The following is a 55,818-nucleotide window of genomic DNA, read 5'->3' as shown; positions in this document are numbered from 1 at the left end:
GGTTCGGCGAAGAACTCCGGTGGCACCATGCAGCCTCCCAGGCCAGCCAATACGAGACCGGCACCTATTCCGATACCTGTTGCCGCGCCGTCGTGATCCAAGAGCGAGCCGACAATAATGGCACCTGCTGCGGCCACGGCGCTGAAGGCCACCAGCACCAGTGCGGTGAGCCAGATGTTGCCCCGATCGACGCCGAAGAGCAGGGCCGTGCCAACCAGCATGTACGCACCTTGGACTGATACGATCCCGAACCTTCCTACTGCCTGTCCGATGCCACCGCGACCAACGCTTGCACGGTCAGAAGCATCACTCGAATCATCATTCCTCCTAAATGATGGTGTGTCGAAAATGTTTGTCAGCAGCCACTGCCACGGAAGCAACTACACCGACACGCCGACGTCGTCGTTAGCGCTCCTCGAACCCCCTGCGGCTCCGCTGCGATCAACAGTTTCAGCCCCGCGGCGAGCACCGCCATGGCTGCCAAACCACGACGGCGACCGCTCGCCGTCGTGCGCTTCTTCGCGACGTCAAGGCTACTGCTGTTGTGTGGCCCTCGGTCACGGCAGGCCGGCCCTTCCGTCAGCGTTCGTGGGCTGCAGTGGTTCGGGATCGAACGCACCCTGGTCAAGGCGGAACGGCGGATATTCGTCGCGGAGGAGGGCGCCGTAGATGAGCACGCGGTAGACCCATCGGTTGATGCCCATGATGAAGGCGAACAGGGGGCGCGGATAGCTGCCGGTGAACAACAGGATTATCAGGGCGATGAGGACCAGCAGACCCAGCAAGGACAGTCCTCCGCCGCGATCGTTGATCACGCCGGCGGGTCCGTCCTGGGTTCTCCAAGCCCACGTCGCCGTCCCCGTGAATGCTGCCACGATCAACAAGTGCGGTATGAGCAGTAACCAGGACTTTACAAGAACCAGGCCCCGCGACAGGCGCGGCGGATAATCCACCTCAACGTTCGCCGGATAGTCCGTGCGGGAGAGACTGAACGGCGGATATTGATCGGTCCCGCCCACGCCGTAAGCGTAGAAGGCCACGCGCCAGTTCCATCGGAGGACGCCCACATTGAAATGGAAGAGGGACAGCGGGTAGCGGCCCGTGAAGAGGATGGCGAACCAGGCGATGATGCTGGTGACAGCGAACGCGAACCAGAGAAACAACAGCACGAAGAAATGGGGGATGGCGAGGAACCATTTCACCAGCCACATCCAGGGCGACAGAGCGGGGTCCAGTTGGCCGGTGAAATGAAGCGGTGAACTCATGGCCCTTGCCGGTGCGGGGCCTTGTGCTGCCGCGGATGTCGAAGGGGGCTGCCCGGGCGATCCTCCGGCACGGCCCAGACCTACGGCGCCCAGCACCAGCAGAGGCACGCCGATAAGGATGGCCAGCACGCCGGCGAACAGCAGGCCCATTGCGGCGGGCTTGATGAGGTCTGAACGGAAACCGGCTTGCAGATCTGCGGAGACCCCGCCGGTGGCGTCAGCGTTCATCACCACAACCGTCCAATTGCCGGGGGCGATGTTCCACGTGAGCTCCTGCTCACCAGGGCCGGAGGCTGATGCTGCCCAGAACTGCTGGGTCCCGGGCGCTGCGGGGGGCGATGATCCTGGAACATCCCTGTAGACAGGCCGGAAGGGTTGGAATTTCACTTCACGCAGCTCGGTGTGATGTACGCCGGCGAGGTACCCGTCCATCTCGTTTTGGGGTGCAATGCCGATGAAAACTTCACGGCCGGCCTCCGTCGCAGTGGCCCGGAGCCTGAGGGTTCCGACGTCGAAGGGAAGCCTTTCGGGGGTGCCCTCGCCCACAGCATCGAGTTGGGGGGAGACCAATGCGCGGGACGAAACCGTGTACCGCTCTGTTGGGGAGGTGAAGAAGGCTCCGTCGTCTTGGGAAGAGGCTAGCCATGCCGCTGCCGCACCCGCCGCTGCCATAGTGACGCCGAGCAAGGAAAGAACTATGCCCACAACAAGAAGGACGATATGACCTGGCTTTTTCATGGCTAGAGTTCTTTTCGGTTGAAGATCAGGGAAGCAACCCCGAGGGCTGCGGCAGCGGCAATCGTGGCTGCGATCCCGGGTACGCCTGCCGGCCCGAAGGTCGCGATGGTGACGAACCACGTGGTGAGGGTCCCCAAGGCAAACACGACCGTGATTAACATGGCGTGCATGGATGGCTTGATGATGATGGTGAAAAGGACGATTTGTGAGAGGTTCTTTTTCCACTGCCCCCAGATCCGCCACGTCCGGAAGATTTTCTGGCCTTCCTTGGACGTCAGGACTGAGAAAGTGCTCACTGGTTCCCCTTTCCGACAAGCTCCAGGAAGACCTCTTCATGACCCGATTCAGCGTTTTCCATGCGAATGAGACCCGTATCCTGCCGGCTGATCGGGAGGGGGATTTCCCGCTGCGCGGTTGCTGTATTCGAGACCCGGACTTCTTCGCCTCGCGGTCGGGACTGGACTGATATCGCCCAGTTCTGTTGTCCGAGGACTCCGGCAAGGGCTTCCGCACCCTCGCACGCGGGGTGATCCGGTAAGTAGCTTATGCCGTCACGGATCGACGGCGTGCTCGTCGTCGCGTCTTCGCCGAGAAGCCGCAATGAACCCGAACTCGCCCGGGAAAGTCCGCTCATGACACGGAGCAATGTGGTTTCGCCAGCCCCGTTCAACCTTAGGAAACCGAAGACGGAACCCGCGGGCACCCTCAGGTTCATGGCGTTGAGCGCATGATAGTTCCCGTAAGTCTTGATCAGCGCTACCGCCTCGATTACAGCAGGCGCGCCGGCCGCCGGTCGCCCTGGAGCTGAGGGGACGGACATCTGCCCGGTGGTCATCTCATTGACCCTTTTCGGGGGAGTGGACCACCAGAACCGGGCAGTGCGCGTGCGCGACGCAGGCCGAACTGACCGAACCAAGGAGGAGTCCGCCAAATCCACCGTGACCGCGCCGGCCTACTACAAGTAGTGACGCATGTTTGCTGCCTTCAACAAGCCCTGCCCGGGGCGAACGTTGAACGAGGCGGGAACTGACGTTCCTGGGCTTGTCAGTACCGAAAGCCTCGGCCACTGCCTTGTCGAGTCGCTCCTCGGCATCATGGGCAAAGCCGTCTACACCCATGGCCAGGTATCCCTCATATCCCAGTGGCATCTCCCAGCACCCCCACGCTTCAAGTGGTGCGTCGAGCGCCATGGCAATGCGCTGTCCTTGCCGAAGTGCCTCCACCGATGCTTCGGATCCGTCCACGCCGACAATGATCTTGCTCGGATCAAGCCACCCGGCCATCACGCACTCCTCCGGGTTCCATAGGCTTTGGCATTTGCCAGGAGTTCTTCAGCCCACGCAGCTGCGCGGGAGGTCTCTCCGTCAAGCAGGGGGCCCTCGGTTCCTTTCACGTAGAAAGCCATGGGTTTGGCAACAATGCTGGCTCCGGCGTCTTTCAAGGTTTTCGTGATCTTCTTGGCCGCATCACCGTGGATGAACAACTTGACCCTTGTATCAAAGCCGGCAGCAACCACTCCGGACAGCCCACGGCTGCCGAGGCGGGACAGGGCCTCCATTGTCTTCTGTGTGGGACGCCAACCATTGATGGGGCTTCCCACCACCAGCAGGTCACCGACGGAGATATCTTCGGATCGGAGTTGTCCGACGGGCAACACTTTCGCGTTGAGCGAGCTGAGGCCCTGTGCAATGGCCTCAGCGATCGACTTCGTGTTGCCAAAGCCGGAATCATAAACGACGAGTGCTTTCATGACTGTTCCTTCTTGTTCTCGTGGGCGTTTGTCCGGGAACGCGGCTTCCCGCGAAGAGGGCGGTCACCTATAAAAACGGTTGCCAAGTACGTTCCTCCGCCCATGATGAGGAAACCCAGCACACCCAGTGCCAGACTGCCCAACGGGAAACTCACCAGCAGCAATCCGAGCCCGGCAAGAGCAGCGAGGCCGCCTCGCTTTATGCCCTTCCAGCGGCGCCGATTCAGATCGTCGAAGCTCATCAGTGCTGCCAGCCTGGGGTCCTCCTCCAGGAGCGCCTGTGAAATCTTCTCCAGTTCGAGCCGTTCGAACTCCGAAAGAGCCATGGTGTGCCTCCTGCCTTCCCTCCTAGCATGTGTGGTGCCGGAATCAGGAAACAGGGCCGAAAGTCACTAAGCATTGCCGGGCAATAGGAGGCATTCCTGAACGTTTCGGGCGAGAACGCGCGCCTGGACGCTTGCCGGCATAGCTTTGCATCGCCTTTCACTGATCGCGCTATCAGCTACCGGTGCACCCGCGGCTCTTGACAGGGTTTCTTGCCACCCGCTGGGGGTTGGATGCGGTCGATCTCGCGCTTGAGCATAAGTGGGGCATCATGCTCTGCCTGAACGGCACCGACATCACCGATGTGCCCCTGGCATCGGCTTTGGGGAATCTGTTGACCGTTCTTCCGGAGGCTCGCTTTAAGGAAGCAGAAGCGGGACTTCCGGCCCTTACGACGGATTCTGTTTGCGGGCATGCTCATGGAAGGCATGGGGGATCGATGATGCCGTGATCAGCAAGTGCAGAAGGGGCGGGCCCATGAACGGGATCTTTGAGCTTTTTACGGACGGCCAGGCCAATGTCCGGTTCCGGCTGGTGGACTCCGAGGGGCGGGAACTCGCAGTCTCGTGCTCATACGTAGACAAGGACTCCGCGGTGCAGGGCATCTCCCATGTCCGTGAGTGTGCAGGGATGGGCTTGGTCCAGGACCATTGTTCGCCTATGACGCCAGCCGACACGAAACCTGCAGGCAGCCGGGTTCCTGCGAATGGGCGGATGAGCAGGGCTGCCGAATGAAGATCCAACACATTTCTGAGAATCCGGATCCGGTCGGACGTCAACGCCCCTCTGAGGCGGTTGAGCCAGCGACGGGCAATCAGGGCCGGCAAACGCAACGCGGAAGGGTCCGTTCAATCCCACAGAATCCGTTGGTTCAGCAGTTGTTCCGGCTGGGAAAACGCCGCGAGGACGCGGAAGCGAAGCTTGAGAAACGGTTCGCTAAAAGAAAGAAGACCTAAAGCCCAGAGCACGCTGACCCGTCATGAAATCCTCAACACAGCAGCTCCAGTGATTCTGTCATTCGCGAGGTCGTCCAATGCCTGGTCAGCTGCTGCGAAGGCATATGCCGTGGTGGTGGGAATCAATGGCATGTCCGCTGCGAGGGCAAGCAATTCCGTTCCGTCACCCCTCGTGTTGGCGGTGACGCTGCGGACTTGCTTCTCGTAGAAGAGCTCGTCGGCATAGCTCATCGAGGGGATGTCGGAGAGATGGATGCCGGCAACCGCCAGAGTTCCGCCCCTGTCCAACGCTCTCATCGCGATTGGAACCAGGTCACCGACCGGTGCGAAGAGAATGGCTGAGTCCAGCTTCACGGGGGGAGCGTCGAATGCACCGCCGACGTATTCTGCCCCCAGGTTTCGGGCCAAAACCTGTGCCTCCTCCGATCGTGTCATGACGAAGACCGACGCGCCTGAATGGATTGCGATTTGCGCGGTCAGGTGGGCTGAGCCTCCGAACCCGTAGATGCCCAAGCGGCCGCCGGGGGGAAGTGCAGCCCGCTTCAGGGCGCGGTAGCCAATTATTCCGGAGCAAAGGAGCGGCGCCGCCTCCTCATCGCTGAATTGGGGAGGAATGGCGTAGGCAAAGTCCTCTCTGACTGTCATCATTTCCGCAAAGCCGCCGTCACGGTCCCAGCCCGTGAAAACCGGTCTGCTGCACAGGTTTTCGGCGCCGCGCTGACAATAGCGGCAAGTACCGCATGTGCTGCCGAGCCATGCGACACCCACCCTGTCGCCGGCTTCAAACCTACCCGTGCCAGCGCCTGATTCCACGACGATTCCCACAGCTTCATGACCTGGAACAATCCGGGTATGGCGTGGAGGGAGGTCACCTTCAGCCAGATGCAGGTCCGTGCGGCAGACTCCACACACGTTGACTTTGACCAGCAATTCGCCCTTGTCAGGTATCGGCACGTGCTTGGTCCCTTGCTCTAGCGGATGAGTCGAAGTGCTTCCTGGCCTTCCCACCCACCACGCCTTCATCATGTTTGCCATGCAATGAGCGTGATGGAGATGTGATCCGGCAGCAAGAGTCAAAGGTCCTGCAGGAAAGGGGGTGGGAAGCCTGCTCATCTCAAACGAGGTTCGGTCCGAAGGCAACGGACACCGGGGTCTCCACTGTGACCTTCGGCCCTGTTCGATGCTGTCTGTTCACGGCATTCTGACAGGAAGGAAAGTCACAAGCGCCAGGAGGACAAAGATGAGCAAGGACGGATCACCAGGGAAGATTGTTGTAGGGGTGGATGGTTCGGAGCCGTCCATCGAGGCGCTCCGCGAAGCCCAACATTTGGCAGTCGCCTTGGGGGCAACAGTGGAGGCGATTGCGTACTGGGATTTTCCGCCGGTCTATGAGGGCTATGTGGCCGTGGGGATTACGGGATTTGAGGAGGCTGCAGGGCAAGTCCTGAAGGAGTCAGTCGAAAAGGCCTTCGGGATTGACGTGCCGGACAACGTCATTTCCCATCTGGAACAAGGCCATCCTCGGCAAGGACTGATCAAAGCCAGCCGCGGAGCAGGGATGGTAGTGGTGGGCAGGCGTGGCCACGGCGGATTCGGCGGTCTATTGATGGGATCGGTCAGCTCGGCCTGCGTCGCACACGCCCATTGCCCCGTTCTTGTAGTGCACACCCCCGAAAAGGAAGCATGAAAATGAGTGTGCCCAGCCAAGAACCTGCACGCATCGATGGTGCCCGACACGTCAGCGAAGAACTCAGTGAGGTGCAATGCTGGGAGAGGCTGCGTGAGCACGACACAGGTCGGATTGGATTCGTCCACCATGGCAGGGTGATGATTTTGCCTGTCAACTACCTGGTTCACGATCATGCCATCTACTTCCGCACCTCCCTCGGAGGTTTGATTGGTGCGCCGGTGGCCCGCATGCAGACATCTTTCCAGATCGACGATGCCAGGGCTGATCGAAGCGAAGGGTGGTCGGTGCTGGTCAGCGGGTCCTCGTCCCATGTTGTTGACCGGGAGTCACTCACCCGCCTCTGGGGTCACATGACGGCAGAACCGTGGGCCGGTGGGGACAGAAGCCTCTTCATCTGCATCCAGCCCACCATCATGACAGGCAAGCACGTTTACCTCGCCTAGTCGGCAAGCAGAAAATGCGGGCTTGCCGGGAGAACCGGTGAGCCCGCACTTTCATACCCAGCCAAGGGTACAGCCGTTGCTTTCAGTCGGAGTGCTTGACCGGGCTGATCCGCGTGATAATCGTTGGACAGGGCAATTTGGTGAGAACCGCGTGCGCTGTCGAGCCCAGCAGCAGGCGTTTGAAGCTGCCCCGTCCGCGGCTGCCGACCACCAGCAATTGTGCAGTGGCCCCGGCCGCGAGCAGTGCTTCGGCGGCCCGTGTGTGGGTATCGAGGACCTGGTGCACTACCAAATCCGGGTACTTATCTGCTAAGCCAGCAACAGTCTCGGCCAAGACCACCCGTTCTTCTTCCGTGATGACCTCGAAGTAGTTGGTGTGGGGTACATTGCGGGTTACCCATGGTTCTGGTGTGAGGAAGGCATGGAGGACAGTCAGCTCTTGGCCCTGGCGGTCGGCCTCTGCCGCGGCAAAAGCGACGGCCTGCGTGGACTCTTCGGAACCATCCACGCCCACCACAATCCCTTTGCGGTTTGTCATGTCGTGCTCACCGATGACTGCTACGGGACAACGCGCAACGGCTGCAATCTGTAAAGCCCGATCGGTCAGGGAACCGCCAGCCCAACCATGGCCGGAACCAATGACTACCATGGCGGCCTTTTTCGACCTCCTGCCCAATGCGTAGCCGGCTCCACCGGAGACAAGGTCGGTGGTGACATTGACGGTGGGCTCTATTTTGGCAGCCCGGTCCTTCGCAGCCGCAAGAAAGTTGACGCCGGACTCCCGGATCCACTCGTTATAGCCCACAGAATCGTACGCCCAGCGGTCATCCACGGCATGGACAAGCTGTACCGGCAGCTTCAAAGTGGCGGCTCTATGCATGGCCCATCCCATGGCAGCCTCGCTGCTGGGTGAATCGTTGACACCGACGACAATTGCTTCATTCATGGCTGGGCCCGTTCTTCGTTGATGGGTTCCCCGGACGTCGGCCGGGGCCTTGTTGCCAGTTTGTACCGTGTTCTTAGTGCCGGTTAGGGCCGGAAGTCCTTATTCCGGTGTGGCGATGGAGATGGTCTCTTGGTATTCCGGGACGCGGGCCTTCCAACCCAATTCGTGCTTGATGCGGAGGCGAAGCGCGTCAGATGCATCCGGCTCTCCGTGGGTGATGTACGTCATTCGTGGTGCTTGGGGTGCTGAATGCATCCAACGGATGATGGCGTCCGAGTCGGCGTGGGCGCTGAATCCTTCGAGCTGGACCACCTCCGCCTTGATCCTGACGTCTTGCCCGTAGACCCTCAGCTCACGTGACCCGGCCGCCAGAGCTGCACCCCTGGTGCCGGCGGCCTGGTATCCGCTCAGGACGATCGCGTTGTTGGGGTCAATGCCGTACGCCTCGATGTGATGCAATATTCGTCCTCCGGTCAGCATTCCGCTGGCGGAGATGATGATCATGGGACCACCCCTGAGGTTAAGGAGCTTGGAGTCGTCCGCCGAGCGGGTCATAGTGGCCACCCGGTACATGTCCTTGAATTCATCCGGGTGAAGGCGGTGTTCGTCCGGATGCTGCTGATACATATAGGAAGCATCGATGGCCATGGGGCTGTTGAGATACACGGGAATATCCGGAATGAGGCCTTTTCGGCGAAGCCGCGCCAACTGAAGCATGAGTGTCTCCGCCCGGCCAACGGCAAATGCCGCGATCAGTATGACTCCGCGGCGCTTCGCCACTCGGGAAACCACCTCGCCGAGTTCCACCTCAGAGCTACCGGCTGGGTGGGTCCTGTTGCCGTAGGTGGACTCCGTTACCAACACGTCGACGGCCTCAAGCTCCCGGGGAGGATACATGAGCGGGTCGTCGTCGCGGCCCAGGTCGCCGGTGAAATGAACGGAGTTGCCGCCCACCCGGATCTGTAGCTGCGCCGCTCCCAGGATGTGACCGGCCGGCACGAAAGTGGCCTCGACGCCGCTGCCGAGGTCCAGGGCCTCGTCGAACTCAACGGGGCGGAAACTATTGAGCGACTTCACTGCATCTGCCGCCGTATACAGGGGCAAGGCAGGAGTGTGGATGGACGATCCACGGTGGTCGGCGTACCTGGCCTCTTCTTCCTGCAGGTGTCCGCTGTCTGGCAGCAGGAGTTTGCACAGTTCGGTGGTCCCGTGTGTGGCATGGACGGGACCCCTGAAACCATCCCTCACGAGCCTGGGAACGTACCCTGTGTGGTCCAAGTGGGCATGCGTCAGCAAGACAGCGTCGATGGATGCAGGGGAGACAGGAAAAGGCTGCCTGTTCAGTAAGCGGAGGCGTTTGTAGCCTTGGAACAGCCCGCAGTCGACCAGGATTCGTGTTCCGTGGAAGTCCACAAGGTAGCGGGAGCCAGTTACGGTATCCGTGGCGCCAAGAAAGCGCAGCGTTGCGGGGTTTTTGGTGGCCATGCCGATGCTCCATCCTTAAGGCAGGGTACGGCTCCACGGGGTGAACCAAGGCCGGGCCGTTGAGGGCTGTTCACTGCCATGAAGCCATTGGCGCCGCGCGGTGACGCGGCGCCAAGCAGTGCTTTGGCGTTTATGGCGTAGACGCCACATGGTGATGCCTGTATTCCTCAGTGCTTGGCCGGATCGCCAGGGCTGTCACCACCAAGGCCACCGCCCCTGGGATCCAAGCACTCCATGCTGCGCCCGTTGCGGAGGTGAAGCCACCCACCCAAGGAGCCAGGAGGAGGGCTACTGCCACGATTGCCTGGGCCCACTCAGCGACCGGCATTCCGGGCATCGCCAGGTTCACTACTCCTCCAATGACCAGCAAGAGTCCCAACGTAACCATGATCGCCGTCGACGACCCGGCTTGTGTGGTCCACAGAACAGACAGAGCTGCATATGCGCCGGCGCCGATCACGGTGTAGTCCTGCCAACGCGTCCATTTCTTCATGGGGATCGATACTCCTTCATTTGTTCGATGCCGGGGCCGCCCACCTTCTGTGAGCGGTTTCGGGTCTCCCGTTCTTCCAGCGTCGGTACAAAGGCACGTTCCCAACAGGGCCTAAAGTCACACGCACCGGCAGGGTCCTTGGGCCCTTGTGGCAGTGCCGGCCGTCAGCAAGAATTTGGCAGAGTCGCCAATTAAGCTCTCGACATCGCGGCCATCAGCCGCCGGACAGGAGAATCATGGATCGCCCAGAAACAGCCGGCCAAGGCACCGGCGTTTCCCGCGGAGAACCAATCCGCGTTTTCATCCTCGATGACCATGAGTTGGTTCGCAGAGGCCTCCAGGAACTTTTGGAAGGTGAAGGTTTCGTGGTAGTGGGCATGTCCGGTTCGGCGGAAGAAGCGACGCGCCGGATTCCCGCATTGCGTCCCGATGTCGCTGTTCTGGATGCACGGTTGCCCGACGGCACCGGAATCGAGGTCTGCCGGGACGTTCGCTCCGTTGACCCGGGTTTGAATTGCCTGATCCTCACCAGTTACGACGACGAACAGGCACTTCGCGGGGCTGTCCTTGCCGGTGCCGCCGGGTACGTCCTGAAGGAAATCGGAGGAATGGACCTGCTGGGTGCCCTGCGCAAGGCAGCCAAAGGCGAGTCGTTGTTCGATGAGGCCGTCAAGACAAGGATCATCCAGGGCCTCACGGAGCCGAAGAAGCAGGATCCCCGAGTCTCATCCCTCACACCGCAGGAGCGCAAGGTCCTGGAGTTCGTTGGACAAGGCATGACCAACCGCCAGATTGGCGAGGAAATGCTCCTGGCAGAGAAGACGGTGAAGAACTACGTCTCATCCCTGCTGGCCAAACTAGGGTTTGAACGCCGAACCCAGGCGGCGGTCTTTATGGCCCATTCGCCCGGAGAGGACGCTGGAAACCTGCGCTGAGGGATCAGCCCAACGGGATCGACCATACCAGCGACGTACCCTTGCCTGGTGCGCTGGTGATAGTGCAGGTGCCCTGCATTTCTGCTGCCCGGTGAGCCATGTTGGTTAGCCCGTTCCCCGGGGCGGGATCCTTGAATCCGCATCCATCGTCCACCACTTCAAGGGTCAGCCGGCCTTCGTGCAGAGCCACGGAAACATTGATGGACTGGGCTGCTGAGTGGCGCGCCGCATTGCTGAGGCTCTCTGAGACAACAGCCAGCAGGTGTTTGATCATGGTTTCGTCCGTCAGAGAATCAACGGGGCCGGCCACCGTCAGATGGGGCGCGAAGGGCAAGGATTTGGCACCCGCTTGAATCGATTGGAGGATGCGGCCGCTCAACGGTTCCCGTTCGTGGGTGCTGGCTTGAAGGGAGTAGATGGTGTTTCGGAGATCGCGGATGCTGGTGTCCAGTTCTTCGGTGACGGAGTCGATCCTGTTCAGGGCAGATTCGCCCGTCGTAAAACGGCGGAGGCTCTGGATACTCAACCCTGCCGCGAAAAGCCGTTGAATCACCAGGTCGTGGAGATCCCGGGCGATCCTGTCCCGGTCCGAGAACACCATCACTTGTTCACGGAGCCTGTGGATACGTTCCAGTGCCAAAGCTAGTGCCACGTGTGAGCCGAAGACCGCCCCCATCTCCACATCCGTCTTGGAAAAATTTCCTTTGTCTGGATCACGGGCCAGGACCAAGAGGCCATGATGGGCTCCTTGGGCGCTGAGGTCGATGATCAGGAGCTTCGCTGGCCCTGCAGTTCCCGCAATACCGAGGAGTTTCCTGGAATCATCCAGGCAAACGGGCTTCCCATTTCGTTCGACTCCTCGAATTTCAGGGGCCTCCATGGGCAATGACATGCCAGCGAACTCAGCGCCGGGTTCCCCTGCCGTACCCGCCACTACATACGGCCCTCCCGGTGAAGAGGGGACAAGAATCAAGGCGAGACGGGATGCGGACTCCTGCAAAGCCCTTCCAGCGATCAGGTCCAGTGCCGAGTCCTCAGCCTGCTCCGTCTGGCCGCCGCCGAGCATTCTTCCAGTGACGTCCATGCAGGCCTCGAGCCAGGATGCCCGACGTCTGGCGTCTTCATACAGCCGGGCGTTCTCAATTGCCACGCCAGCCGCCGCAGCCAAAGCCACGGCAAGGTCCTCATCCTCCGGGGTGAAGTCCCCACCACCATCCTTTTCGGTTAGGTAGAGGTTCCCGAACACCACGTCCCTGACCCGCACGGGAACTCCGAGGAACGACTTCATGGGCGGGTGGTGTGGGGGAAATCCATAGGCTTTAGGGTGTTGGCCCAGATCGTGAAGGCGAAGTGGCGCAGGCTCGGTGATGAGCAGGCCGAGTACACCGTGCCCCGTCGGGAGGGGGCCGATGCGTTTGGCGAGCTCGCCGTCTATCCCCACGGTGATGAAATGACTGAGCGCGTTGTCCTCGCCAATGACGCCCAACGCACCGTAGCGTGCCCCAAGCAGCTGGCAGGCAGAGGTCACCACGCGGTCCAGCACCGCTTCCAGACTCAGGTCTTCCGCTACGGCGACAACTGCTTCGAGTAGACCCCGCGTTCGTTCCTGTGCCTGCAAAAGCTCCCCGGCGCGCCCAACGAAGTCCTTCAACAGGTCATCAATCGGGATCCGCACTTCAGGTTTCGGCTGGCGGGGCTCAGGAGCTTCGGATTCGTTCACCAATGCCTTTCGAAGAATGCATGAAATCCTGCGTTGGGGCCGGAAGGCTCCTTGCTGCCAGACTACTCCGGCGCTTATTAACCGGCTACCGCGCCGGGCGCGTGTGGGCCTTTGTGCCCTGTTGTCCCGGCGTGACCAGGCCTACGGTCTAACCATGACGAATAAACCTACGGTTCCGGAAGCTGAGATCCTGGACAACAAGCAGTGTTGGGAGCTGCTGCGCAGTGTCTCAGTGGGACGCCTCGCAGTCTGGGCGCAGGACCATCCCGACATCTTTCCCGTCAATTACAAAGCAGACCACGGCACGCTGGTCTTCCGCACTGGCGAAGGGAGTAAGCTCCACGCTGCCCTCAGCGCCACACCGGTAGCGCTGGAAGCCGACGGAGTAGACCCAACGTCGGGAATCGCGTGGAGTGTTGTGGTCAAAGGCGGGGCAGAGAGCATCAAGCTGACCCAGGAGGTGCTGGACACCGTCGGTCTGCTGCTTTTCCCGTGGCAGGCCGGGCGGAAGGACCATTTTGTCCGGATCGTTCCCACCTCGTTGACCGGGCGCCGCTTCAAAGTGACACCGCCGCTGACGTGGTGGAGTCCGCTCGACGACGCCACCAGGGCGGGTTTGGAATGAAAACACAGCCAAGTGCCGCCGTCGAACGGCTCGCCCCGGACGAATGCTGGGACCTGTTGGCACAGACCAACGTTGGCCGTCTGGCCGTCCTGGTGGACGGACATCCCGATATCTTTCCAGTGAACTATGTGCTGGATGGTGACAGCATTGTGTTTCGAACCGGTGCGGGCACCAAGTTTTGGAGCACACTGAGAACCCCTTGCGCCCTGGAAAGTGATGGCTACTTCAGCGGAAAGGCATGGAGCGTGGTTGTCCGAGGGCAGACACACCTGATACTCGACCGTCAGGAAAGAGCCGACGTCGACGCCTTGGGACTGGATCCCTGGCAACCAGGCGCCAAGGACTGCTATCTGAGGCTAACTCCGAATGCTGTCACGGGGCGGCGGTTCAAAACCACCCGGCCAGACCTCTGGGGGACCCCCTTGAACGACGCCCGCCTGGGCGACTTCCACTAGTACCCACGCCCGGTGTGTCAGCCTGGCATAACAAGGACGGAACAACACCATGAAGGCACTCGTCTACGGTGGCCCCGGCGAAAAGTCCTGGACGGATGTTCCGGATCCCGTCATTCTTCAGGCCACCGACGCAATCGTGCGCATCGACACCACCACCATTTGCGGTACAGATCTGCACATCCTCAAAGGAGACGTCCCTGCGGTCCAGCCAGGACGCATCCTCGGGCACGAAGGGGTGGGAACCGTCACCGATGTTGGGAGTTCGGTCAGCTCACTCCGCCGGGGCGACCGAGTGATCATCTCGTGTATCAAGTCATGTGGGCATTGCGGCAATTGCAGGAAGGGCCTGTTCTCCCACTGCCTCGGTGACGAAGGACAATCGGGAACCGGCTGGATCTTCGGCCACCTCATCGACGGTACGCAGGCCGAATTCGTCCGGGTTCCCTATGCAGAAAACTCCTTGCACAAACTGCCCCACGGCGTCACCGACGACGAAGCCGTGATGCTCTCCGACATCCTGCCCACGGCCTTCGAAATCGGAGTCCAGGCCGGACACGTGGCCCCAGGTGACGTCGTGGCTATTGTGGGGGCAGGGCCCATCGGCCTCGCAGCCATGGCAACAGCCGGGCTCCACGGTGCAGCCACGGTAGTGGCCATAGATCCCGACGAGAGCCGGCTCGCCAAGTCCCGTGACTTCGGAGCCACGCACACGGTCAACCCCACCAAGCCCGAATGGATTGCGGAAGTTCTCACCCTCACCGACGGGGCTGGGGTGGACGTGTCCATGGAAGCAGTGGGAATACCGGAGACCTTTGACATGGCCTTACGCCTGGTCCGCCCCGGCGGGCACGTGGCCAACATCGGTGTCCACGGCAAGCCAGTCCAACTGCCCCTCCAGGATCTGTGGATTCAAAACATCAACATCAGCATGGGACTGGTCAACACCAACACCACCCCGATGCTGCTTCGCCTGGTGGCACAACACAAGCTCCCCGCTGATAAGTTCGCTACCCATCATTTCGGCCTGGAACAAATCATTGATGCCTATGACACGTTCTCGCGCGCGGCGGAAACAGGTGCCCTGAAAGTTGTTCTCAACCGCACCCCTCACGACTGATCAGCGGACATGACACGACACCTGCTGCACTCGGCCTTGCGCTTTCCGTTAGTGACAGCAACCTTTGTGGTGCTCGTCGCCGTCGCGGTCCTGACAGTCATCGGACTGATACCGGCGGCCCAAGGGCTGGCGAGCATCTTCGCCCTCAGTGTTGCCCTCTACCGGGCAGGCACCATGATCAAAGGGCTCCTGCACGGACGCTGGGGCATTGATCTCCTGGCCGTGATGGCCATTTGCTCGACAGTTGCGGTGGGGGAATACCTGGCATCCCTCATAGTGGTTCTGATGCTGACAGGCGGCGAGGCGCTGGAACAATTTGCCCAAGGCCGCGCCACCAGGGAGCTCCGTGCGCTCCTGGACCGGTCCCCGCGCAACGCGCACCGCGAACGGCCCGGAATGCCCGTGGAGGATATCCTGGTGGATGCCGTGGTTCCGGGAGACGTGCTGCTGGTCAGGCCGTCAGAGTTGGTTCCGGTGGACGGTACCTTGCTGTCCGACGTCGGAATCTTTGATGAGTCAGCGCTGACAGGCGAAAGCCTGCCTGCAGAGCGAACCAAGGGCGACTTGCTGCTCAGCGGCACTGTCAACGGGGCCGATGCCGTGCGTATGAAGGCCACGGCCACCGCAGCGGATTCGCAGTACAGCCAAATAGTTGCCTTGGTTCAGGAAGCCGCGGCAAGCCGTGCGCCGACGGTACGGCTTGCCGACAAATATGCTGTGCCGTTCACTCTGGTCGCCTTGGTGCTGGCCGGCGCTGCGTGGTTCTTCAGCCAGGATCCAAGACGGTTCGCTGAGGTTCTGGTGGTAGCCACCCCGTGCCCTTTGCTGATTGCTGCACCCGTCGCGTTCCTCGCGGGGACCAGCAGGGCCGCGCATGCCGGCATCATCATCAAAAACGCGGGGACGCTTGAGCAACTCAGTAGAGTCAAGACCGCCGTCTTCGACAAGACGGGGACCCTCACACAAGGCAACCCCTCCTTGGCTGGAATCCGGGTGGCCCCAGCCTCACATCTGTCCGAAGACGCCCTGCTGCAGTTGGCCGCCTCCGCCGAGCAGTATTCCACCCACGTCCTGGCTGCTTCAGTCATGGCAGAAGCCCGAGCGCGCAGCCTGGTACTGATACCGGCAACGGGCGCGAGTGAACATGCAACCAACGGTGTCACGGCCGACTGCGGAAGCCACCACGTAGTGGTCGGAAAACCCGCTTACGTCGGCTCCCTGGTGAGCGGCTTCGACAAGACGACACTGCCCGGAGGCCATCTTGGGATCTACGTCGGCGTGGATGGGCGGTTTGTCGGCACTCTGATCATGAGCGATCCATTGCGCCCAAACGCGAAGAACACCCTGACGGAACTTCGGAGGCTCGGGATCGCGGAGACGATGCTCCTGACCGGAGACGCTGCGACGACAGCCCGACACATCGCTACGGAAGCGGGCATCAGCAACGTCATGGCCGAATGCCTGCCGGCTGACAAAGTCAATGCTGTCGCGGCCCTTCCGCTCAGGCCCGTGATGATGGTGGGCGACGGCGTCAACGACGCTCCCGTACTTGCAGCGGCCGACGTCGGTATCGCCATGGGTGCCAAAGGTGCCACTGCGGCCAGCGAGTCCGCGGACGTGGTGATTATGGTTGACGACTTGTCCAAGGCCGCCGTCGCTGTAGGCATCGGGCAGCGTACGCTTCGAATCGCCCGGACCAGCATTTGGACCGGGATACTGCTGAGCCTCGGTCTGATGGTGATGGCAACGTTTGGCATGATTCCGGCCGTCGCCGGGGCGCTGCTCCAGGAGCTGGTGGATCTTGCCACCATTCTCAATGCCCTCCGGGCTTTGGGTCCCGGACGGACTGTTGTGCCCGCACGCTCTGGGGAGGTCCGTGAGGTCAGTACCGCTCCGGCTCGTCACCAAGTTCAAAGTGGCGGCCATGGACCCGGGTGGGAGTGATCTCCACGTAGGTGTATTTGCGCGTCGGAATCCAAGGCTTCAGGGGAAGCTTGTCCGCTTCGTCGATCTCCGACTGCGACTCGATCACCCTGGCAGTCCCCTTAAGGACAACACTCCAGGCTTCAACGTCGACGATCTCCTCAACTTCGAAGGCAACCTTCTCATTGACGGTCAGTTCGGCGAGCTTTGTTCCGGGATTCGTCCTCAGCAGCAGCCGCTGGTTGTGGGCGATGAAATTAAGCGGGTAGATGTCCGGTTCACCCAGGACGCTGACAGCCAAGCGACCATGCTGGTTACGTTCCAGGACCTTCCATGAGTCGGCTTCGGTGAGGACGGTTCCGGGGCGTTCGTCGGTTTCCATGGTCTGTGTCTCCTGCGTGGGGTGGTGGCTGCTGGCGGATCGCCACGTCGCCGTTGGTTCGATGCTCCCGAGCCTATGGCTGGCTTCCTGCCCCCAACAGAGTCCAAGGTCCCGTGGGCGAAAGCAGCCATCATGACCTTCGACTCTGGCATTGAGGGTCTGCGGGGTGGAACCTGTGAAGCATCGGATGATCGGCCCGAAAGGTTACATCATGGTCCAAGGCGTATATGTTTTGTCCGTCGCACCCGAAGCCGGGAAGTCACTCGTGGTCTTGGGGCTGGCTGACGCGTTGCACCGCAGAACAGGCCGCCTGGGATTCTACCGCCCAATCGTGAACGGAACAGATCCGGCCGACGACCCGCTGCTTCGGATGCTTCACCGGCTGTACAAGATGGAGTCATTCCGCTGCAAGGGCGGAATGACTTTGGCGGATGCCCGGTCGGCACTATCGGCAGGCCGCGAGGACGAGGTTGTTTCCCGGGCGCTCGAGGAGTACGGACGCATCGCCGAAGAATGTGACGTGGTTGTGGTGGACGGTTCGGACCTGAGGAGCCCGGAACCCGGGAGGGAATTCGACCTGAACGCTCAATTGGCCAACAATCTAGGCCTGCCGGTTCTCGCTGTCATCGGGGCCCAGGGCTTGAGTCCTCGGGAGACCGCACAGGCTGTGGCGGACGCGTCACGGCAACTGGAGGCAGCCAGAAGCACGGTGTTGTCGGTGGTGGTCAACCGCGCCGAGCCGACAGCTATCGACACAGTCCGGGGCGCTGTTCGGACAACTACTGGAAGGCCCCCAAGCTATGTGATTCCCGAGGTCGCTGAAATATCGGCGCCCACTGTGGCTGATGTGGCAATGTCGTTGTCCCTTGAACGGATCTCGGGCAGCGCAGAGCTGGACCGGGACGTGGGCAGCACGAAAGTGGCTGCGATGAACGTAGAGAACTTCCTTCGGCTGCTCGAGCCCGGAAACCTGGTGATTGTTCCCGGGGATCGCACAGACATCGTCATGGCTTGCACGGCCTCGGCCTTGTCACCGGACCTGCCCGCACCGTCCGGAGTCATCCTGACCGATGGCCTGGTCCCTGCCAGCTACGTGCTGCCATTTGTGGCACATGCGCCATTCCCCGTCTTCGCTGAAACTGCGGATACCTACACTACAGCTCAACGGGTCTCGCACGTCCGCAGCGAGATCCACACCGGAGAAAGCCGCCGGGTGGCCGCCGCTCTGGGCATCTGGGCTCGCTCCATTGACGAAAAGGAGCTGCTGGAACGTCTGGCGCTCCCGCGTCCGGCGACCATGACGCCGCTGCGCTTCCTCAATGAACTCGTGGAACGCGCCCGCCAGCAGAAGAAACGTATCGTTCTGGCTGAGGGCACAGATAGCCGGGTGTTGCGTGCGGCGGAGATTCTGCGCCGCCGGGATGTGTGCCACGTGACGCTTCTTGGGAACCCCTCGGCGGTCCGGGAGCTTGCCGAAGCCGAGGGTATCGAGGTGGGTGGCATCACCATCGTCGACCCCGCCCATTCGCCATTACGTGAGCGATTCGCGATGGAATATCAGCGCTTGCGTGCCCACAAAGGCGTGATCTTGGAACGGGCCAGGGAAGTCATGCTCGATGGCGCCTACTTTGGCACCATGATGGTCCACCTGGGGGAGGCCGACGGGATGGTCTCCGGAGCGGCGCACACCACGGCCAACACGATTCGGCCGGCGTTGGAATTCATGAAGAGCCAGCATGGCAACGGACTGGTGTCCTCGGTGTTCTTTATGCTGTTTCCTGACCGCGTGCTGGTGTACGGGGATTGCGCCGTCGGCGCAGTTCGGCGTAGAGCCCAGGGTGGCTATGTTGTCGTACTCTACTGGCGTATCCGGCGCCGGAACGGCCGTGGACAAGGTCAAGCGTGCCACGGACATGGTGGCGGCGGCCCGGCCGGACCTTGCCGTGGACGGGCCTATACAGTACGACGCCGCGGTGGATGAAGCTATCGCGAGTTCAAAGTTGCCGTCATCTGCTGTCGCGGGAAGGGCGACAGTCTTCGTCTTCCCAGACCTGAACACAGGCAACAACACCTATAAGGCCGTGGAGCAGTCTTCCGGTGCTGTCGCCGTCGGGCCCATCCTTCAGGGGCTCCGCAAACCCATCAACGACCTGTCCAGGGGATCGACGATCGAAGACATCATTAACACTGTCGCCATCACCGCTGTCCAAGCGCAGGGGTACAGCTAGCCCTGGTCGTCCTGAGTTACCACAAGGACGGGGCAAAGCGCGTGGGCCGAGCAAGCCCGGCTGACGGATCCCAGGGGCTGATTGAGGAAACCACCGGAGCCCCGCCTCCCCACCACAAGTAGTTGTGCCCCATGGCTTTCTTCGACAAGAACCTTTGCCGGTTCGCCGAACTTGACCGTCACTGTTAGATCCTTGGGGCGGTCTGCACCGAAGGCTCGTGCCAAGGCCTCATCGACCAGCCGCTTGGCGGTATCTTCCAACTCCGAGGTGAACCGGGTCAATTCGGGCTCAAAGCGGGAGGCCATGAAGTAGTCGGACATTCCAATACAGGTGATCACCTCCAGGGGGCCTCCCAACGCAGCTGCCATGCGACCGGCCATCTGCAGGGTGTTGGAGGAATATTCGGATCCATCGACGCCGACAACGATCCGATCAGAGCGCGGGTGTGTATTCATGGGACCAGCCTGCTCTTCCGCCCGGCGGCGCCACTAGGGTCGAAGGGCACGGATCAGGCAAGCTGCCTTAATGGGGGAGGGCCCCTCCGTGGCGCAGCCGTTTGTAGAGCCAGTCCGCGCCCAGCACGCCGGGAATCGCCAGGAGGGCAGTGGCAAAGCCAGGGAAGGGAGGAGGAGCCTGACCCAGGATGCCGGCTACCGGAGGTACGTAGAGGAACAGTGCCAACGCCGCCAGTTCCACCCCTACGGCCCACAGCAGCAACTTGTTGGTAAACCATCCCTGCTTCCACGCGGGAGCGGTAGCACTGCGGCAAGCGAAGGCAGTTGCCAACTGGCCAAGGACCACCGCCGTAAACGCGGCCCCTGATGCGCCCATCAGCACACCCGGGTCCAGCGGATCCCCACGGCCCCAACCACTGCCAAAGAGAACCACAGAGAAAGCAGCCATGGCGAACAACGCCTCCGTGGGACCCATGACAGCAAACACCCTCAGCATGAGTTGCCGATCCAGAAGATGCCGCTTTTCGGGAGGCCGGCTCAACACGCGTTTGCCTGGTGGCTCCGCCCCGAGGGCCAAGGCGGGAAGCAGATCGGTCCCGATGTCCAAGGCCAGTATCTGGAGGACACCAAGGGCCAACGGGAATTGACCACCGGAAAGTGCCCAGATCACAAAGGGCGTGAGTTCAGCGACATTGTCAGTCAGGTGATAAGTGAGGAACCGGTGAATATTTGAATAAGTGGCCCGGCCCTGTTCTATTGCAGCAACGATGGTGGCGAAATGGTCATCCAGGAGCACAAGGTCTGCGGCCTCACGGGCTACATCGGTGCCGCTGAGTCCCATGGCCACGCCGATATCGGCTTGACGTAGAGCGGGACCGTCGTTGACGCCGTCGCCGGTCATGGCGACAACATGCCCACGGCTCTGCAAGGCTTTTGCCACCCTCAGTTTCTGCTCGGGAGAAACCCGGCTCACCACCACTCCATCACGGTCCAGGAGGGCCCCGAGGACTTGTTCATCATGGGGGAGTTCGGCGCCTTGGAAGACCTGGTTCGGGTGCCTCAGCAGGCCTATTTCGCGTGCAATTGCTGCTGCTGTGGAGGGGTGGTCGCCGGTGATCATCGCAATGCGGATTCCCGCACCCCTGGCGGCTTTGATAACGTCGGCGACGTCCGGTCGGGGTGGGTCGTGGAGGCCAATGAGTCCTATGCCTTCGAGGTCCCGTTCGGCCTCGTCGGCGGCCCGGTTGGGCCAACTGCCGGCTGCTCCAGGCAGTTCCCTTCTGGCGACTGCAATGACGCGCAGGCCTTTGGCGGCCATGGTTTCTACTTCTGCGGACAGTTGAGTGGCTTCAACTCCGCAGAGTGGCAGGACCGATTCCGGAGCTCCCTTCACATATAACGTGTTGCCCACAATGACCGATTCCCTCCGACGGTCGGCGTCGAAGGCGAATCGAACCGCTGGCTGAAGTTCCTCTGGTGCACTCCCCAAAAGGCGTCGCGCCAAAACATCGATCGCAGCTTCCATGGGATCCCCGCTGGCCACCCATTCGTCGCCGTGGAGCACTGCGCGCCCCTGCGAAGCCGCCCGAGCTGCACAGGCCACCCTGACGGCGGCTGGCTGTCCCGGCCCTTCCACCCGGGCCTCGGGCTCGTAGCCCTCACCCCTGATGTAAAGCGGCCCTTCCAACGTGAACACCTCGACGGCGTTCATCCGGTTTTGCGTCAACGTTCCGGTCTTGTCGGTACAAATGAAGGTAGTGGAACCCAGTGTCTCCACCGCTTCGAGGTTGCGGACGAGTGCGTTCCGGGCAGCCATTCGCTGCGCGCCCATGGCCAGCGACAGGGTCACCGTGGGCAGTAGGCCTTCGGGTATAAGCGCAACCGCAACCCCAATGGCAAACAGGAAGGAATCACGCCACACAATTCCGACAAGGAGTGAGACCACGAAGAACAGCCCGGCGACGGCGAGTGCCACGGTGGCTACCAAGCGGACTATTCTGCGTAGCTCCATGGTCAAAGGAGTTGGCGGAGACTTCGTGCCACTGGTCAGCGCTGCGATGGCGGCTAGCTTGGTGTCGGCACCGGTGGCAGTCACCTGCCCTTCCGCTTCGCCGTTGACCAGGAACGTTCCGCCCCACGCTGTGTCCGTCGCGGATTTGGGTACGGCCTCGCTCTCACCGGTGAGCATCGATTCATCGACGCTGCATGCTGACGCCGAAATGAACTGCATGTCTGCCGGCAACCTGTCGCCTGCGGCCAGGACCACCACATCCCCGGGTACCAAAGCACTCGCGTGCACGCTCTGAAGCCGCCCATCCCGCCGGACAGTGACGTCGGCGGGAAGCAGCCCTTGTAGCCGTTCGGCTGCGTGTTGGGCGCGTTCCTGCTGAATATGGGCGAAAACGCCGTTGACAATCACCACGATGATGATTGCTATGCCCAGTTGTGGCATGCCGGCCACATAGGCGAGCCCGGCTGCAACCCACAGCATCAGGGCGAAAAAGTGCGTCAGTTCCCCGAGCAGTTTTCGCCATTGGGGGACGTTCCTGGCGGTGGGCAGAACGTTTGGTCCGGTTCGTCGCAACAGATCGCCGGCCGCCTGCGAGCTCAGGCCCTCGGCGCCCGGGGTCTCAGACAGCGAGGCCGGGGATGTGTTCCCAGGGGACATCTTCTCTCCAATGCGGGAATGCCTGTTCGATCAAAGACTCCACCGGGGAACTGCCCGCGTCTAGGGTCGAAGGGCACAGTCGGAGAGGGACCTTCTGCCCTATGAGCGTGCCGGCGGAGGGGTTAGGCTCAGCCCATGGAGAACACATCGATGGATCAGGACACCAAAGAACTCAGCGTCCACGACTGCTGGAAGTACCTTCAATCGGTGTCCATCGGCAGGATCGCCCTCATCAACGGTGAAGAGCCTGAGATCTTTCCAGTGAACTTTGTGCCGAAATTCGGAACTGTTCTTTTCAGGACCGGGCCTGGGACCAAGCTCGACGCCCTTCGGGAAGGTGCGGTGATTGCGCTGGAAGCCGATGGGTTCAACCGTTACGGGACCGTCGCCTGGAGTGTCATCCTCAAAGGAAGGCCGGAATTCATTACGCAGCCCGAAGACATTCAGGAAGCCGTGGATGCCGGCTTGTCGCCTTGGCAGCCCGGCGCCAAGGACATCCTGGTCAGGGTCACGCCCACAGAGATCACCGGTCGCCGGTTCGTCATCAGCCCGCCGTCGAAGTGGTGGCCGCCGCTGGACCCCACCGCCACTGACGTTCACGACGGCGAAACCCAGGAGGTCCCGCCCGGCACCGCTGGCTAGGGTCGGGTCAGGATGGTGGGGCATTGCACGTGCAGGAGCACGTGCTGGGCAACAGAGCCCAGCAGCACGCTCAAACCTCCCCGTCCTTTGCAGCCCATGACCAGCAGCTGTGCGTCTCTTGCAGCAGCTATCAGTGCCTCACCGGGGCCACGGGTGGTATCCAGGACTTCCTTCGTGACGACGGACGGGAACTCGTAGTTGACCCGCTGGACAGCCGCGCCCAGGACATGCCCGCCCTCAGCAGGCCCAACCTCGGGACCTGTTGCATGGACAATGATCAATTCATCATTCAACCGTTGAGCCTCCCTGGCGCCTTGATCCAGGGCATCGACGGACGCAGCGGATCCGTCAACGCCCACCACTACGCCGGAACGCTTTTGAGGTGCAAACTCCGGGACAACGGCGACGTCGCTCTTGCTGGTAACGGCAACCTGGAAACTGACTGAACCGTATCCCTGCCCCTCCGTGCCGGGACCGCGGTCTGTGCCCACCGCCACCATCGAGTAGGCCGGTGACAGGGAAGCAATCGTTGCGGCAGGTTCGCCGGACAACGGCTGTGTCGTAATGCCCACGCGGGGAAAGGCCGCAGCCAGCCGTTGCGCTTCGCTAGTGAGCAGATCCTCAGCGCGGCTTACCTCCAGTTGACGGTCGTTCGCCCTCGGATAAGCCCACTCCCCGGGGACCACATGGACCAGGGTCAGGCCGAGATCAAGGGAATTCGCGCGTGCCGCAGCCCAGTCAGCCACGGGAGAGCCCACCCTTGAGCCGTCAAGGGCAACCAGGATCTGTTTCTTCACGAACCGACGTTCCCTTCGGATTACCAACGGTGGTGGTCTCCACTATCAGCGGGACGGCCCGTCGTTGCAAGGGCCGGAAGGCCCTCCCACTGAACGGCTCAGTGCATTAGGGTCCAGAGGAGAGGCATTCACTGCAGCCTTCCCCGCGGAAGTGAGAGGAGAACATGCGTGTTCTTGTGCTGAATCCCGGCTCCTCATCGCTGAAATACCACTTGCGCGACACAGCAGCCACCAACCCGGCTGCTGCCGTTCTTGCGTCCGGACAGGTGGACTGGCCTGCTGGGGAGCGTTCAACTCCCGAGCACCTGCAGGCAGCCTTTGAAGAGCTGAATGAAAGCCTGGAGAGCCTCGGATCCACGCATCCGGAGGCTATTGGACACCGAGTCGTCCACTGCGGTCCGCGGTTCAGCACCCCGGTACTTGTCACGGCGGATGTGGTGTCCGCTATTGAAGAACTAAGTCCCTTGGCGCCGCTCCACAACCCGGCCAGTGTCGCCTGCATTGACGCCGCCGGCAAACGATGGCCGGATCTCCCACAGGTGGCCGTCTTCGACACGGCGTTCCATCACACCATTCCCGACTTCGCCGCCCACTATGCCATTCCGGAGCACGCCTACCGGGCCCATCCCGTGCGGCGCTATGGCTTTCACGGTATCTCGGTGGAGATGGCCTGCCGTGACACAGCAGAACTTCTCGGTACGGCCTCTCTGAATGCGATAGTGGCTCATGTTGGCAACGGCGCGTCCGTCACCGCCGTCAAGAACGGGCTCAGCGTGGACACCTCCATGGGAATGACCCCATTGGAAGGGCTGATCATGGGGACGCGATCGGGAGACCTGGACCCGTCCGTGGTCCTCCTACTGCAGCAAGAAGGCGCAACTGCGGACGAAGTCGACCACATGCTGAATTACCAATCGGGGTTGTTGGCCATTGCAGGATCCGCAGATATGCGGACGGTTGAAAAGGCTGCGGGCAGCGGCGAACCCCAGGCCCGACTTGCCATAGACATGGCCGCCTACCGTCTCGCCAAATACATAGCGGCCTACTCGATGGTGGTTGACCGACCTGACGCTCTGGTGTTCACCGGCGGCGTGGGCGAGAACTCAGCGCTGTTCAGGGCCAAGGTGGTCGACTGGTTGAGGCCACTGGGGCTCGGCCTTGATGAAGGCCTGAATATGGCCAGCCAGGAAGGCATGCGCAAGATCAGCACCATGGAATCCGCAATTCCTGTGCTCGTAGTGCCCAGCGACGAGGAACGCGCTATTGCAGAATCGACGGCGGCCTTGCTCGCCGCGCCCCTTAAGGAAGGTTGATCGCGACATGAGCATCGACGAGAACGCCACATCCAGCGACGCTGAGCCGAAAGTCGAAAACTTTGACCTCCTGCACCGGTATTGGTCCGCGGCCAACTATCTGACCGTTGCCCAGATCTACCTGCAGGAGAACCCGCTGCTCCGGGAACCGCTGCAAGCAGCGCACATCAAACCCAGACTTCTAGGTCACTGGGGCACAAGCCCCGGGCTGTCCCTGATCTATGCACACCTCAACCGCCTTATCCGTCGCACGAGTGTGGAAGTTCTGTTCGTGGCCGGTCCCGGCCACGGAGGTCCCGCCGTCGTCGCCAATACCTATCTGGAAGGCAGCTACTCGGAGGTTTACCCGGCCGTTGGCAAAGACCTGAAAGGGCTTCGGAGGCTTGTCCGGCAGTTTTCGACGCCGGGAGGCATCGCCAGCCACGTCGGCCCCGCCACGCCTGGCTCCATTCACGAGGGCGGGGAACTGGGCTACTCCCTGATGCATGCTACCGGTGCGGCTATGGACAATCCGGACCTGATCGTTGCCTGCGTCGTCGGTGATGGGGAGGCCGAAACCGGTCCGCTCGAAGGCTCTTGGAAGGCGCCCTCGTTCATCAACCCGCTCAGGGATGGGGCAGTACTTCCCATCCTCCACCTCAATGGGCATAAGATCTCCGGCCCCACGGTCCTTGGCAGGCGCTCGAACATGGCCGTTGCGTCGCTTTTGGAAGCGCACGGCTGGGATCCCGTGATTGTCTCCGGCGACGATCCCGCCCTTGTCCACCCCGCCCTCGCCTCAGCTCTGGATTCAGCCTACTTATCGATCCGGACCATTCAGTCCCATGCCCGCACAGAGGGAGTCACCGGGCCCGCACGATGGCCGGCCATCATCCTGCGCACCCCCAAAGGATGGACAGGACCGGTGACAGTAGACGGAAAGCCCGTAGAGGGAACCCACCGTTCCCACCAAGTCCCGCTGGCCGGAGTCAGAGAGAATCCGGCGCACCTGGCGCAGCTTGAAGCGTGGATGCGTTCCTACCGGCCGGAAGAACTCTTCGACGCCGACGGGCGGCTTATCGCCGAGCTGACGGCGCTCGCCCCCGACGGCGATTTACGCATGGGCGCACTGCCCGCCAGCCGCGGGATGGGAAGCCGCGACCTGGCAATACCATCGCTCGATCGATATGCCCTCGAAGCTGTTCCCCGCGGAGGCGTGATGCACGGGAGCACCAAGCCATTAGGGGAGATGCTGCGCGATATCTACATCGATACTGCCGATGACCCCAGGTTCCGCCTCTTCTGCCCCGATGAAACCAACAGCAACAGACTCGGTGCAGTCTTTGAAGCCACCGACAGATGCCTCCTCGAACCAGCCGCGACCACAGAAGCCGCGCTCGCAGACGATCATGTTTCCGCCAGCGGACGCGTGATGGAAGTCCTGTCCGAACACTTGTGCCAAGGGTGGCTGGAAGGATACGTGCTGACAGGCCGCCACGGCCTATTCGCCAGCTATGAGGCGTTTGCGATGGTCAGCGCTTCCATGACCGTTCAGCACGCCAAATGGTTGCAGCATTCACGGGAGCTGGAGTGGCGGCGGCCCGTGCCCAGCTTGAACATCCTGCTGACCTCCACTTGTTGGCGGAACGATCACAACGGTTTCAGCCATCAAGGCCCTGGTCTTATTGACACGGTTCTGTCCCTGTCCAGCAGCGTCATCCGTGTCTACTTCCCACCCGATGCGAACACCCTGCTGGTCACTGCCGAACACATGCTCGAAAGCAAGGACTATGTGAATCTGGTAGTGATCGATAAGCAGGAACATCCGCAGTACCTGACGCTCGAAGAGGCGCGGGCGCATGCAGCCGTCGGTGCATCCATCTGGGATTGGGCTGGACATGAAATACTCGGGACCTCGGCCGGTAAGGTCCCGGACATCGTCCTTGCATGTGCCGGAGATGTTCCCACGCAGGAGACGTTGGCGGCTGCGTGGCTCTTCAGGCGGCATGTTCCTGAGATGTCCGTCCGGGTAGTCAATGTCATGGATGCCATGGTCTTGCCGCCGCCAGAGGCGCATCCGCATGGGCTGTCTGGTGAGAAGTTTGAAGAACTCTTCACCGCTGATGTGGATGTCGTGATGGCCTGGCATGGGTACGCGAGGGCACTGCACCAGCTCCTGCATGGTCGCCCGCATCCCGAGCGGTTCCATGTCCGGGGACACAACGAGCAAGGCACCACCACCACACCATTCGACATGGTGGTACTGAACAAGGTCAGCCGATACCACCTGGTGATGGAAGCCCTGCGCCGGACTCGCGGTCAATTCCCGGGGGCAGAGCAACTGCTGGAGCATTGCCGGCAGCAGTTGGACGCCCATTCCCTCTACATCCGCGAGCACTTTGAGGACCTACCCGAAATCAGGGATTGGGTGTGGACGCAGCAGCAGTAGGCTTCCAACACCGTTCCAGAGTTCTTAGTCTGTGCTCATGAGTGAGCGAGAGAACACGTGGCACGGTCAGCATCAAGCCGGCCTCAGTAGGGGAGAGCGTGCCGCCGACTACCTCCGCAATGGCATGGGTAGCTGGATTTTTGTGGGGTGCTTCGTCCTGGTGATGGTGGTCTGGGCGGCCGTCAATTCATACATGCTGGCCGAGGATGCATGGGACCCTTACCCGTTCATCCTGCTGAATCTCTTCCTGTCCATGTTGGCAGGGCTCCAGGGCGCTATCTTGCTCATCGCCGCGAAAAGGCAGGACGCTATAGCGGCAGCCATGGCCCAGCACGACTACGACACTGACGTGCAAGCGAAGACGGAGATCGACCGGCTTATGGCCATTAACAGCCAACAGCTGGAACTACTGGAAGAACTGCGGGCATTGCTGCTCGCCGCGAGGGACCCTCACACCGAAACCGAGGAGACGATCCAGTTGCCGCGCGAGGAGTAGGCATTGCAAAGGTTTGCCGTGTGGGTTTCCATGGCCTTAACGTGACGCTCAGATGGCCTGGACGGTAGCCATCATGCCTTGGTCTTCGTGGTCGAGGATGTGGCAGTGGAAGACGGTGCGGCCGGGGAAGTCATCGAAGGCCACCCGGATTGTCACCCGGCCGCGGGCAGGGACATTGACCACATCCTGCCATCTGGGTTCGGTTACTTCGCGGTCCCCATCATGGATGACCTGCATGGGCCACACGTGCAGGTGGAGGGGGTGGTCCATGGAACTGGAGTTGACCAGGGCCCATTCCTCAACGGTGCCCACTGCGGTTGTCTCGTCGACTCTTTGGGGGTCGAACGTGCGTCCGTTGATGGTGAAGGACATCATGCTGCCCTGTCCGCTGCCCATACCCATTTCCGCATCTGTCCCCGCACCCAAGGTCAGTGTTCGGGCGGCAGCGAGAGGTTCCTTCCGCAGATCGCGTAGGGGCCGGCCGTTGGTCACTGGCCGGAGATCAGTGCTCATGCTTGGGGAGACGGTCAGAGAACATAATTCGAGCGGGCCTCCACCGGACTGGGTACCACCTCCTATGGCGCCGCCCATCATGGGGCTCATGCTGCCGCGATCCACGGGGGCGGCGGCGAGCGTGGAATTCGCTTCGCGGGTTTCTACGAGGAGTTCTACCCGATTCCCCGGAGCGAGAACCACCTCAGTGACGCCCTCAGGCTCTGGCAAACGGCCATTGTCACGGCTGAGGAGGCGGACCTGCTGTCCTGAAAGTGACAATCGCAGGTATCGAGAGGGACAGGCGTTGATGATCCGCCAGCGTTCCCGTTCTCCGGCAGCGGCGCGCAATTGTGGACGGATTTGGCCGTTGACCAAAACGATCTGCCCTTCGCGTCCCATCACCTGCTGCATCCGGTCCGCCCGTGCGAGGTTGCCGTCGGCGTCCAGAGACAAATCGGAGATCACCATCAACCTCTCACGGGTGATCGAAATCGGTTCGGTGTCCTCCACCACAATTGCTCCGTAGAGGCCACCGGCCACCTGGTCGGCGGCATGGCCGTGGTGATGGGGGTGGTACCAGTAAGTGCCCGGTGGGTGGTCCGCAGGCAGTGTGAACTCGTAATCGAATGTTTCGCCGGGGGCAACGCTGACAAAGGGGTTATCGCTGTTGCCCTGCGGGGAGACATGCAGCCCGTGCACATGCAGGTTCGTGGGTGCCAGCAGCCCGTTATGCAGGGAGATCCTGATAGTGTCGCCAGGGCCGACCCGTAGCGTCGGTCCGGGCAAGGAGTCGTTATATGCCTGCACCGAAGCCTCCCTCCTGCCGATCTGCACCTGGGCCGGTGCAGCGACTAGCTGAACTTCCAGCACACGGTCACGGCTGGTCAGCACGTGGGGTTCGGTCAGGTCCAGCTCCTGGGTGTATAGGGGCTGAGCGCCGGGGCCGGTGGTCAGCCACAGCCCGGCAGCTCCGGCGGCCGTAGCGCCGGCCCCTGCTGCACCCAGCACCAGCAGGTGGCGACGCGTCAAAGGTTTCACTGGTTGCTTCCTTCTAGTACTTCCAGTATCCGCCGCATTACCGCATTTTGACTTACCGCGAGCTTGTCCATGCGTTCCACGTTGCTTGGCTGCCATTAAGTTTGACGACGTTGTACGCGGCGCGGCGGAGTGCGCTTGCCGCGACTGAGTTGTGCACCCCGCTTTGGCAGTAGCTCACAATTGTGCCTTTCGCGGGAACCTGGTCGAGGTGCCACACGGGGCGGCCACCGCTGAGCTGCTAAAACCGGGGACGAGCCGGGCCTTGTGCTCGGTCTTGCTGCGGACGTCCAAGACCAAGTCAGGGTCCGCGCCGTTGAGGTCTTCGGTTGGGACGTGCACGGGGATGAAGGTGGGCAGCCCGTCATGGCTGGTCACGTAATTGGCGACGTTGTCGATGCCGACATGGACCAAGTGGTTCCACATATCCTGCGCTGATTCCCGGCTGAACAACGGCGCTGCTGTCGCGCCAAGGCAGCGGCGGACGTTCTCCCGTGAGCAAGGACCGTCGCGGTTCTGCCCTAAAGGTTCCCCCGCTTCATCCTTGGGCGGGCCTGCTGCGCGGCAGCATTGCGGGGTCATTGTGATCACTACGACCGCATTTGGACCTACATAACGCGGTGTCCTGGCTGACACGTCATGACACCGCGGACACCCCGCGAGAAGGCACGTCGCTTGCGTGCTGTGATAGATCCGGGTCGTCAGTGTGGTGCTGGTGTGTCTCTCGAGACTCGATAGGGCACAAGCGTTGTGCCTGAGCTGTAGTGCCCGCTTCTGGAGTGCCTTCAAGTAGCTCCAGTAGCCCCCTCCATCCACAAGTCTTCAACTCCACTCCTTAGGGGAGGCAACGGCGGGCCTTAGCAAGCGATCACGTTGACGGCGAGGCCACCCCGGGACGTTTCTTTGTACTTGCTCTTCATATCGGCACCTGTTTCTCGCATTGTCTTGATGGCGGTGTCAAGCGAGACGTGGTGGACGCCGTCTCCGCGCAGGCTGATCCGTGCAGCGTTGATGGCTTTGTTGCTGGCCATGGCGTTGCGTTCGATGCAGGGGATTTGGACAAGGCCACCAACGGGGTCGCAGGTCAGCCCGAGGTTGTGCTCGATACCAATCTCCGCGGCGTTCTCCACCTGCCGGGGTGTGCCGCCCAGAATTTCGCACAGTGCGCCCGCTGCCATGGAACAGGCTGAGCCGACTTCCCCTTGGCAGCCCACTTCGGCGCCGGAGATGGAGGCGTTCTGCTTGAAAAGGACACCTATGGCACCTGCGGTAAGAAGGAATCGGATCACTGATTCTTCGTTGGCTCCGGGGGTGAACATCATGTAATAATGCAGCACCGCTGGAATGATTCCGGCAGCGCCGTTGGTGGGGGCGGTGACGACGCGCCCACCCGTGGCGTTCTCTTCGTTCACTGCCAGGGCAAACAGGTTCACCCAGTCCACTGCACGCAAGGGATCGCTGGTGTCGTCTTTCGCTTGCAGGTCCGTCAGCAGTCGGGGCGCACGACGGCGGACCATCAGGTTCCCGGGCAGGTGTTCTTCCGTTCGGCTACACCCACGTGACACGCACTCTTTCATGGTTTCCCAGATGTGCATCAACTGCGCGCGGGTTTCCTCCTCGCTGCGCCAAGCGCTTTCGTTGGCGAGCATGATGTCGCTGATGGCCAGGCCTTCACGCTCGCAGTGTGCCAACAATTCCTCGGCGTTGGAAAACGGGTAGGGGAGTTGCACCGCCTCCGGGAGCGACTGTCCAACTCCATCCTCGTCAACGACAAATCCTCCACCCACGGAATAGTAGACGCGTTCGCTCAGCACTGTTCCCTGGTTGTCGAAAGCCTGGAACCGCATTCCGTTGGGATGCGCCGGCAATGACTTGCGCAGGTGGAGCACCACGTCGTTGGTTCTGTTGAACGTGATTATTCGGCGCCCTCCAAGCAGTATTTTCTTGGCGTCTATGGCTTCGTCAACGACGCGATCAGCCGTCAGCGTGTCTACGGTTTCCGGCGACTCGCCCATGAATCCCAGGATGACCGCCTTGTCCGAGCCGTGCCCGCGTCCGGTAGCCCCCAAGGAACCGAAAAGTCCGGCGTGAACGCGATCAACGGCGTCGAACCTTCTTTCCCTCTCCAGTTCTTCGACGAACGAGCGGGCGGCGCGCATTGGCCCCACAGTGTGGGACGACGAGGGGCCGATTCCGATCGAAAAAAGGTCAAGGGCACTCAAAGCCATGGAATACCTCCGAAGCAGGTTTGGTGTGGGGTCTCCTACCAGCTTGGGTGCGAACTCGATCAGCGTCTATCGGAAAATTTTGAACGGAACGTCAAGCAGAACTTAACAATTGGCCTGATCGCCAACGCGCGTCAAGCTTTCGGGCGGGCGTCGGTTGCTTTCCGCAGTTCATCGACGACGGCGGCTACTGCCGGCGATTCCCGGCTGGCCGCCCGGTACAAGACAATGATGTTGCGGCCGCAGCTTGGATCTACTCGACGCACCACCAGGTCTTCCGTTTCCCGGCCGAGGTTCAGTTCACGCATCAAGGCGACTCCGAGGCCACCACGGACCAACCCCAGGGTGGCCATCAGGTTCCGACAGTGCGCTAGGACGTTCGGCTCGAATCCAGCGTCCCGGCAGGTTTGTAGAACGAACCGCTCAAAAACGCTGCCTTCCTGGTCAAGGATCCAGCGTTCATCGGCGTAGTCGGCCAACGTCGCTGCGTCCGGTGCCTCCCGGTCCTGAGGCAGGCAGAGGATGATTTCATCGCGGGCCAGTAGAGTCTTCACGAGCCCCTCATCTTGGATGTCGTGCAGGTCATCCACCACTGCGACATCGATGTTCCCTTCCCTCAACTGGGCCACACTCTCGAACGGTTCTAGGTCGGACACGGTGACGTCGAGTCTCGGGTAGTTGGCCTGAAGGGACATGACGGCGGCGGGGAGCACCGTGCTGCAAAAGCTGGGGAAGGCGCTGATGGCGAGGTGTCCGCGGACATCTGTTTGGAGTTTTTTTAAGTTCGCCTCGGCTGCCTCAACTTCCGTAGCTATCCGGCCAAAATGCTTCACCAGCATGACTCCAGCCTCCGTCAGCCGCACTTTCCGGCCGGCGCGGACCAGGAGCGCCAGCCCGGCCTCCCGTTCCAGCACGGCCAACTGCTGACTGACCGCCGATGTTGTCATATGGAGCTTGGCGGCCACGGCCGTCATGGTTCCCTCAACCTCAAGGGTCTTGAGTATTTGCAGGCGTCGGATATCGAGCACGGGACCTCCCAGGGTTTAGGACCACTTAACCTCAGAACCGATACGCTAGCTACTTTCCGACGACGGGTGTACGAATCCCAGCGTCGCGGCCCCTTGTTCATCGATGAGCCGGCCCAGGTGCTTGCTCATCCTGAACACCACGCTGCGGTCAACGATGCGGGCGCTCGGCACTGCAGCCTCCATGGCAGCCTCGAAGCGCATGACATCGGACATTTCCTTCAGCCACACGGCCACCACCATGTTGTACTGGCTCGCGACGGCCAGCGCCGTTCGGGCTTCAGGAATCTTAGCCATGAGCCCTTTCATCTGCTGAACGTGCTTGGCGGCGGTCCGCATGAAGTACCAGGCATAGACAGGCCAACCCGTGACCGTCCGTGCGACGTCCGTGCGTATCCGCAGCATGCCATCAGCCCGCATGCGGGCCAGCCCATCCGCGACGCGCTGTTCGCTTAGTCCATGTTCTGCGGCAATCCGACTGACGGGGCGTCGCGCATCTTCGGCCAGGCAATGGCGGAGCGCTGCTTCGACGTCAGGGTGCACGGTCCGCGGCGCCCTTGCCCGTGGTGGGCGAGGGCGGGGGACCCTGGCTGCCTCCTGCGGTGTGAGGGCGCGGAGCCTCCAATCGGAGGCCTCCATGACTACTTCGGTAACGAGATGCGTCTGGGTACTCCTGACGCCTTCCAAGCCGCCGATGCGGTTGGTGACTGTGTCCCAGATGGAGAGCGGGGAGTCGGCGAGGACCGTGGCCAATAGATCCCGTCCGCCGGAGGTGTGGTCGAGGGTCATCACTTCCGGGATCTGTGCCAGTTGGCGGGCCACTTCGCCCGTTTGCTGGGGTTTGCACGTGATGTCCACCAGTGCCGATGCTCCGTCGGGGAAGATACCGGTGACCCATGCGAGCCCGCGTTCCCTCAGGGAGTCCCAGCGCCTGGCGAGGGTTACGGCGTCGACTCCGATCATGGGGGCCAGTTCACTCCACGGCGCGCGACCTTCGATCTGAAGAGCATGAATGAGACGCTCCTCAAGGGGATCAAGCATGTTTTCCGGCATAGACAACAGAATATCCATGGAAAGCTGCAATTTCATCAATTGGAAACACGGCACTTCCATGATGTTGTGATCCCGTTCACTTCTCATCACATCGGAGCGCACATGCGTACAACGGCGCAGAAATCCACCACGGCGGCAGGAGCCGTCGGTTTCCTGGTGGTCATGGAGCTTGGCAGTGGCATACTTCAGGGCTGGCTGAATCCTCTGTTCTCTTCCATTGGTGAACACCATGGAGTCTCGGCAGCATCCCTGAATTGGATCAGCGCCGCCTACTTGTTGGCGACAGTGTTGGTGGTCCCTTTGCTGTCCAAGCTGGGTGACATCCACGGGCACAAACGGATACTCATGATTTCCACGGCTATCGTTGCCGCCGCTTCCGTCTTGGTTGCCTTCGCCCCAAACTACGAACTGTTCCTTCTGGGACGTGCTATCCAGGCCCCGCTGGCCGTTTTCCTCCCCTTGGAATTCGCCATCGTCCATCAACGCGACTCTGAACGCTCTGGGCGAAGCATCGGCAGGCTCGTGGCGGCGTTGACCCTCGGCGCAACGATCGGCGGTTTCCTGGCCGGATTTGTCCTCGACGCGACTGAGAGCCTGTCCATCACTCTGTTGATGCCAGCGATCTTCATGGCCCTGTGCGTCCCCGGCATCGCGTTCTTCGTCAAGGAAAGCCCGCTGCGGAGCAAAGGCCGGGTGGATTATCTCGGTGCTGCACTGCTTGGCGGTGGCTTGGCTGCTCTCCTGGGAGGCGCTTCAAATCTCTCAACATGGCCGCCGCTGACCACGGCCCTCGCGATGGCGGTCGGCATTGCCCTCTTGGTCGGCTGGGTGGTTTCAGCCCGCAGGACAGAACACCCCCTGGTGGACCTCACCATGCTCCTTCGTGGCGGCATTGGTCTCCCGATTGTCGTCGCCTTCCTTTACGGCGCGCAACTGTTCGGCGCGCAAGCACCCATCTCCGTCTACCTGCGCTCCGATCCGGCCACGCTGGGATTCGGCTTCGGCGCTGCAGCCTCTGCCGCTGGAACAATGCTCAGCATCATGGCGCTTGCAGCCTTCCTGGGTGCCTCATTCAGCGACCGGGCATCCCGGCTGATCGGCGGCCCACGGAGTGTGGCTCTTGGAGGGGGCCTCAGCGCAATTGCGTACGTCCTGATGATTCTGGCGCCGGGTACTCTGGTGACCTTCGCGGTGTGGCTCGTCATGGCCGGGCTCGGTGCGGGACTGGTCAGCGGTACGCTGCCCACTTTGGTGGTCCAGCGCGCAGCAGTCGATTCAGTGGGTATCGCCTCGGGGCTATACAACACAGCCCGCACCGCCGCCGGAGGAGTCGCCGGTGCACTTTTCGCGCTGCTGATGGCAGCACTCACCACACCAACCGCGGCCGGAACGCGGGCCGCCACCGAGCTGTCCTTCCACGCCGTCTGGTGGATCTGCGCCGGAGTCTGCGTCCTCTTCGCCGTGGCCGTGCTCTTCATCCGCCAAGCCCGGACCACATCGGTTGACTCAACCACGTCATCGTCGAATGTCGATGACGTCCTCGAACCTGCCAACTAACTCACCTCGACACGAAGGATCAACAATGACCGTTTCCATCGACACCACCTCCCGGGACACCTTGCGCGACACCGTACGCGAGTCCGCTGCCGCCGTCGGGCCTTCCATCCTTGAACTTAGCCACAAGGTCCATGCACTGGCAGAGATCTCGTGGGAAGAACACGACTCAGCAGCGGCCGTGGCCGCTGTCCTCCGCGACGGCGGCTTCGAGGTGACCGAACGCGCCTATGATGTTCCGACGGCGGTCGAGGCCGTCTACGGCACGGGCGAACTGACCGTGGTCATCTGCGCCGAATACGATGCCCTCCCCGAAGTCGGCCATGCGTGCGGGCACAACATGATCGCCGCAGCAGGCGTCGGCGCTGCGCTGGCCCTTAAGCCCGTGGCCGACGCCGCTGGACTGCGGATCAAACTCCTCGGCACGCCCGCGGAGGAACACGGCGGCGGAAAAGTTTCGCTGCTCCAGGCAGGAGCGTGGGAGGACGCAGCGTTCTCTCTCATGGTGCATGGCATGACGGGCGCTGAGCGGAGCGCCTCGGCTTTCAGTATGGCCGCCGTCGAGCGCTTCGAAGTGCAGTTCAAAGGCAGCGAAGCCCACGCAGCCGGCGCCCCGGACAAGGCCATCAACGCTGGCGCGGCGGCGAGTCTGGCCCTGATGAACATGGCCGTCCTGCGGCAGCACCTGCCGGAGAACGCAAACACCAATGCCTTTATCTCGCACGGCGGCGGCGCCACGAACGTCATCGCCGGCGACGCCACCGTTCAGGTGGAAGTCCGCGCAGGAGACGTCGATGTGTGGCGGGACCTCAAGCGGCGGGTCCTCGCGTGCTTCGAAGGTGCGGCCATCGCCACAGGCTGCACATGGACGCACCGGCAGACCGAACACCCCTACGCTCCCATCAATACCCACGCGGGGCTGGGCAAAGCATGGGACGCCAACATGGAAGCCGTCGGAAGGCCCGTGGACACCACGCCCATCTTCGGCGGCGGCTCCTCCGACATGGGCAACGTCTCCCAGGTAGTCCCGTCCGTGCACGGCATGGTGGTGGTCCGCAACAGCACAGCGGTCCCGCACCACCCGGACTTCACCGCCGCCGCCATCTCACCGGAGGCGGACGAAGCCATCCTCGACGGCGCCACCGTCCTGGCACTCACGGTTCTGGAGGCGGCTCTGGACACCTCACTGCGAGCCGAACTGCTGGAACTCCAGGCTGCGCGCGTGACCGGTGCCACGACGGTGACGCTGGAAGCCTGATTTCCGGGATGCTTCGCCGGTGGCGCCTCTCAGACGAAACGCTGAGGGGCGCCACTCCTCGCGGTCGGGCCGTGCTCAGTGCCACAGAGGGGTCCGCTTCTTTAGACGCAAGACGTAGGGAGATGCCGTGCCCTGCTACCAGACCCCGGGCTAATCGGATGCCGTCATCACCCTCGGCGCGGAGCTGGAGGGCGACCAGCGCGCCCTGGCGAAGCATGCCGAGCTCATGGCCTCGAGAGTCCTGGACGTCCGCGGGGTTGGCAAACACGACTAGGCGCCAGCTCAACCGGTACGGAGACCGGCAACTCAACCGCGCACTAGACGTCGTCGCCCGGACCCGAAGCCTCACAGACCCCGCTAACCGCCAGATTTCCGTCAACTCCGGACACTCATGGCTTGGCTTATCACCATAGAGGGGTCGTCTAAAGCCAATATGCACACATGTGATGAGCACCTATGTAGGTCAGCAACTAGCCGCAAGGACAATGTCAAACAGCGAGTGCAGCCCCTGTGGAGGGCGGGCGCGCTGACGGTAGGGACCGAAGTCCGGGACAACCCGCTTGGCAGCCCCTCAGCTGCTGGCGCCTCCGAGCAACGAAGCCGAATTGATCTGGGCGAATAGGGGTTGGTCGAGTCCAGGCTCAAACTCGATACGGTGTCCACGACAAGCCGTCAGTGCTCGAAACGGCTTGCGAAGTGTGGTGATCAATCTGCGGAACCATGCGTACGGCACGCTAAGTACCTCGTCCTGCTTCTGCAAGGAATCTAAAGGCGCTCCACGGCCTCGAAAGCAATCGGCAGTCCTGCCGGTGTCTGGCTGCGAACGACGGCTGACGCTGCTGTCCCGCTCGGAACACGGCCCGTCCGTCACAAGAAAGGCATGCCAATTCCTGGCGGGTTGCTCTCTGCTTTTCCGGAAGAAGCCCTGCAAATTCTGTTGCGGTCCACTCCGTGCCATCCAATATGCTTTTTGCCAAATACAAGGTGCCTCCTCGTGTATTGCTAACTGAAGTTCGAACTGCCGTCAAAGAAGCTCCGCCGCCGGCCACCTCGCGAACGCCGGTTTCCCGCGAGCCCGTGTCAATCACCAGCCTGGCGGGATAAGTTTTTGGCTCCTCATTGCGTGCCATCTTTGTTCTGGAGGCGATTCCGCCGTCTGAAGGTCATGGGCCGCAGGTAGCCCCTGCGGCCCATGACGGGCCTTCAGATCTGTTATTTCGAGCTGGGTCGTCCGGGGATATGGCTAAGAATGGACTTGGAGAAGCCGCCATCGACGCAGATATCTTGACCGGTGACATAGCCGGATAGTGGGCTTACGAGAAATTCGATCACGTTGGCGATGTCCATCGGATCTCCTATTCTTGCGAGCGGGATAATTTCCTCCCGTGCCTTCTTGATTTTGGGATCTTCATACATTTTTTCGGTCATCCGAGTGTGGGTCATGCCGGGGGAGACTACGTTGACGCGGATGCCGTCGGGTGCCCATTCCAATGCGAGTGTCTGGGCCAACATTGTCAGCGCGGCCTTGCTTGGGCTGTAGGCGCCGGATCCCGCGTGTGGTTGTTGACCGGACATGGAGGATGTGAAGCAGGCGGCGCCGTGGCTGTCCTTCAGGTGTTGGTAGCTTGCTTTGGCGAGAAGCCACGAGCCGCGCAGGTTGACGGAGAACATTGCGTCCCAGTCTTCAAGGGAGACGTCGCATATGGGTCCGGGGTTGGCGATTCCGGCGTTGGCTACCAACGCGTCCAGGCCACCGAATTCTGCAACTGCAGCTTTGACCAGCTGGCTTGGCACGTGGGGGTCGCCGAGATCACCTGCCAGTGCGATGGCGGTGCCTCCCATAGCCTGGATTGAACGAACGACCTGCTCTTGGCTGCTGTTTGATTCGTGTCCGCAGACTGCAATCATTGGCTGCTCCCCGCGCGCAAGGGCTGCCTCCGCGAGTCTCAGGGATGCTGCTGCGCCGATTCCGCTGCTTCCGCCACTGACTAAAGCCCTCATTAGACAAACTCCTCTTTCAGGTTGTTTCGCATTGAAAATTAGATCTCAACAATGCTGGTTTCTTCCATGCTTGAATAAACTCTTGGTGGAGCCCGGTTTTCGGCATGAGGAGTTAACTCTCCAGTTCCCATCCGTGGTTCTTGAGGTCCTGCATTGCTTTCGCAAATTCGTGGACCGGATTGTCTTCACGGATGATCTCCAGAACGACATTCCCGACGCCGCACGTGTCCTTGACGGCGTCGCCCAGCCCAGGCCAGTTGATGACTCCCGTGCCGATGGGGTCGTGACCCCAAGTGTCCACGCCGGTGTCGGAAATGTGCACCAGTCCGATGGCCTGGTGATGTTCCCGCAGACTAGACACGGGATCTTCTCCGATGAAAGCGGCGTTGGCGACGTCGTAGACGATCTTGACAGAATCGTCGTTGATCGTGCTGACGACACCTGCCAAGTCCTGAATTGTGGGAGTGAAGCAGTACGGGGTGTTTTCGAAGAGCAATCGTGTGCCAGCCTGCTTGGCCACCGGGATGAGAATTTCCAGGCTTTCATACATCCATCCGTGGACGCTTTCGAGCGAGGGCGAGATCATAGGACGGCGGGTGCCGGGGGAGATCACAACCTCGGTTACGTCCCAAGCGGCCGCCAAGTCAATTACCGATTTGATGTGATCAATACTTTTGCGGCGCATGCTGGCCCCGGGGCTGGCCAGGTTGATGTCATATCCGCCAGCGTTCAAGGACCGTATTTTCGCGCCGTAGTGGCTGAGCCTGTCCTGGATGGCCGTGCGTTCGGAGGTTGCTAACTCATCCGGCCAGCAATGCGGAGAACTGACTGGAACCTCGAACGTTTTGTAGCCGTTGTCGACAAGCTCGGCTATGGCATCGATCGCCGTCGCTGACCAAAGATATGAAAACGTATTGATAATCATGCTGTTCACGTAGGAGAAGTCCTCTCAATTCCGCGCCATGGAGAAAGAAGCTTCCCTTCATAACGCTCTATAAATTTTGAGCTGCGGCCGAGCTGCCGCAGCTCCGAGCCGACCGTCTATTTGGAGTGCCGGGAGACGTCGACCATCGACGTCGTGCCCGAAACCAACTTTTCGCCTTCGAGTACCTCAGGGTCTGCGAGTGCCACAGTGGAACGGTCACCGCGGTTGCCGGTCTCCGGCAGCGTGAAGTACACGACGAGGCACAATGCGACGACGACGATCATGTAGACAGCGACGAGCATCGGCTGCCCGGCTCCGACAAATGCGGCAGCGATCAGAGGTGCGGTTCCACCAAAGACGGCAATCACGATCTGATGCGCGAAACCGATGCCTGATACCCGGACGGAAGCCGGGAACAATTCGGCCTGGATGGTCGGATAGACCGACTGCCAGATGCCGAGAACTACCCACCCGGAGGCCGAGACCAGGACGTATACCCAGAAGCCCGGCTGGTTGAGGAGCAGGAGCAAGGGGTAGAAGAGAACGATCATGCCGATGGCGCCGATGATGGGGAAGATTTTGCGCCGGCCGAGACGATCAGAGAGTGCGCCGCATGTCGGCACGATAACCACCAGCAAGGCCAGCCCGATAACGCTTCCGGCGAGTGTGGACGAGAGGTCCCGGCCGCTGGTGAGTTTAGCGTACGTGGGAAGGAAGGTGGCCCAGGTGTAATAGGCCACGGCTGGTGCGGAGAGTGCAGCTGCCTGAAGCAGGGCCTTCGGGTGCTCGCGAAGCAGGTCCATCAGGCGCGCCGCAGCGGACTTCTGGTCGACAAGGGCTTCTGCTTCGAATTCGGGGGTTTCTTCAGCCCGGGCCCTCAGGATCAGGCCGACGATGCCGAGGAAGCCGCCCACAACGAAGGGGATGCGCCATCCCCATGCGGCGAGATCGGCGGTGGAGAACGATGACGTCACCATTGCTGCTGCACCGGTGGCTGCCAGGGTCGCGAGGCCACTTGCCATGTTGGTGAAGGAACCGAACAGGCCTCGCCTGTTCGCTGGAGCGTGTTCGACCATGAACGCGATAGCACTTTGGCCCTCGCTGCCGGCCGAAATGCCCTGGATGACGCGGGCAATCAGGAAGAGGACGGGTGCCGCATAGCCGATGCTCGCAAATGATGGTGTGAGGCCGATGATGAGTGAGCCGAGCGCCATCCCGGAGACGGATAGAGTCAGGATGAGCCGCCGTCCAAAACGATCAGCCAATGGCGAGATGATAATGCCGCTAAGAGGCCGTACAACAAACCCAACGGCATATGTCAGGAGTGCGGCGATCAGGGAGGCGAACGGGGAGTCGCTGGGGAATATCTGCGACGAGAATACCGCTGCGAGCAGCCCATAGATGTACCAGTCGTACCACTCAACGAAGTGGCCGATGGTGCCTGCTACCAGGTTCAGGGTGCGGCGCGGATGTTTGGACGTTTCGGGACGCCCCGAAGTGTCGGGACTGCCGACTGCTTCTTTTGAGGTCTTCATTGAACTCTCCATGGTTTCACGTTTAGCGCTGTGGTTATAGTGCTGGATCTGGGCACCTGGTGTGCGGGACGGTGCCGCCTGTGAATGCGTCCGACCGGATGCCGAAATGCCAGGGGAGGCGGCCGGTGCGGGGCGGGCGGCGCTGCTTGCTCCTAAGCGAAGAAAGCTTTCACAATCCTCCGGACTTCCGAATGAGATCGGTTGCTGAGATCGGTTGCATTCAACGATACGGATGGAATGTGATCTTTGTCAATGTGTAATAGAGACGCTTCGTCCTATGCCAACGCCACTCATGGCCCGTAGCGAGGCTGCATCAATCGAGGGAAAGCGGTGCCTCGTTGTCGAAGTCCTGAAACTGCACGCCGGACCAGCTGCATTCCAGGCGGCCGTAGGTGGCCCAGTAGTCATCCCAGTGTGCGAGTTTCCAGTTGTCACGCTCCAAAGCACGCCGGATGAGTCGCGAACGCAGGACGTCTTGGGGCACCCGGACTCGTATCACGGTGATCTCGGGAGAGGGCCAGTGGAAGTCATTTACCGTACGGGTTAGGTAGTCCGGATCGTCAAAATAGGCCCCGAAGGGGGCATCGAGAACTACGGAGCGGCCGAGGCGCAGGTTTACTCCTGCCACATCCATGAGGGTCTCGTACTCAAGGGGCAGCAGATTGGCACGATAGTAATCGTTTGACTCGCGGTCGGTCGGGTCATGCCCCGTGGCGGTCAGTGCGAATTCGACGAAGCGGCCGCTCACCCGGTCCTTGTCCAGGTAAGCCGCTTGATGCTTCTCAGCCGTTTGTTGAGCGATGGTTGTTTTCCCTGAGCCGGCTGGTCCAATGACGATGAAGACCTGGGGAGACATTATCCGCGGGCCTCTGCTACTGCTGCGAGAAAGGCTCGGGCTGCTTCGGTGACGCGGGTGAAGTCCCCGTCAGGCTGCCATGCCTTGGTAACGTAACTGCCCACGCCGACGCCCGCCACGCCTGCGGCGAACCACTCGCCAACATTTTCCAGTGTGACGCCACCTGCGGGCATGATCGGCAGGTGCGCCAGAGGTGCCAGCACTGCTTTCGCATAGGCCACCCCGCCGGCCTCGGTGGGGAAGAGCTTGAGGATGTCAGCGCCTGCCTCGGCGGACTCAACGAATTCCGTGGGAGTGAAGGCTCCGCTGATGGTTGGCACCTGATAGCGGTTCGCGGTCCGGATCATCGCAGGGTTCAACTGGGGGCTGACGAGGAACTCGGCGCCAGCGCGGATGCACTCGTACGCGGAGTGCTCGTCAAGAACCGTTCCCGCACCAACCGCCACACCGCTTGGTCCATGCTTTGCGGCCAGGCGCCGGATCACCTCAACGGCCCCGGGAATCGACAGAGTGATCTCCAATGCCCGGAAGCCCCCTTCGATGGCAGCCTCAGCGACCTTCTCGGCAACCTCGGCGCTCTCTAGTCGCACGATTAGGACGGCCCCGGACTCGTCGATGGTCTGCAGGGTACGAAGTTTCTTATTCATGATGGCCTCTCTCTGGCCGGGTGGCTCCTTTGCTCCAGCCAACCCCGGCTCAATCGATGTTTCGTTGACAAACTCTCCCACCATCCATAGTGTTATTGCAACCGATCTCAGCAACCGATCTCATACAAGGGGGTATTGCGGTTGACTAAAGTACGAACAATTATTCTTGGTGCTTCCCACTGGCATGTTCCACTCTGCGCACAGGCTATGGCCGAAGAGCACGACATGATCGCAGTAGGCGACGATGATGTTTCCCGGGTGCAGGTGCAGAAACTGGCCGCCCACTGGGGAGCGCCGGCTGAAGCTGACTGGCGAAAGCTGGTGGATTTGCCCGATGTGGGACTCGCCTATGTGTTTGGTCCCCACGAGGGGATGGCAGAGAAGTGCATGGCCCTGATCGAGCGGAGAATTCCCTTCGTGGTCGAAAAGCCGTTGGGCACTTCCCTTAGCGAGCTTTCTGCCGTGCGACAAGCTGCCGAAGCAGCTGGTGTGCCGGCCACTGTGCCCTTGGTTCAGCGTGGCGGCCCGACGGACCAATGGCTCGCCAAGGCAGGCCGGCCAAGTTATCAACGGTCCTCGTTCATTGCTGGTCCGCCATCCCGGTACCTCCACAATGCCAATCCCTGGATGCTCGATCCTTCCAGGGCTGGGGGAGGCTGCCTGGCCAACCTGGCCCCACATTTTGTTGACCTGTTTCTAAGGGGCACCGGCGAATCAGAGCTGCAGGTGCAGTCCCGGCTCTCAACAGTTCTTCACGGCCAAGATATTGAGGATCACGCGAGCCTAATCCTCACTACGCCCGAGGGCCGCGAAACCATCGTGGAAGTCGGCTACGCATTCCCTGGCTCGCCGCTGAAGCGGTACTGCAGCTTCACCTCGGTCGGCGAAGCGGGATTCGCCGCCGTTGATTCCGACGGCACAGCTACTTTCACGTCAACGGACGGCACCACGGAAGTCGACAAGATCAATGTCGATAGCGACCCACTCTACGATCCGTTTGTCCGAAGTGTCGCCCGGACGCTGGAAGATGGATTCCAGGGCCTGACAACGCTGGCCCAGCTCGAAGATGTCATGCGCCCCATTTGGCAGGCGTATGACGACCAGCACGGAGGAATCGAACATGCCTGACTTGAGTATCGACGTCGTTGCAAAAGCTGCCGGTGTCCACCGGTCAACGGTCTCCAGGGCGTTCTCGCGCCCTGAGGCGGTGAAGAGTGAAACGCGCGAGCATATCCTCCGGGTCGCCGAGGGACTTGGCTACACCATGAGTCCGCTGGCACAGGCGCTCCGTCGAAAGACCAGCACCATCATCCCTCTGATCGTCCCTGACATTACGAATCCGTTCTTTGCAGAACTTGCCAAGACGATGACACAAGCAGCTGACGAGCGCGGCTACCAGCTCATGCTCTGCGTCACCAACGGCGACCCTGCCAAATCCGATGGATACTTCACGGCCATGCAGGCGATGTATGCCCCGTTCGGGATTGTGGCACCCTCCACAAAGGTCGATACCGAGGCGCTGAAGCGTTTCGCCTTCGGGCACAAGGTGGTGGTGATTGACCGCGTGGAAGGCGACGACTCCGTTCCAACGGTTACCGTCGACAGCCGCAAAGGAATCATGCTGGCGTTAAATCATCTGCATTCCCTGGGGCATACCTCAATCGGATACGTATCCGGTATCGCCGGGACACACACGGCCCAGGACCGGATGGACGCCTATCTGGAGCTCACCGCCCAAAGCGGAAGCACACCTGTAGTGCTCGACAGCGGGTCAGACCTTGACGCGGGCACGCGCGGCGCAGAGCATTTCCTGGAAATGGACAATCCACCCACAGCGATCATTGCGGCCAACGACATGGTGGCTTTCGCCGTGATTTCGGCGCTCGGTCGAAGTGGCCTTCGGGTACCGGAAGACGTGTCGGTCATCGGGTTTGATGGGCTCGCTCTAGGTGCCCGCTTCAACCCACCACTGACAACTGTGCGGCAGCCGATCGCTGACATGGGACACATCGCCATCGAACTGGCTGAAAAGCAAAATGTTGACGGTTCCGTGGACCATATCGTCCTCGAACCCGAACTCCTGGTCCGAGGCTCCACCTCGGAGCCCCGCAAATGAGCGGGGCGCAGGAGCAGAGGCTTCGGCGTCTGCCGGGGCTCCAGCACACGGACCACGTCGGTTTGACGGTTCCCAACCTTGAAGAAGGCATTCGCTTCTTCGTCGACGTTCTTGGAGCTGAAGAGTTATACCGCTCCGAACGCGGGCCGGACGAAGAGTTCATGCCCACGAACTTTGAAGTCCCGCCAGATGCCAAGCTCACGCTCGCCATGTTGCGGCTGCCACCGAATCTCAATATCGAGCTTTTCGAGTGGAGCAGTGCTGAGCGGCGGGAGACGCCACCGAGGCATTGCGACGCCGGAGGGCACCACCTGTGCTTCGTTGTGGATGACGTCGATGAAGCCATCGCCGTGCTGCAGGAAACGCCTGGAGTACGTGTGCTCGGTGAGCGCAAGGAAGTTGCCGGCGATAGCCCGCGCGTAGCCGGCAACCGCTGGACCTATTTCATAACCCCCTGGGGCCTGCTGATGGAAATCGTGGATCGATCCCGCGTCCCGGCCCCTCCCCGACTGGTCGGTCCCACGGACTGGGCAGCAGCTCCACACACTTCAGAAAGGACATAGAACAATGCGGCTAGCGGGTCACACACTAGGCACCCCGAACCACACGGTTCCCCAAGCACTGAGTCTCTTCCGGGCCGCAGGGCTCGATGCGGCAGAAATCATCTACCAGGACGACTACAAGTCCGGTTTGCCCCTGGGGGAGCGGCACTCCGCGATGGAGGCACTCAAAGCGTCCGAAGGCGAAGGCATACCAATCGTGGGACTAACGCCGTACACCACAGCCATCAACTCACTGGACGATGCCGAATGGCGCAAAGCGGTCGACGAATTCCGCGGGGCCATTGATACCGCACAACTGCTCGGGGCTGACAGGGTCCGTGTCTATGCCGGCTCCTGGCACCCCGGAGATACCGACCACGCTGCGCGGTGGGGGCAGTTGCGCAAAGCCTTGGAGACCCTCGCACCCGAAGCCCATCAAGCTGGCGTCCGCCTTTGCGTGGAGAACCACTTCGGCACGATGACCCAGACCGCAGCAGACACCGCGGCACTCGTCCGGGAAATTGCCCAGCCGTCCGTCCGCGTGCTCTACGACCAGGCCAACCTGACTTTCACGCACGACGAAAGCTACGAAGAAGCCTTCGCCGTCCAAGGTGACCTGATCGGCCACGTCCACGTCAAAGACCTTGTCTTCACCGACCCGACGGCGACCTTCCGAGCCTCGGAGACGGCCAGAGTCAACGCCTCAGAGCGTGCAGTCCGGTCACGTGTGGTCGGAAGCGGCGTTGTACCGTGGTCCCCGATTCTCGCCGCACTGCTGAAGCACGGCTACGACGATGTACTGAGCATCGAACTCGAATACCGCTGGCACCCGCAAGATCTCCCCACCCCAGAGGATGGATTCCGGGAATCCGCCGCAGTCCTGCGCGCAATGCTCACTGATTTGGCCCAAGTAAGGAACGCCTGATGAACACCAATCGCCTCCGTGTCGGAGTTATCGGCGCCGGCAACATCGCCACGATTGCGCAACTGCCCACCCTCGTCCAACGGGACGACGTCGAGTTGGCCGCCTTGGTTTCCCGGCGCGAAGATCCCAGCAGCCTGGTCCGGCGCTGGGGCTTCCACGCCGCCTACAAGACAGTGGAGGAGATGCTGGCCGCGCAGGAACTGGATGCAGTGTTCGTGCTGACCCCGCGCTCCGAGCACGCCCACGCCGTCGAGCTTTGCCTCAACCGCGACGTGGACGTGTTCTGCGAGAAACCGCTAGCCCCAGCGACAGATGAGGCAGAGCATCTGGCAGACCTCGCCGACGAGCGGGGACGGATACTCATGGTTGACTTCAACCGGCGCTATGCACCCGTCTACACGGCCGGCCGGGAGGCTTTTGGCGACAAAGGCGCCACCTTCTGCGTTGCCCAGAAGAACCGCCCTGGATCCGAATACCGTGCAACGTTCGAGAACGCCATCCACATGGTCGATCTCCTGCGCTGGTACTGCGGAGGCGAACCTGAGCACGTGGCCGCCCACGCTGCTGGTGAAGATCCTTGGGAAGAAGACGGAATCGCAGCGACCATCCGCTTCAGCACCGGCAACACCGGCGTCCTGATGGCAGCCCGAACAGCGGGAGCATGGAACGAGAAGCTGGACGCGTACGGTGACGGGAAGACCGTCGAAGTCAGGGCGCCCGAGACAGTTTCCACCACCATCAACGGCGTCACCACTTCACGGGAACTGAGTGCAGAAGCGTACGGCTGGGCTACGGCGACAGACACGCTGGGATTCTCGGCCGCCGTTCACCATTTCCTGGATCGGGTCGGCGACCGGGCCCAGCCACTTACTTCAGGTCGCGAAGCCGTTCGCACCCAGCGCCTGCTGGACCAGATCCTCGCCGCGGCTGGCCTGCCCACAGAGGAGCAAACCGGGCGCGAGTGGGCGAGCCACGCAGTTAACGCACGCTGAACTACCAGCCCCATCTGCCGAAATTGCACGGGTGTCTGATACGGGTTCCTTGAAACTGGTGTCTTGAGCCAGCCTGTCGGATATAGGGAGGTGCCACCATGGCTCCACGTCGCCTGCCTCAGCGTGAATTGCGAGTCAAGGGAGCCGGGAGACGGCCGTTGCGCGGGCGTCTCACCGCGCTTGCGGGCATCCTGCTGGTTGCCTTCAGCGCAAGAGAGGCGGTTTCGGCGGTGTCGCCGCTTCTTGGCCACATAGGCGCAGACCTCCCCCTTGACGCCGTGACCACAGGGACCCTAGGGATGCTGCCGACCGCCAGCTTCGCGGTGATGGGCTTCCTTGCGCTGCCGCTGCTGCGGCGTATCCAGCTTGAGCACCTCCTACTGGTTGCCATTCTGCTGACAACGTTGGGTCAGCTCGGCCGCGCAGGGGGATGGGACGTGTTGGCATTTTTGGTGTTCACGTGTATCGCCATGCTCGGGATTGGTCTGGTCAACGTCGTGGCGCCGCCTCTCTTGATGAAGTTTTTTCCCGACAGAATCGGGGGTCTCGCGGCGCTCCACGTCACGCTCCTGGGTGTCAGCACGGCGGTGGCCGCCCAATTCGCAATTCCTCTAGGCACTCTTTATGGCTGGCGGTTCTCCATTGGTATCTGGGCTGTACTCAGTGCGCTTGCTGCGATCCCGTGGCTGATTCTTCTATCGACCAGACGGATCGTTGCCCGCACACCAGCCAACGATCAGCAGTCGCCTCCTGCGAACAGGGTCAATCCTTGGAGATCATCAATCGGATGGGGCACTGCATTGGTTTTTGCTGGTTGTTCCAGCAATACTTTTACGACGCTTACGTGGCTCCCGGCTGTCCTCGTTGACAGAGGACTAAGCGAGGAAACTGCTGGATCCATGCTGGCGCTGTATTCGATCCTTGCTTTGCCGGTCGCTCTGATGGTGCCCATGGTTGTTGTAAGAATGTCCCGCCCGCTACCTGTGGCCGTCCTGTTTGTGGTCGCGTTCGCCATAGGTTACGGAGGCATCATCTTCGCGCCACCAGCTTCTGCGGCGGTCTGGGTGGTCATTGCCGGACTAGGCCAAGGGTCCTATTCCTTTGCGTTCACCATGATCAATAAGCGAACACGAACGCAGGCCGGCTCAGGACGTCTGTCCGCGTTTGCCCAAGGAACCGGCTACGCCCTGGCGAGTGTCGGCCCGTTCCTCTTCGCGCTTCTGCACAGCCCCGGGGATGGCTGGCTGGCCTCGTTCGGCATGCTCGGTGCCTGGCTCGTGGTGCTTCTGGCAGGGGCCATCATGGTCAACAAGCCACGCATGCTCGAAGATCACTCGGCGGTACCGGGGCTGGCTCCCGGAGAATTACTGCCCTTCCAGGGTCCAACGGCAGCAAGCTGCAGAACGGAAGTCGGCGTTGACACCGAAGACTTCCGACCTTCGGATCCGAAAATGCCAGGTATTTAAAGGCCTTCTGGGACACCAAAGGGTGGTGCCCCCGAAATACACAACTGATCTCGTCGATTTTCTGAATTAACTCAAAGGAGAGATTTCATGAGCACCTCTTTCAACTTCGACCTGATCTTCGAGGGGCCCGCATCATGACGACGGCGGCACAGTTCCAGCGCGTCGCCGTGGTGGGGGCGGCCGGGTGGGCAGGATCCCGTCATGCACGAGCATTCACCAAGGTGGGTGCGAATGTCACCCACTTGGTGGAGAAAGACGAGAGGGCGGTCTCGTTGGCCCACGAGCTGGGTGCGCAGGTGGTGCCCAGCGTCCAGGAGCTTCGTTGTGATCAGCTGGACTTAGTCGTCGTCGCGTTGCCCACCACGCTACAACCGGATATCTGTGCGGATCTGCTGAACAGAGGATTTCGGGTGCTGACGGAAAAGCCGGTAGCTGCAGATGCCGAGAGTGCTGCCATAATGGCCGCCGCTTCGGGAGTGAACCAACGACTCATGGTTGGTTACACACTCCACCAGCATCCGGCCGTCCCGCTTATCTCTCAGTGGATCAGAGACAACGACGTGATCGCTGTAAACGTTCGATCGGTCGCATATAAGGAGACCATCGACTCCTGGCGTGCTGATCCGAAAGAGGGTGGCGTTGCGGTGGTGAATGGCATCCATGCCATCGAGCTGGTCTCTTCGTGGTTCGAGGGAGACCCAAGAGTCGTGGCGACCAACGCCAGCAGCAGCCTGTACGGGTCTCCGGTGCCGGAACACGTCGTTTCCACCCTCGAATTCCCCTCTGGAGCGGTATTTACCTTGCAGAGCTATTGGTCTCCCTGGCAGGAACCCCAAGGGCTCAACCAAGGGGATTGGAGCCTCACCATCGATGTTCTGGCCACTGGCGGCCGGATGTTGTGGTCGAACGATTCCCTCCACGTGTGGACCCGTGACGGCGGACAGCAGGAGAAAAACTTCGCACCCTCCGACCTCTTCCTCCGCCAGGCTCAAGCGGCCCTGAGGTTCTGCGCGGGTGAAACGCCTGCCGTTACATTCGCCCAGGCGCTCCGCGCCACGGAAATCGCCGATGCAGTCCGGACAGCGGCGGCCACCGGCGCCCGGGAGGCGCTCACCCCTTAAGCATCATCGAAATCCAAGCAAACGAGGACCGGCCGAACCGGGCAATTTCGAGTAAGGAAACGAACATGAAGACAGCACCCCACGCTCCGACCACAGGAGAACTGCAGGCAAACTGCGCCCAGAACGGAGATAACCGATGAGCCTCAAAGACCAGGTGGTTCTGGTAACCGGATCAAGCGGAGGAATCGGCGACGCCGCAGTCAGCGCTTTTATAGCCGCAGGGGCCAGGGTCATCGGCGCCGACCGTTCCCCCAAAGAGGACCAGGCCCTTCAGGCGTTTTATCCCCTCGACATCACCTCGGAACAACAATGCGCAACGGTCATACAGGACATCGAAGCCGAGTACGGACGTGTCGATGTCCTCGTTCACGCGGCCGGAGTGCTTGGCCCCACGCCGGACATCATGAACACAACCACTGAAGAGTTCGACTCCATCCTGAGGATCAACGCAACGGCGACCTTCACCATGGTCCGGGAGACAGCAAAATCCATGCTTGCGACCGGCACTGCCGGCGCCATCGTGGTCCTGTCCTCAGTTGCGGCCAAAGAAGCACGCCTCAACTACCTGCCCTACAACGCGAGCAAGCTCGCAGTCCTCCACATCATGTGGTCCTTTGCTGAACTTCTCGGACCCAACGGCATCTCCGTGAACGCGATCGCCCCAGGACCCGTGAACACGCCCATGTGGGCGCAATTTGCCCGGGACTCCGGCCCCGACGCGGCAGCCAACCGAGCGAAGAGGGCAGCGCAGCTGCCGATGCGTCGGTTCGCCGAACCTGATGAAGTAGCCCGGGCCATCCTGTTCCTTTCCGATCCCGACAACCGCTACATCACGGGAGTGTCTCTCGACGTGGCCGGCGGAGCACATCTGGGAATCGGAAGTTGAAATGTGCGACGAGGGCTTGTTATTGGCCGCTCGTGCCACTGTGCCCTTGCCTCACTGAACCCAACAACGCTTTAGGGCCGCTTTCATCCTGAAAGGCAGTTCAGCAATCAGAGACGAGTCCCTGACCTTCGAAGGAGACACTTAATGCGACATCACCACACTGCCCTGCACGTCACGGATATGGAGCGGAGCGAGCGATTCTATGTGGATGGCCTCGGACTGGCGCGTTTGGATGCCTGGACGTCGGGACCATATATCGGAGAACTTTACGGCCGTCCTGACGTAACCGTCAGAGCCATGCTTCTCGCTACCCGTGACGGATCCTTTCGGCTGGAACTCGCCCATGCCGAGCCGCTACTGCCAGCCGTCAATCCATCAGAGGCGCAACCGGGCACCGCTCACCTCGCCTTCACGGATATTGATGTGCGACAGGTTTACACCAGAATGACAGCGCTCGGCTACAGCGCGGTATCAGAGCCCGTTGCTCCGACCTCCGGACCCATCGCAGGCGGGTGGCTGGTTTACCTCCTCGATCCAGACGGAAATCGCGTGGAGCTGATTCAGCCGCCAGACTGGCGCTCGAGCAACGACTCATAAGTCGCTCGTCTTCTGAATGACGCACTCCGTCAGCCCATGCGTCCGAGTGCGTACCGAGGACTGCCCCCGGACAAAGTACAGGGCGCGTCCGGCATAGGTTGCAAAGGCAGCCGGGCGGGCAGGCTGGATCCTGCCCGCCCACACTGCATCCAGTGTTTCAACACGCAGAACGCCTAAAGGTCCCAGACCGCGTTTGGCTCGCCGGCCGAGATTCTGCGCTCCGGAGTGAACTCGGTGGCCATGAGCCCCTCGCCGGCAATCAAGTTGCCCCGGCGGGCCGAGCCAACCACCGACTGAAGGAAATATCAGGTGTCGACTTATGTCGGTCAGCCACCAGTGCCTGGACCGCCTGATGCGGTCACGGGGCCTGCCTTTTTTGCGTTGTCGGATAGTGCGGCTAACGGTTGCTTCAGTTATCCCTTGACACCGCCGGATGTCATGCCGGCAACGAACCAGCGCTGGAATGCCAGGAAGATTGAGAGAACCGGGATGAAGGCTACGACGATGAATGCGGCGAAGAGTCCCCAGAAGCTACCGAAGCCGGTGGTTATGTATCGCACTATGCCGTTCTGCACGGTCTTCATGTCTTCTGTGGTGGCGAGGACGGTGCCCACGAGGAAGTCGTTCCAAACGAATACGAAGATGAAGATGGCTACGGCGGCGATACCAGGCCGGATGAGCGGGAGGATGATGCGCCACAAGATCTGCATGCGTGAGCAGCCATCAATCGCCGCCGCTTCCTCGATTTCGACGGGTATATTTTCGATGAAATTGCGCAGAAACAGGATGGTTTGTCCGCAGATGATTGCCGTGTAGACGATGATCATCATGGGGTATGTGTTGATCAATGCGGTTTTGACAAACATGGAGTACAGCGCGATAAAGACCACGATCGCCGGGACCATGGAAAGGACCAGAATTCCAGTCATCAGAGTTTCCATGCGGCGGCTGCGATACCTCGTTGCCACATACGCTGCGGGGATGCAAATGGCCAGAGCAAGAACGATCGAGCCGCCGGCATAGATGAGAGAGTTTGCGAAAAAGCGGATGTTGGTCGATGTCAGAAGACCAACATAGCCCTCGGATGAGAAGGGGGCAGGTATCCACCTTGGCGGGAATTCCAACGTGCCAGACGCGGTCTTAAGCGACGTGGACACAATCCATGCGACCGGGGGGAGTACCACCGCTGCGGAAAGTATGATGTACGCCCAGGCCGGAACGGCCTTTATGAAACTGCCCAAGCGTCGTTGGCGGCGCGGGGATGTGATGCTCACAAGCTTTCCTTCCGTCGGAAGCGAATGGCGACGAGGGTGAGGGCGATATTGACGGCGAAAAGCAGGATTGCCGTTGCCGAGGCTCCCGAGAGGTCAAACTTGTCGAACATCTGGTTGTAGACCCGCATGGACAAGGTTTCTGTGGAGCCGATGGGGCCTCCTCTCGTGGTGACCAGGATGATGGTGACCATCTGCACATAAAGCATGAGAAGGACGACCACAACGGAGACGATGGTGTTGCGCAAGTAGGGCAGTGTGATGTTCACAAACTGGTGCCAGATGCCGCCGCCGTCCATTTTGAGGCTTTCGCGGAGCTCCTCAGGAATCGTTTGAAGGGCGCCCAAGAAGAGGAGCATGGCTTGCGGGTAGGACCACCAGGCTGACATCAGAGTTACTGCAACCAGCGCACTGGCCGGAGATGAGAAAACGTCAGTGGGACCGAACCCGAGAGATTTAGTGATCGCTGATGCCGGACCATAGTTGGGGTTGAGGAACCAGAGCCAGATTGTTCCTGCAGTGGCCTGTGACATCAGCCAAGGCAGGAGGAAGAGGCTCCGGACCGAACGCTTGAAGCGGTGAAGGTTGTTGAGCACGATTGCAGAAAGCAGCCCCGCCGGCAGTGCGATAACCAAGGCGCCGAGCGAGAACACCAGGGTTGTCCAGATGCGGCTCGGCAGGTCGGAGTCTGAGAACAGTCGGACAAAGGAATTCAGGCCCGTGAATTTGCCGATCTGGTAATACGACGTCTCGTGGAGGGCCGTCCACGCTGTGTAGATGAGCGGTCCCACAAACACAAAGAGGAAGACGACGCTGACCGGGAGGACGTAGAGCCATACCATTCGATCCCTACGGACCCGGCGAAAACTTGGGGCGCCCAAGGGAGACGTTGCGGTGTTGCGTGGGCTGCGGGTGGGGCTTTTTGTAGACATTTCTGTCCCTTCCGTGGGGGCCTGATTTCTCAGGCCCCCAGATATCGCGAGCGGCTACTTCTTGTTGGCCGCATCCTGCGCGGAACGGATAAAATCGCTGCCTGATGAACCGTTGAGAGTCAGCTTCTGCCCGGCTTGGGAGAGGCCAGTGGCAAGCGCGGTCCATGTGTTGGAATACGTCCGCGGTTCACTGTTGGTCTTGACGTAGGCGGCGATGTCGTTGACGGTCTTTGCCTCCGGAGTGGAGAAAAATGGTTGCTGGTAGGTGGCCGCACGGGTGGGTACCTCACCGCCGGTTGCCATCAGAGCACCGGCTTCCGGGCCGGTCATGTATTCGATGAACTTCCAGGCGGCCTCGGTATTCTTACTGCCATTGCCTATGCCCAAGGTCCACCCAATGGTGGTACCTGTCGTATCGCCGGTACCCGCTTTGGGTAGGGCCGTCCACTTGAGGTCCTTGTTCTGCGAGCCGAAGGAAACCGCTCGTTCCGTGCCCAAGACTGCCATGGCAACCGTGCCGCTCGCCATGCCGTCAGCTACGGTGCCGTACGTGTCAGAAACGACGTTGCTGCCAAGAGCCTTAGCGTCCCTGAGCTTGGCCAGGAAGTCACCAAACTCGTTGCCTTTGGCCGTCGCGAAACTTGCCTGCCCATCTTTGTTCCAGATTTCCTGATCCACTTGTGACATGAAGCAGTTAAAGAACGTGCTGATGATGGCCGAGTTGTCCGTGTCCGAGAAGCCGGTCCCGAAGCCGGTATAACCAGCGGCAGCAGCTTTCTTGGCAACTTCGACTACTTGGTCGTACGTGGTGGGAACTGTCGCGCCGATCTGGTTGAGGATCTTTTCGTTGTAGTAGAGGGCGCAGGTTCGGTATTCATATGGCACGGCAACCGGTTTGCCGTCGGGGCCCGCCAGGGTGTCGGTGGGGCGCAGCCAGTCGGTGACCTTCGAAGCAGCGTCAGGCAGCGGGGAGTAGACGCCGGCAGATGCCATCTGGGGAACGACTGGAGTGAACATCTTGAAGACGTCAGGGGCCTGACCTGCTGCCGCGGCCTGAGGCAGCCTGTTCAACATGTCGCCGAGCGAAACAACGGAGAGGTTGATCTTGATGTCCGGATTAGCCGCCTCAAACTTGGCAATATTTTCCTTCAAGGCTTTTGAACGCGGATTGGCCTGGCTGGGATCGAGGAAGTCCCAGTAGCTCAATGTCACGGGCCCTTTGGGTTCCGAAGCTGAGGGTGAGCAGCCACTGAGGGCAAGGCTGGCTACGACGGCTGTTACGAGCGCCAAGCCCCATCGCTTTTTGATCATGAATTTCTCCTGTGAACGGATTTGCTGATGCGGGAGCATGCCGTGCTCAAGCGACGCGTGCTAAGTGCGGGACACCGACGGTCGGGAGAAGTCGTTTTGGTCATCGAGTCTCTCCTTTGAGATCGGTTGCATTATCGAAAGTAGCAGTGAGATCGGTTGCTGAGATCGGTTGCACTAAATTTAGAGCCGAAGGATGGCTCTGTCAAGGAAAGATTTGATGTGGCATTTTGGACGTCCGAATTTCGGCATTGAACAAGGAACTCAGGTGGTCCACCTTTCGCCTGTCCGGCTCTAAAGTGGCTCCCACAGACTCGTTCCTGCCCGCACGCATCACGATGAGTCTTCGGATGTGATCGCCACTCACAGGGCCGATCGCCAGACACGGGTATCTCCTTCGGATCAGGCCAGATCCCACGCCGTTATGCAAAAACTCCCTCAGGGGATGCCGAGGTTGGTTTTGTAGGCGGTGGTTTTGTTGGTGTTCCAGCCTGCGATGATGCCGGCGCCGAGCATGTGGTCGGTGAGTCGTGCGTTGCGCCGCTGATAAGCATGGACCCCGCGGCGCCAGAGAGGCCTGCGGAGCACTGGCAGCCCCCATTGATTGTCAGCTGATAACGCCGAAGGCGCCTGTCCGTCGTTGAAGGCCCATATTCAGACCTGTATTCCGCGTAACCCATGGACTGCGTCATTCCGACAACGCAGTACGAGAGGATTTCTGATGAAAACCTCTCGTGAGCCCGATGTGTTGACGATCGCGAACCGCAGCGCTCAATGGC

At 61.1% G+C, this 55,818-nt stretch carries 54 protein-coding genes and 2 pseudogenes (1 of these 56 cut by a window edge); 26 read left to right on the top strand and 30 right to left on the bottom strand.

The window, feature by feature from the left end; translation table 11 throughout:
* The 7 genes from AC1RJY_RS04410 to AC1RJY_RS04380 form a co-directional block, all read right to left on the bottom strand.
* On the bottom strand, positions 1 to 221 hold the 5' portion of the coding sequence (locus AC1RJY_RS04410) for an ABC transporter permease (RefSeq protein ID WP_498601514.1). Its footprint begins 112 nt before the window's first position; the window shows 221 of its 333 coding nt (coding positions 1–221); it begins with the start codon at positions 219 to 221; the stop codon falls past the left edge of the window.
* Positions 222 to 557: 336 nt separating this feature from the next.
* Positions 558 to 2,003, bottom strand: coding sequence for a DUF4389 domain-containing protein (locus AC1RJY_RS04405; RefSeq protein WP_498601512.1), 1,446 nt, complete (start codon positions 2,001 to 2,003; stop codon positions 558 to 560).
* A gap of 2 nt (positions 2,004 to 2,005) precedes the next feature.
* Entirely contained in the window at positions 2,006 to 2,299 is a 294-nt protein-coding gene (locus tag AC1RJY_RS04400; protein WP_014921629.1) for a hypothetical protein, read from the bottom strand.
* Positions 2,296 to 2,838 (bottom strand): ATP-binding cassette domain-containing protein, encoded by a 543-nt coding sequence (locus AC1RJY_RS04395; RefSeq protein WP_498601511.1) that lies wholly within the window; start codon positions 2,836 to 2,838, stop codon positions 2,296 to 2,298. The genes AC1RJY_RS04400 and AC1RJY_RS04395 overlap by 4 nt, the downstream gene beginning before the upstream one ends.
* Position 2,839: 1 nt before the next feature.
* Positions 2,840 to 3,286, bottom strand: coding sequence for a universal stress protein (locus tag AC1RJY_RS04390; protein ID WP_014921631.1), 447 nt, complete (start codon positions 3,284 to 3,286; stop codon positions 2,840 to 2,842).
* Complete coding sequence (locus tag AC1RJY_RS04385) at positions 3,286 to 3,753, bottom strand: flavodoxin family protein (protein WP_210063982.1); 468 nt, start codon at positions 3,751 to 3,753, stop codon at positions 3,286 to 3,288. The genes AC1RJY_RS04390 and AC1RJY_RS04385 overlap by 1 nt, the downstream gene beginning before the upstream one ends.
* Positions 3,750 to 4,079, bottom strand: coding sequence for a DUF3040 domain-containing protein (locus tag AC1RJY_RS04380; RefSeq protein ID WP_498601509.1), 330 nt, complete (start codon positions 4,077 to 4,079; stop codon positions 3,750 to 3,752). Before AC1RJY_RS04380 ends, AC1RJY_RS04385 begins: the two co-directional genes overlap by 4 nt.
* Before the next feature lie 96 nt (positions 4,080 to 4,175).
* On the opposite strand from AC1RJY_RS04380, the gene AC1RJY_RS04375 reads away from it, so the two are divergent.
* Positions 4,176 to 4,280 carry a PEP/pyruvate-binding domain-containing protein gene (locus tag AC1RJY_RS04375; protein ID WP_498601685.1) on the top strand — a complete coding sequence of 35 codons (105 nt, stop codon included), beginning with the start codon at positions 4,176 to 4,178 and terminating at the stop codon, positions 4,278 to 4,280.
* A 274-nt stretch (positions 4,281 to 4,554) separates the two neighbouring features.
* A complete protein-coding gene (locus AC1RJY_RS04370) occupies positions 4,555 to 4,812 on the top strand; it encodes a YegP family protein (RefSeq protein WP_071162415.1) in 258 nt (85 codons plus the stop codon).
* A 242-nt stretch (positions 4,813 to 5,054) separates the two neighbouring features.
* Here the strand turns inward: AC1RJY_RS04370 and AC1RJY_RS04365 are convergent, their stop codons facing one another.
* Positions 5,055 to 6,056, bottom strand: coding sequence for a zinc-dependent alcohol dehydrogenase family protein (locus AC1RJY_RS04365; protein WP_498601684.1), 1,002 nt, complete (start codon positions 6,054 to 6,056; stop codon positions 5,055 to 5,057).
* 217 nt (positions 6,057 to 6,273) lie between these two features.
* Between AC1RJY_RS04365 and AC1RJY_RS04360 the strand changes: the two genes are divergently transcribed.
* Both AC1RJY_RS04360 and AC1RJY_RS04355 read left to right on the top strand, forming a co-directional pair.
* Positions 6,274 to 6,720: a universal stress protein gene (locus tag AC1RJY_RS04360; protein WP_498601507.1), complete on the top strand. Its 447-nt coding sequence runs from the start codon at positions 6,274 to 6,276 to the stop codon at positions 6,718 to 6,720.
* Between the two features lie 2 nt (positions 6,721 to 6,722).
* Positions 6,723 to 7,166, top strand: coding sequence for a pyridoxamine 5'-phosphate oxidase family protein (locus tag AC1RJY_RS04355; RefSeq protein WP_498601505.1), 444 nt, complete (start codon positions 6,723 to 6,725; stop codon positions 7,164 to 7,166).
* An 82-nt stretch (positions 7,167 to 7,248) separates the two neighbouring features.
* Here the strand turns inward: AC1RJY_RS04355 and AC1RJY_RS04350 are convergent, their stop codons facing one another.
* From AC1RJY_RS04350 to AC1RJY_RS04340, 3 genes are all read right to left on the bottom strand, one after another.
* Entirely contained in the window at positions 7,249 to 8,112 is an 864-nt protein-coding gene (locus tag AC1RJY_RS04350; protein WP_498601503.1) for a universal stress protein, read from the bottom strand.
* Positions 8,113 to 8,211: 99 nt separating this feature from the next.
* Positions 8,212 to 9,597, bottom strand: a complete 1,386-nt coding sequence (locus AC1RJY_RS04345; RefSeq protein ID WP_498601501.1) for an MBL fold metallo-hydrolase RNA specificity domain-containing protein — start codon at positions 9,595 to 9,597, stop codon at positions 8,212 to 8,214.
* 130 nt (positions 9,598 to 9,727) lie between these two features.
* Complete coding sequence (locus AC1RJY_RS04340) at positions 9,728 to 10,090, bottom strand: SPW repeat protein (protein WP_014921640.1); 363 nt, start codon at positions 10,088 to 10,090, stop codon at positions 9,728 to 9,730.
* 236 nt (positions 10,091 to 10,326) lie between these two features.
* On the opposite strand from AC1RJY_RS04340, the gene AC1RJY_RS04335 reads away from it, so the two are divergent.
* On the top strand, positions 10,327 to 11,025 hold the full coding sequence (locus AC1RJY_RS04335) for a response regulator (RefSeq protein ID WP_014921641.1): 699 nt from the start codon (positions 10,327 to 10,329) through the stop codon (positions 11,023 to 11,025).
* A 4-nt stretch (positions 11,026 to 11,029) separates the two neighbouring features.
* Here the strand turns inward: AC1RJY_RS04335 and AC1RJY_RS04330 are convergent, their stop codons facing one another.
* Positions 11,030 to 12,745 carry a sensor histidine kinase gene (locus AC1RJY_RS04330; protein WP_498601499.1) on the bottom strand — a complete coding sequence of 572 codons (1,716 nt, stop codon included), beginning with the start codon at positions 12,743 to 12,745 and terminating at the stop codon, positions 11,030 to 11,032.
* A gap of 154 nt (positions 12,746 to 12,899) precedes the next feature.
* On the opposite strand from AC1RJY_RS04330, the gene AC1RJY_RS04325 reads away from it, so the two are divergent.
* From AC1RJY_RS04325 to AC1RJY_RS04310, 4 genes are read left to right on the top strand one after another with little or no spacing between them, the layout of a single operon-like run.
* Complete coding sequence (locus AC1RJY_RS04325; RefSeq protein WP_498601498.1) at positions 12,900 to 13,370, top strand: pyridoxamine 5'-phosphate oxidase family protein; 471 nt, start codon at positions 12,900 to 12,902, stop codon at positions 13,368 to 13,370.
* Entirely contained in the window at positions 13,367 to 13,825 is a 459-nt protein-coding gene (locus AC1RJY_RS04320) for a pyridoxamine 5'-phosphate oxidase family protein (protein ID WP_014921644.1), read from the top strand. The genes AC1RJY_RS04325 and AC1RJY_RS04320 overlap by 4 nt, the downstream gene beginning before the upstream one ends.
* Before the next feature lie 49 nt (positions 13,826 to 13,874).
* Positions 13,875 to 14,942, top strand: coding sequence for a zinc-dependent alcohol dehydrogenase family protein (locus tag AC1RJY_RS04315; RefSeq protein WP_498601497.1), 1,068 nt, complete (start codon positions 13,875 to 13,877; stop codon positions 14,940 to 14,942).
* 9 nt (positions 14,943 to 14,951) lie between these two features.
* Entirely contained in the window at positions 14,952 to 16,886 is a 1,935-nt protein-coding gene (locus AC1RJY_RS04310; protein ID WP_498601496.1) for a heavy metal translocating P-type ATPase, read from the top strand.
* Here the strand turns inward: AC1RJY_RS04310 and AC1RJY_RS04305 are convergent.
* Positions 16,825 to 17,247, bottom strand: a complete 423-nt coding sequence (locus AC1RJY_RS04305; RefSeq protein WP_498601494.1) for a pyridoxamine 5'-phosphate oxidase family protein — start codon at positions 17,245 to 17,247, stop codon at positions 16,825 to 16,827. The two genes, AC1RJY_RS04310 and AC1RJY_RS04305, sit on opposite strands and share 62 nt — an antisense overlap.
* A gap of 187 nt (positions 17,248 to 17,434) precedes the next feature.
* On the opposite strand from AC1RJY_RS04305, the pseudogene pta reads away from it, so the two are divergent.
* Both pta and AC1RJY_RS04295 read left to right on the top strand, forming a co-directional pair.
* A pseudogene (pta, locus tag AC1RJY_RS04300) lies at positions 17,435 to 19,000 on the top strand (phosphate acetyltransferase); the annotation flags it as partial.
* Positions 18,984 to 19,475: a phosphate acyltransferase gene (locus AC1RJY_RS04295; protein WP_498601493.1), complete on the top strand. Its 492-nt coding sequence runs from the start codon at positions 18,984 to 18,986 to the stop codon at positions 19,473 to 19,475. The pseudogene pta and the gene AC1RJY_RS04295, both read left to right, overlap by 17 nt.
* On the opposite strand, the gene AC1RJY_RS04290 is transcribed toward AC1RJY_RS04295, so the two are convergent.
* Together AC1RJY_RS04290 and AC1RJY_RS04285 are read right to left on the bottom strand one after the other, a co-directional pair.
* Entirely contained in the window at positions 19,472 to 19,930 is a 459-nt protein-coding gene (locus AC1RJY_RS04290) for a universal stress protein (protein WP_498601491.1), read from the bottom strand. The genes AC1RJY_RS04295 and AC1RJY_RS04290 overlap by 4 nt on opposite strands.
* Before the next feature lie 67 nt (positions 19,931 to 19,997).
* On the bottom strand, positions 19,998 to 22,598 hold the full coding sequence (locus AC1RJY_RS04285; RefSeq protein ID WP_498601490.1) for a cation-translocating P-type ATPase: 2,601 nt from the start codon (positions 22,596 to 22,598) through the stop codon (positions 19,998 to 20,000).
* A 135-nt stretch (positions 22,599 to 22,733) separates the two neighbouring features.
* Here AC1RJY_RS04285 and AC1RJY_RS04280 point away from each other — a divergent pair, with 135 nt between their 5' ends.
* Positions 22,734 to 23,240 (top strand): pyridoxamine 5'-phosphate oxidase family protein, encoded by a 507-nt coding sequence (locus AC1RJY_RS04280; protein ID WP_498601489.1) that lies wholly within the window; start codon positions 22,734 to 22,736, stop codon positions 23,238 to 23,240.
* On the opposite strand, the gene AC1RJY_RS04275 is transcribed toward AC1RJY_RS04280, so the two are convergent.
* Entirely contained in the window at positions 23,237 to 24,037 is an 801-nt protein-coding gene (locus tag AC1RJY_RS04275) for a universal stress protein (RefSeq protein WP_498601488.1), read from the bottom strand. The genes AC1RJY_RS04280 and AC1RJY_RS04275 overlap by 4 nt on opposite strands.
* A gap of 164 nt (positions 24,038 to 24,201) precedes the next feature.
* Between AC1RJY_RS04275 and AC1RJY_RS04270 the strand changes: the two genes are divergently transcribed.
* Genes AC1RJY_RS04270 through AC1RJY_RS04260 form a run of 3 tightly spaced genes read left to right on the top strand, consistent with a single transcriptional unit; the run spans position 24,202 to position 28,274 of the window.
* Complete coding sequence (locus AC1RJY_RS04270; protein ID WP_498601486.1) at positions 24,202 to 25,350, top strand: acetate/propionate family kinase; 1,149 nt, start codon at positions 24,202 to 24,204, stop codon at positions 25,348 to 25,350.
* Between the two features lie 7 nt (positions 25,351 to 25,357).
* On the top strand, positions 25,358 to 27,778 hold the full coding sequence (locus AC1RJY_RS04265; RefSeq protein WP_498601484.1) for a phosphoketolase family protein: 2,421 nt from the start codon (positions 25,358 to 25,360) through the stop codon (positions 27,776 to 27,778).
* Positions 27,779 to 27,815: 37 nt separating this feature from the next.
* Positions 27,816 to 28,274 (top strand): DUF1003 domain-containing protein, encoded by a 459-nt coding sequence (locus AC1RJY_RS04260; protein WP_052295543.1) that lies wholly within the window; start codon positions 27,816 to 27,818, stop codon positions 28,272 to 28,274.
* Positions 28,275 to 28,322: 48 nt separating this feature from the next.
* On the opposite strand, the gene AC1RJY_RS04255 is transcribed toward AC1RJY_RS04260, so the two are convergent.
* The 5 genes and pseudogenes from AC1RJY_RS04255 to AC1RJY_RS04235 all read right to left on the bottom strand — a co-directional run bounded on the left by AC1RJY_RS04255 (position 28,323) and on the right by AC1RJY_RS04235 (position 34,107).
* Positions 28,323 to 29,807 (bottom strand): multicopper oxidase family protein, encoded by a 1,485-nt coding sequence (locus AC1RJY_RS04255; RefSeq protein WP_498601482.1) that lies wholly within the window; start codon positions 29,805 to 29,807, stop codon positions 28,323 to 28,325.
* Positions 29,808 to 29,859: 52 nt separating this feature from the next.
* Positions 29,860 to 30,248: pseudogene (locus AC1RJY_RS04250) on the bottom strand (rhodanese-like domain-containing protein); the annotation flags it as partial.
* Positions 30,249 to 30,661: 413 nt separating this feature from the next.
* Positions 30,662 to 32,032, bottom strand: coding sequence for an L-serine ammonia-lyase (locus AC1RJY_RS04245; protein WP_498601480.1), 1,371 nt, complete (start codon positions 32,030 to 32,032; stop codon positions 30,662 to 30,664).
* Positions 32,033 to 32,163: 131 nt separating this feature from the next.
* Positions 32,164 to 33,057 (bottom strand): LysR family transcriptional regulator, encoded by an 894-nt coding sequence (locus AC1RJY_RS04240; protein WP_498601479.1) that lies wholly within the window; start codon positions 33,055 to 33,057, stop codon positions 32,164 to 32,166.
* A gap of 45 nt (positions 33,058 to 33,102) precedes the next feature.
* On the bottom strand, positions 33,103 to 34,107 hold the full coding sequence (locus AC1RJY_RS04235; RefSeq protein ID WP_498601477.1) for an Lrp/AsnC family transcriptional regulator: 1,005 nt from the start codon (positions 34,105 to 34,107) through the stop codon (positions 33,103 to 33,105).
* 102 nt (positions 34,108 to 34,209) lie between these two features.
* Between AC1RJY_RS04235 and AC1RJY_RS04230 the strand changes: the two genes are divergently transcribed.
* Together AC1RJY_RS04230 and AC1RJY_RS04225 are read left to right on the top strand one after the other, a co-directional pair.
* A complete protein-coding gene (locus AC1RJY_RS04230; RefSeq protein WP_014921659.1) occupies positions 34,210 to 35,664 on the top strand; it encodes an MFS transporter in 1,455 nt (484 codons plus the stop codon).
* Positions 35,665 to 35,689: 25 nt separating this feature from the next.
* Entirely contained in the window at positions 35,690 to 36,919 is a 1,230-nt protein-coding gene (locus AC1RJY_RS04225) for a M20 family metallopeptidase (protein WP_210063966.1), read from the top strand.
* 1,212 nt (positions 36,920 to 38,131) lie between these two features.
* Here AC1RJY_RS04225 and AC1RJY_RS04220 read toward each other — a convergent pair.
* The 5 genes from AC1RJY_RS04220 to AC1RJY_RS04200 form a co-directional block, all read right to left on the bottom strand.
* Positions 38,132 to 38,920 (bottom strand): SDR family NAD(P)-dependent oxidoreductase, encoded by a 789-nt coding sequence (locus AC1RJY_RS04220; protein ID WP_498601475.1) that lies wholly within the window; start codon positions 38,918 to 38,920, stop codon positions 38,132 to 38,134.
* Positions 38,921 to 39,032: 112 nt separating this feature from the next.
* Positions 39,033 to 39,845 (bottom strand): sugar phosphate isomerase/epimerase family protein, encoded by an 813-nt coding sequence (locus tag AC1RJY_RS04215; protein ID WP_498601683.1) that lies wholly within the window; start codon positions 39,843 to 39,845, stop codon positions 39,033 to 39,035.
* A gap of 116 nt (positions 39,846 to 39,961) precedes the next feature.
* Positions 39,962 to 41,380, bottom strand: coding sequence for an MFS transporter (locus AC1RJY_RS04210; RefSeq protein WP_014921664.1), 1,419 nt, complete (start codon positions 41,378 to 41,380; stop codon positions 39,962 to 39,964).
* Positions 41,381 to 41,693: 313 nt separating this feature from the next.
* Positions 41,694 to 42,236 carry a P-loop nucleotide/nucleoside kinase family protein gene (locus tag AC1RJY_RS04205; protein ID WP_210063963.1) on the bottom strand — a complete coding sequence of 181 codons (543 nt, stop codon included), beginning with the start codon at positions 42,234 to 42,236 and terminating at the stop codon, positions 41,694 to 41,696.
* Positions 42,236 to 42,883 carry a bifunctional 4-hydroxy-2-oxoglutarate aldolase/2-dehydro-3-deoxy-phosphogluconate aldolase gene (locus AC1RJY_RS04200; protein ID WP_018778619.1) on the bottom strand — a complete coding sequence of 216 codons (648 nt, stop codon included), beginning with the start codon at positions 42,881 to 42,883 and terminating at the stop codon, positions 42,236 to 42,238. The genes AC1RJY_RS04205 and AC1RJY_RS04200 overlap by 1 nt, the downstream gene beginning before the upstream one ends.
* Before the next feature lie 207 nt (positions 42,884 to 43,090).
* Here AC1RJY_RS04200 and AC1RJY_RS04195 point away from each other — a divergent pair, with 207 nt between their 5' ends.
* The 9 genes from AC1RJY_RS04195 to AC1RJY_RS04155 all read left to right on the top strand — a co-directional run bounded on the left by AC1RJY_RS04195 (position 43,091) and on the right by AC1RJY_RS04155 (position 51,528).
* Positions 43,091 to 44,011: a Gfo/Idh/MocA family protein gene (locus tag AC1RJY_RS04195; RefSeq protein ID WP_210063962.1), complete on the top strand. Its 921-nt coding sequence runs from the start codon at positions 43,091 to 43,093 to the stop codon at positions 44,009 to 44,011.
* A complete protein-coding gene (locus AC1RJY_RS04190; RefSeq protein ID WP_498601472.1) occupies positions 44,004 to 44,999 on the top strand; it encodes a LacI family DNA-binding transcriptional regulator in 996 nt (331 codons plus the stop codon). The genes AC1RJY_RS04195 and AC1RJY_RS04190 overlap by 8 nt, the downstream gene beginning before the upstream one ends.
* Entirely contained in the window at positions 44,996 to 45,562 is a 567-nt protein-coding gene (locus tag AC1RJY_RS04185; RefSeq protein WP_014921669.1) for a VOC family protein, read from the top strand. Before AC1RJY_RS04190 ends, AC1RJY_RS04185 begins: the two co-directional genes overlap by 4 nt.
* 4 nt (positions 45,563 to 45,566) lie before the next feature.
* The gene (locus AC1RJY_RS04180; protein ID WP_014921670.1) at positions 45,567 to 46,466 is read left to right on the top strand and encodes a sugar phosphate isomerase/epimerase family protein; all 900 of its coding nucleotides are present in this window, start codon (positions 45,567 to 45,569) and stop codon (positions 46,464 to 46,466) included.
* Entirely contained in the window at positions 46,466 to 47,458 is a 993-nt protein-coding gene (locus tag AC1RJY_RS04175; protein ID WP_014921671.1) for a Gfo/Idh/MocA family protein, read from the top strand. Before AC1RJY_RS04180 ends, AC1RJY_RS04175 begins: the two co-directional genes overlap by 1 nt.
* 98 nt (positions 47,459 to 47,556) lie before the next feature.
* Positions 47,557 to 48,924 (top strand): MFS transporter, encoded by a 1,368-nt coding sequence (locus AC1RJY_RS04170; protein WP_498601470.1) that lies wholly within the window; start codon positions 47,557 to 47,559, stop codon positions 48,922 to 48,924.
* Between the two features lie 134 nt (positions 48,925 to 49,058).
* The gene (locus tag AC1RJY_RS04165) at positions 49,059 to 50,045 is read left to right on the top strand and encodes a Gfo/Idh/MocA family protein (protein ID WP_498601468.1); all 987 of its coding nucleotides are present in this window, start codon (positions 49,059 to 49,061) and stop codon (positions 50,043 to 50,045) included.
* Positions 50,046 to 50,181: 136 nt separating this feature from the next.
* The gene (locus tag AC1RJY_RS04160) at positions 50,182 to 50,931 is read left to right on the top strand and encodes an SDR family NAD(P)-dependent oxidoreductase (RefSeq protein ID WP_014921674.1); all 750 of its coding nucleotides are present in this window, start codon (positions 50,182 to 50,184) and stop codon (positions 50,929 to 50,931) included.
* 144 nt (positions 50,932 to 51,075) lie between these two features.
* On the top strand, positions 51,076 to 51,528 hold the full coding sequence (locus tag AC1RJY_RS04155) for a VOC family protein (protein WP_051024967.1): 453 nt from the start codon (positions 51,076 to 51,078) through the stop codon (positions 51,526 to 51,528).
* Between the two features lie 413 nt (positions 51,529 to 51,941).
* Here AC1RJY_RS04155 and AC1RJY_RS04150 read toward each other — a convergent pair whose 3' ends face one another.
* The 4 genes from AC1RJY_RS04150 to AC1RJY_RS04135 form a co-directional block, all read right to left on the bottom strand.
* Positions 51,942 to 52,496 (bottom strand): carbohydrate ABC transporter permease, encoded by a 555-nt coding sequence (locus tag AC1RJY_RS04150; RefSeq protein ID WP_280115938.1) that lies wholly within the window; start codon positions 52,494 to 52,496, stop codon positions 51,942 to 51,944.
* Between the two features lie 302 nt (positions 52,497 to 52,798).
* Positions 52,799 to 53,641, bottom strand: a complete 843-nt coding sequence (locus tag AC1RJY_RS04145; RefSeq protein WP_498601465.1) for a carbohydrate ABC transporter permease — start codon at positions 53,639 to 53,641, stop codon at positions 52,799 to 52,801.
* A gap of 144 nt (positions 53,642 to 53,785) precedes the next feature.
* Positions 53,786 to 55,042 carry an ABC transporter substrate-binding protein gene (locus AC1RJY_RS04140; protein ID WP_498601463.1) on the bottom strand — a complete coding sequence of 419 codons (1,257 nt, stop codon included), beginning with the start codon at positions 55,040 to 55,042 and terminating at the stop codon, positions 53,786 to 53,788.
* Positions 55,043 to 55,477: 435 nt separating this feature from the next.
* Positions 55,478 to 55,627 (bottom strand): hypothetical protein, encoded by a 150-nt coding sequence (locus AC1RJY_RS04135; protein ID WP_498601461.1) that lies wholly within the window; start codon positions 55,625 to 55,627, stop codon positions 55,478 to 55,480.
* Positions 55,628 to 55,818 lie beyond the last annotated feature (191 nt).

The sequence above is a fragment of the Arthrobacter sp. GW822-FHT05G07 genome (assembly GCF_058799755.1).
This window is presented reverse-complemented; position numbering and strand designations above follow the sequence as displayed.

Coding starts and splice junctions, on each gene's coding strand:
- AC1RJY_RS04165 (WP_498601468.1), top strand. CDS start 49,059: ATGACGACGGCGGCACAGTTCCAGCGCGTCGCCGTGGTGGGGGCGGCC.
- AC1RJY_RS04365 (WP_498601684.1), bottom strand. CDS start 6,056: ATGAAGGCGTGGTGGGTGGGAAGGCCAGGAAGCACTTCGACTCATCCG.
- AC1RJY_RS04145 (WP_498601465.1), bottom strand. CDS start 53,641: ATGGTATGGCTCTACGTCCTCCCGGTCAGCGTCGTCTTCCTCTTTGTG.
- AC1RJY_RS04235 (WP_498601477.1), bottom strand. CDS start 34,107: ATGCCGGAAAACATGCTTGATCCCCTTGAGGAGCGTCTCATTCATGCT.
- AC1RJY_RS04340 (WP_014921640.1), bottom strand. CDS start 10,090: ATGAAGAAATGGACGCGTTGGCAGGACTACACCGTGATCGGCGCCGGC.
- AC1RJY_RS04350 (WP_498601503.1), bottom strand. CDS start 8,112: ATGAATGAAGCAATTGTCGTCGGTGTCAACGATTCACCCAGCAGCGAG.
- AC1RJY_RS04220 (WP_498601475.1), bottom strand. CDS start 38,920: ATGAGGGCTTTAGTCAGTGGCGGAAGCAGCGGAATCGGCGCAGCAGCA.
- AC1RJY_RS04260 (WP_052295543.1), top strand. CDS start 27,816: ATGAGTGAGCGAGAGAACACGTGGCACGGTCAGCATCAAGCCGGCCTC.
- AC1RJY_RS04205 (WP_210063963.1), bottom strand. CDS start 42,236: ATGTCTCCCCAGGTCTTCATCGTCATTGGACCAGCCGGCTCAGGGAAA.
- AC1RJY_RS04370 (WP_071162415.1), top strand. CDS start 4,555: ATGAACGGGATCTTTGAGCTTTTTACGGACGGCCAGGCCAATGTCCGG.
- AC1RJY_RS04265 (WP_498601484.1), top strand. CDS start 25,358: ATGAGCATCGACGAGAACGCCACATCCAGCGACGCTGAGCCGAAAGTC.
- AC1RJY_RS04225 (WP_210063966.1), top strand. CDS start 35,690: ATGACCGTTTCCATCGACACCACCTCCCGGGACACCTTGCGCGACACC.
- AC1RJY_RS04315 (WP_498601497.1), top strand. CDS start 13,875: ATGAAGGCACTCGTCTACGGTGGCCCCGGCGAAAAGTCCTGGACGGAT.
- AC1RJY_RS04185 (WP_014921669.1), top strand. CDS start 44,996: ATGAGCGGGGCGCAGGAGCAGAGGCTTCGGCGTCTGCCGGGGCTCCAG.
- AC1RJY_RS04215 (WP_498601683.1), bottom strand. CDS start 39,845: ATGATTATCAATACGTTTTCATATCTTTGGTCAGCGACGGCGATCGAT.
- AC1RJY_RS04320 (WP_014921644.1), top strand. CDS start 13,367: ATGAAAACACAGCCAAGTGCCGCCGTCGAACGGCTCGCCCCGGACGAA.
- AC1RJY_RS04140 (WP_498601463.1), bottom strand. CDS start 55,042: ATGATCAAAAAGCGATGGGGCTTGGCGCTCGTAACAGCCGTCGTAGCC.
- AC1RJY_RS04385 (WP_210063982.1), bottom strand. CDS start 3,753: ATGAAAGCACTCGTCGTTTATGATTCCGGCTTTGGCAACACGAAGTCG.
- AC1RJY_RS04405 (WP_498601512.1), bottom strand. CDS start 2,003: ATGAAAAAGCCAGGTCATATCGTCCTTCTTGTTGTGGGCATAGTTCTT.
- AC1RJY_RS04380 (WP_498601509.1), bottom strand. CDS start 4,079: ATGGCTCTTTCGGAGTTCGAACGGCTCGAACTGGAGAAGATTTCACAG.
- AC1RJY_RS04195 (WP_210063962.1), top strand. CDS start 43,091: ATGGCCGAAGAGCACGACATGATCGCAGTAGGCGACGATGATGTTTCC.
- AC1RJY_RS04180 (WP_014921670.1), top strand. CDS start 45,567: ATGCGGCTAGCGGGTCACACACTAGGCACCCCGAACCACACGGTTCCC.
- AC1RJY_RS04285 (WP_498601490.1), bottom strand. CDS start 22,598: ATGTCCCCTGGGAACACATCCCCGGCCTCGCTGTCTGAGACCCCGGGC.
- AC1RJY_RS04390 (WP_014921631.1), bottom strand. CDS start 3,286: ATGGCCGGGTGGCTTGATCCGAGCAAGATCATTGTCGGCGTGGACGGA.
- AC1RJY_RS04160 (WP_014921674.1), top strand. CDS start 50,182: ATGAGCCTCAAAGACCAGGTGGTTCTGGTAACCGGATCAAGCGGAGGA.
- AC1RJY_RS04280 (WP_498601489.1), top strand. CDS start 22,734: ATGGAGAACACATCGATGGATCAGGACACCAAAGAACTCAGCGTCCAC.
- AC1RJY_RS04355 (WP_498601505.1), top strand. CDS start 6,723: ATGAGTGTGCCCAGCCAAGAACCTGCACGCATCGATGGTGCCCGACAC.
- AC1RJY_RS04305 (WP_498601494.1), bottom strand. CDS start 17,247: ATGGAAACCGACGAACGCCCCGGAACCGTCCTCACCGAAGCCGACTCA.
- AC1RJY_RS04190 (WP_498601472.1), top strand. CDS start 44,004: ATGCCTGACTTGAGTATCGACGTCGTTGCAAAAGCTGCCGGTGTCCAC.
- AC1RJY_RS04270 (WP_498601486.1), top strand. CDS start 24,202: ATGCGTGTTCTTGTGCTGAATCCCGGCTCCTCATCGCTGAAATACCAC.
- AC1RJY_RS04360 (WP_498601507.1), top strand. CDS start 6,274: ATGAGCAAGGACGGATCACCAGGGAAGATTGTTGTAGGGGTGGATGGT.
- AC1RJY_RS04170 (WP_498601470.1), top strand. CDS start 47,557: ATGGCTCCACGTCGCCTGCCTCAGCGTGAATTGCGAGTCAAGGGAGCC.
- AC1RJY_RS04325 (WP_498601498.1), top strand. CDS start 12,900: ATGACGAATAAACCTACGGTTCCGGAAGCTGAGATCCTGGACAACAAG.
- AC1RJY_RS04230 (WP_014921659.1), top strand. CDS start 34,210: ATGCGTACAACGGCGCAGAAATCCACCACGGCGGCAGGAGCCGTCGGT.
- AC1RJY_RS04210 (WP_014921664.1), bottom strand. CDS start 41,380: ATGAAGACCTCAAAAGAAGCAGTCGGCAGTCCCGACACTTCGGGGCGT.
- AC1RJY_RS04155 (WP_051024967.1), top strand. CDS start 51,076: ATGCGACATCACCACACTGCCCTGCACGTCACGGATATGGAGCGGAGC.
- AC1RJY_RS04245 (WP_498601480.1), bottom strand. CDS start 32,032: ATGGCTTTGAGTGCCCTTGACCTTTTTTCGATCGGAATCGGCCCCTCG.
- AC1RJY_RS04290 (WP_498601491.1), bottom strand. CDS start 19,930: ATGAATACACACCCGCGCTCTGATCGGATCGTTGTCGGCGTCGATGGA.
- AC1RJY_RS04175 (WP_014921671.1), top strand. CDS start 46,466: ATGAACACCAATCGCCTCCGTGTCGGAGTTATCGGCGCCGGCAACATC.
- AC1RJY_RS04310 (WP_498601496.1), top strand. CDS start 14,952: ATGACACGACACCTGCTGCACTCGGCCTTGCGCTTTCCGTTAGTGACA.
- AC1RJY_RS04345 (WP_498601501.1), bottom strand. CDS start 9,597: ATGGCCACCAAAAACCCCGCAACGCTGCGCTTTCTTGGCGCCACGGAT.
- AC1RJY_RS04200 (WP_018778619.1), bottom strand. CDS start 42,883: ATGAATAAGAAACTTCGTACCCTGCAGACCATCGACGAGTCCGGGGCC.
- AC1RJY_RS04395 (WP_498601511.1), bottom strand. CDS start 2,838: ATGACCACCGGGCAGATGTCCGTCCCCTCAGCTCCAGGGCGACCGGCG.
- AC1RJY_RS04335 (WP_014921641.1), top strand. CDS start 10,327: ATGGATCGCCCAGAAACAGCCGGCCAAGGCACCGGCGTTTCCCGCGGA.
- AC1RJY_RS04295 (WP_498601493.1), top strand. CDS start 18,984: ATGGCAACGGACTGGTGTCCTCGGTGTTCTTTATGCTGTTTCCTGACC.